This is a genomic window from Pseudomonas sp. BIGb0176, assembly GCF_024810175.1.
GTDB classification, from domain to species: domain Bacteria; phylum Pseudomonadota; class Gammaproteobacteria; order Pseudomonadales; family Pseudomonadaceae; genus Aquipseudomonas; species Aquipseudomonas protegens.
On record NZ_JANUEC010000002.1, the window covers coordinates 1306514 to 1364184 of the forward strand.

A 57671-nucleotide genomic window follows, 5' to 3' on the forward strand; every position below is an offset into this window, starting at 1 on the left:
GCCGACGACGCCCAGCTGGACGACAAGAACGGCGTGGCCACCTACAAGGGCGATGTCATCATCACCCAGGGCTCGATGAAGATCACCGGTAACACCGTGACCATCACCCGGTCCAAGACCGGTGAAATCGACGTGGTGACCTCGGTGGGCAACCTCGCCTACTTCGAGCAACTGCAGAAGCAGACCGACCCGAAACCGGTCCAGGCCTACGCCGTGACCATCCAGTACCATGCCCAGCAGAACCGCATCGTGCTGATCGACAAGGCCAAGGTCATCAACGACGGTAATACCACCGAAGGCGAGAAGATCGTCTACGACACCGTCAAGCAGGTTGCCAACGCCGGTCGCGCCAATGGCAGCTCGGTTACCGCGCCGCGTCCGCGGATCGACATGGTCATCCAGCCGAAAAAGAAAACCGACGAGCAAAAGGCCCAGTAATGGCAACTCTGAAAGCTCAGCACCTGGCCAAGAGCTACAAGAGCCGCCAGGTCGTGCGTGATGTCAGCCTGTCCATCGACAGCGGTCAGATCGTCGGCCTGCTCGGCCCCAACGGCGCCGGCAAGACCACCTGCTTCTACATGATCGTCGGCCTGGTCCAGGCCGATCAGGGCCGCGTCCTGATCGACGACCTGGATGTCAGCCACCAACCGATGCACGGCCGCGCACGCGCCGGTATCGGCTACCTGCCCCAGGAAGCCTCGATCTTTCGCAAGCTGTCGGTGGCCGACAACATCATGGCCATCCTCGAGACCCGCAAGGAGCTCGACAAGGCCGGCCGTCGCCAGGAACTGGAAAGCCTGCTGCAGGAATTCCACATCAACCACATCCGCGACAACCTCGGCATGAGCCTGTCCGGTGGTGAGCGGCGCCGCGTGGAGATCGCCCGGGCCCTGGCCACCGCGCCCAAGTTCATCCTGCTGGACGAACCCTTCGCCGGTGTCGACCCGATCTCGGTGGGCGATATCAAGCAGATCATCCACCACCTCAAGGCCAAGGGCATCGGGGTGCTGATTACCGACCACAACGTCCGGGAAACCCTGGACATCTGCGAGACCGCCTACATCGTCAACGACGGGCAACTGATCGCCGAAGGCGACTCCGAGACCATCCTGGCCAACGAACTGGTCAAGGAAGTCTATCTGGGCCATGAGTTCCGCCTGTAAGGGCTGATGTGTTGGGCTGGACGCCAGGGCGCCGGGAACAATAAAACCCTACAAACTTTATTGTTACAGCGCTCTAGGCAAACACTTCAGTTTCAGGCATATAATTTGCTTATGTTTGGCGCTCCGGCGCCCTGTAGTGGATGGCGCATGTGCGCCGGCAAATAAGGTGTTAAGCCCCTGCCATGAAACCATCGCTAGTCCTTAGAATGGGCCAGCAGCTGACGATGACACCGCAGCTGCAACAGGCCATCCGCCTGCTCCAATTGTCGACCCTGGACCTGCAACAGGAAATCCAGGAAGCCCTGGAGTCCAACCCGATGCTCGAACGCCAGGAAGAAGGCGACGACTTCGACAACAGCGACCCCCTGGCCGACAACACCGAGTCCAAACCCAATACCGAGATCCAGGAGCCCTCCTACCAGGAAACCGCCCCCACGGTGGACAGCCTCGAGGACGGTGAGTGGAACGAGCGCATCCCCAACGAACTGCCGGTCGACACCGCCTGGGAAGACGTCTACCAGACCAGCGCCAGCAGCCTGCCCAGCAGCGATGACGACGAGTGGGACTTCACCACCCGCACTTCCGCGGGCGAGAGCCTGCAGAGCCACCTGCTCTGGCAACTGAACCTGGCGCCGATGTCGGACACCGACCGCCTGATTGCCGTGACCCTGATCGACTGCATCAACAATCAGGGCTACCTGGACGAAACCCTCGAGGAGATCCTCGAAGCCTTCGATCCGGAACTGGACATCGAACTGGACGAGATAGAAGCCGTCCTGCACCGCATCCAGCAATTCGAACCCGCGGGCATCGGTGCCCGCAACCTGGGCGAGTGCCTGTTGCTGCAACTGCGCCAGTTGCCGGCGAAAACGCCCTGGCTGGGCGAGGCCCAGCGCCTGGTCAGTGACTACATCGACCTCCTGGGCAGCCGCGACTACAGCCAGCTGATGCGGCGCATGAAGCTCAAGGAAGATGAGTTGCGCCAGGTCATCGAGCTGGTGCAGAGCCTCAACCCCCGTCCCGGTTCGCAGATCGAATCCAGCGAAGCCGAATACGTGGTCCCGGACGTCATAGTGCGCAAGGACAACGAACGCTGGCTGGTGGAACTGAACCAGGAATCCGTGCCGCGCCTGCGGGTCAACGCCCAGTACGCCGGTTTTGTACGCCGCGCCGACACCAGCGCCGACAACACCTTCATGCGCAACCAGTTGCAGGAAGCCCGCTGGTTCATCAAGAGCCTGCAAAGCCGCAATGAAACCCTGATGAAGGTCGCCACCCAGATCGTCGAGCACCAGCGCGGCTTTCTCGAATATGGCGATGAAGCGATGAAGCCGCTGGTTCTGCACGATATCGCCGAGGCGGTGGGCATGCACGAATCGACGATTTCCCGGGTGACCACGCAAAAATTCATGCATACCCCACGGGGCATATATGAGCTGAAATACTTTTTCTCCAGCCACGTCAGCACTTCGGAAGGCGGTGAATGCTCGTCCACGGCGATCCGCGCGATCATCAAAAAATTGGTGGCCGCGGAAAATCAGAAAAAGCCGTTGAGTGACAGCAAGATCGCTGGTTTACTGGAGGCACAAGGCATTCAGGTAGCCCGTCGTACCGTCGCCAAGTACCGCGAATCCCTTGGGATCGCGCCTTCCAGCGAACGTAAGCGGTTGATGTAGCCGCAGGGCTGGCCACAGCGTTTCAGAGTGTGTTTGAAAAGGGCCTGGTGTCGTTTTCAAACGTAGTCTAGGTGGCAGGCAACCCAGCCTGCCGCGTTATGCACTGGCAACGAAGGAGAAGCTGTATGCAAGTCAACATCAGTGGACACCAACTCGAAGTGACTGAACCCCTGCGCGTCTACATCGGCGAAAAACTCGACCGGCTGGAGAGGCACTTCGACAAGATTACCAATGTGCAGGTCACCATGGCTGTCGAGAAGCTGAAGCAGAAAATCGAAGCCACCCTGCACATCCACGGTGGGGAGGTCGTTGCCAACGCAGAACATGACGATATGTATGCCGCAATCGACCTGCTCACGGACAAGCTTGACCGCCAACTGAAAAAGCATAAGGAAAAGCAACTCCACCTTCTCCAAGGCACGGGTCGCTAACACTCCCCTCCCATGATCCGACTTGAAAGCATCCTGACCCCCGGCCGTTCCCTGGTGAACGTGCCGGGCGGCAGTAAAAAACGCGCCCTCGAACAAATTGCCAACCTGATCAGCCGTGAAGTGCCTGATCTGGAGATGCAGGATGTCTTCGAGAGCCTGATTGCCCGTGAAAAACTCGGTTCCACCGGTTTTGGCAACGGCATCGCCATTCCCCACTGCCGCCTCAAAGGCTGCGAGTCGCCCATCAGTGCGCTGATGCACCTGGACGCTCCGATCGATTTCGACGCCATTGATGGCGCACCGGTCGACCTGCTGTTCGTCCTGCTGGTTCCGGAAGCCGCGACCGATGCACACCTGGAACTGCTCCGGCAGATCGCCAGCATGCTCGATCGCAAGGAAGTCCGTGACCGGCTGCGCAGCGCCACCAGCAACGAAGCCTTGTATCAGGTCGTTCTGGACGAGCAAAACGGTCAGTAATCATGCGTTTGATCATCGTCAGCGGCCGCTCCGGCTCAGGTAAAAGCACCGCCCTCGATGTTCTCGAGGACCACGGCTACTACTGCATCGACAACCTGCCAGCCGGCTTGCTGCCGGAACTGGCTGAACGTGCGTTGATCCACACCGAACTGGCGCAACCGCTGGTGGCGGTGTCCATCGATGCCCGCAACCTGCCCAGTCATCTGTCGCGCTTCCCCGAATTGCTGGAAGAAGTGCGCAGCCGGCATATCCAGTGCGATGTGCTGTACCTGGATGCCGACGAAGAGACCCTGCTCAAGCGCTTCTCCGAGACCCGTCGGCGCCACCCGCTGAGCAGCGCCAACCGCTCCCTGGCCGAAGCCATCCACGATGAAACCCAACTGCTGGGGCCGATCGTCGACCTAGCCGATCTCAAGGTCAACACCACCAACCTGAACCTTTACCAGCTGCGCGACACCATCAAGCTGCGACTGTTGAACCAGCCGGAACCCGGTACCGCGTTCCTGGTGGAGTCCTTCGGCTTCAAGCGCGGCATGCCGGTAGATGCAGACCTGGTGTTCGACGTGCGCTGCCTGCCCAACCCGTATTGGAAGCCCGAGTTGCGCGCCCAATCAGGCCTGGATGCGCCCGTGGCCGAGTATCTGGCGGCGCAACCCGATGTCGAGGAAATGTTCCAGGACATCTCCAGCTACCTGCTCAAATGGCTGCCACGCTTTGCCGCCAGCAACCGCGCCTATGTGACCATCGCCATCGGCTGCACCGGCGGGCACCACCGCTCCGTGTACCTGACCGAGCGCCTGGGCCAGGTCCTGCAAAAATCCCTGAAGAACGTCCAGGTTCGCCACCGCGACCTTAGCTGAAAGGATCTACCCCGCGATGCCAGCTCTGGAAATCGAGATCATCAATAAACTGGGCCTGCATGCCCGTGCCTCGGCCAAGTTCGTCGGCGTGGCCGGGCAGTTTCCCTGCCAGATCCGCGCCGGCAGGACCCCGGACTCCATGGTCGACGGCAAAAGCATCATGGCCATGATGATGCTGGCCGCCGGCAAGGGCACCAGGATCCACCTGAAGACCGAAGGCGAGCAGGAACAGGAAGCGATGGATGCGCTGGTGGCACTGATCAACAACTTCTTCGACGAAGGCGAGTAGGCCCGGGCGGGCCCCTCACCATACGGCTCTCAGGCGAGTGCCGTATCCATGACCATCATCAGGCAGAAACCGATACACAGGCCAAGGCTGGCAAGCTTGTCATGGCCATTGCGACGCGACTCCGGAATCACTTCATGAGTGACCACCAGCAGCATCGCCCCCGCCGCCAGGGCCAGGCCCAAGGGCAGCAATACCTGCGCCAGGCTCACCAGCCAGGCGCAGAGCAAGGCAAAGACCGGTTCCACCAGACCTGAAGCCGCACCAATCAGGAATGCCTTGACCCGCGACATCCCCGCCCCCGCCAATACCAGGGCAATCACCAGGCCTTCCGGCACATCCTGCAGGGCAATGCCCATGGCCAGGCTGTCCGCATCCGGCATGCCGCCTCCGGCCGACACCCCCACCGCCATCCCTTCAGGAATGTTGTGGGCAATGATGGCGAAGACGAACAGCCAGATACGCGGGGCAATCACCGGATGCTCTGGCGTACCCACCAGCACCTCCGGGCTGCCCCCCGAGACCTTGAGATCCACCAGGAACAGGCCAAAGGCCCCGAGCATGATGCCGGCGCAGATCAGGCCGCTGGAGCCCCAGGCAGACAAGCCCAGGTCCTGGGCCGCAGCGATGCCGGGGACGATCAGCGAAAATGCCGTGGCCGCCAGCATCACTCCGGCACCAAAACCCAGCAGGGTGTCGCTCACCGCCACCGGCATCCGCCGGATCACCAGCACCGGGACCGCCCCCAGCGCCGTGCCCAGCGCGCAGATCGAACCGCCCTGCAAGGCGCGCAGCAAGCGCGGCTCCAGGTTCAGCCAGCTCAACCCTTGAGCCACCAGCAACGCCGTGCCCGCCAACAGCAACAGCGAACCGAAGGCATAACGAAACATTCGCCCGCTGCTGATTGCCAGTGTTTCAGTGCCCATAGTCGGCCTTAGATCTTGTTTTGATGGAAAGGTATCAAGCCATCGCGGCCTGGTAGCGCTGAGCGACTTCCGGCCAGTTGATGACGTTGTAGAAGGCGTTGATGTATTCCGGGCGGCGGTTCTGGTAGCGCAGGTAGTAGGCGTGCTCCCACACATCCAGACCGAGGATCGGCGTATTGCCGTTCATCAGCGGGCTGTCCTGGTTACCGCTGCTTTCCACCACCAGTTTCTTCTCCGGTGTCACGCTGAGCCAGGCCCAGCCACTGCCGAAACGGGTGAGTGCGGCCTTGGTGAACGCTTCCTTGAAGCTCTCGAAACCACCCAGTTGCTGCTCGATGGCTTGCCCCAGGGCGCCTTGGGGATGACCGCCACCGGCGGGTGTCATCACCGCCCAGAACAGCGAATGGTTGGCATGCCCGCCACCCTGGTTGATCACCGCAGCACGCAGTTTTTCCGGCAGTTGCTGAACGCTGGCTACCAGCTTTTCCACCTCCCACCCTGCCCATTCGGTCCCCTCGACGGCGGCGTTGAGGTTGTTGATGTAGGTCTGGTGATGCTTGGTGTAGTGGATTTCCATGGTTTGCGCATCGATGTGCGGTTCCAGGGCGTCGTAGGCGTAAGGCAGTGCAGGCAAGGTAAAGGACATATCAATGGGCTCCGTAAGAGGGGCTGTCTGGTTGCGGGCTGTCGGCTGACAGGCCCGCGACGTTGCTGTCCAGCAAACGGTGAGTGCGCGGGTATTCGCCGTGATCACCGATGAAATTCAGCAGTTCGACGTAGGTCTTGCTGCTTTGGCGCAAGGCCGCTTCCCGCAGGGCTGTGGGCAAGCGGCTGTCCTGCATGGTCTGCAGCAACCGCTGATGGATGGCGCAGAGGTATTCCGCGCTCTCCTCCGGCTGATTGAGGCGCAGGTGCAGGTCTGCCAGGTTGTGATGGGAAATCACACAGGCCGCCACCGCTTCGTCGGCATCCGACCAGCGCTCGAACAGCACCTGGGCCAGGGCCAGCGCCTGCAGGTAGAACTCGCGAGCATCCACCAGTTCGCCCTGCATAAAGAGGCGATTGGCCCTTTCGATCGTGCGTTTCCAGTGCTCCATGGTGAGCCTCCAAAGCGGTGTCGGTGGGTTACACGCCGCCGGCAGTGAGCTTTTCCGGGTCCAGCAGGACCTCCAGCTGGCTGCGTGGCAGATCGGTATGTTCAAGGGCCACGTCGATCACCGGGCGCCCCTGCTTGTAGGCGGTCTTGGCGATCTCCGCAGCCTTCTGATAGCCGATGATCGGGTTCAGCGCCGTGACCAGGATCGGGTTGCGCGACAGCGCTTCCTTGAGCTTGGGTTCGTTGACCTTGAAGCTGGCGATGGCCTTGTCCGCCAGCAGGCGGCTGGAGTTGGCCAGCAACTCGATGCTGCTCAGCAGGTTCTGGGCAATGATCGGCAGCATCACGTTGAGCTCGAAGTTGCCCGATTGCCCGGCCACAGTGATGGTGCTGTCGTTGCCGATGACCTGGGCGGCGACCATCGCGGTGGCTTCAGGAATCACCGGGTTGACCTTGCCGGGCATGATCGACGAACCGGGCTGCAAACCTTCCAGCTCGATCTCGCCGAGCCCGGCCAGCGGGCCGGAGTTCATCCAGCGCAGGTCGTTGGCGATCTTCATCAACGACACCGCGGTAGCCTTGAGCTGGCCGGATACCGTCACCGCAGTGTCCTGGGAGCCGATCAGGGCGAAGAGGTTCTTGCCCGGGGTGAATTGCACCTGGGTCAGCTTGCTCAACTGCTGGCTGAAACGCGCAGCGAACTCGGGATGCGCATTGATTCCGGTACCCACAGCGGTACCGCCCTGAGCCAGGGATTGCAGGCTCGGCAGCAGATCCTGCAGGTGGCTGATATTGGCCTTGAGTTGCTGCGCCCAGCCCTCCAGCACCTGGCTCATGCGCACCGGCATCGCGTCCATCAGGTGAGTGCGGCCGGTCTTGATGAAGGGGTGCACCTGTACCGCCTTGCGCTCGATGACCTCCACCAGATGCACCAGGGCCGGCAGCAGTTGCTCATGCAGGGTCAGCGCGGCGCTGACATGAATGGTGGTAGGGATGATGTCGTTGCTGCTCTGGCCGCAGTTGACATGGTCATTGGGGTTGACCGGTTCACCCAGCAGGCGGCTGGCCAGGGTTGCCAGTACTTCATTGGCGTTCATGTTGGAACTGGTGCCAGAGCCGGTCTGGAAAATGTCCACCGGGAAGTGCTGCATGAAATCACCTTCCAGCAGACCCTGGGCGGCATCGACGATGGCCTTGCCCTGGGCTTCGCTGATCTGCCCCAGTTCGACGTTGGCCTTGGCCGCAGCCGCCTTGGCCAGGATCAGCGCACGGATGAAGGCTGCCGGCATGCGTTGCCCGCTGATGGGGAAGTTGTCCACCGCACGCTGGGTCTGTGCGCCGTACAGGGCCAGTTCCGGTACCTGCAGTTCGCCCATGCTGTCGCGTTCGATACGGGTATTACTCATCGGGAAATCCTTGCACCAGTTCTATCAGGGGAATGGAAGGCAGCAGCGAGCAGGTCGCCAACTGCCAGGCGTGGCTCTGCCAGCGCTTGAGCCGGCAATTGCACAAAGACAACCGCTCCATGTCGCGCAACGGCCGCCAGGCCTGGTCCAGGCACTGGCTGCGCCAATGCCAGGGCAGCGCTGTATCGGTTGCGGTATCGATCAATAAACGGAAGGAAGTTTCAGCGACGGTCCAGGCCGACATCGCGGTACAGCAGGCCAGGTAGCGGCCTTCGGCGAGGTAATGCTCGATCAGACGGGGTTCGTCCGGTTCCAGTGCGCAACGGATCTGGCGGCTCATCCAGCGCCAGCTTTCGAGGTAAGGCTGCTCGTGCAAGGCAGAACTCATGACCTGGGCTCATCGAATAATGATTTTCATTATTAAATGATATTGAGAATCAAATCAATCTGGCTTGTATGATTTTTGTCCAACTCTTATAGGGCCCGCCTTGCCGGCGAATGAGCCCTTGAGCCTGGTGCCGGATGTCAGGACGCTTTCGCTGGCAAGCCAGCTCCTACAAAAATGGCGGCCATAAAAAACGCGCCACCTCGGGGAGGTGGCGCGTTGGGGGTGAAGCTGGGCGCGGTCAGCTGCCGGCGACGGTCATGCGTTCGATCAGCACCGAGCCGGTGCGGATGTTGCTACGCAGCTCCAGGTCGTTACCCACTGCGAGGATCTGCTTGAACATGTCCCGCAGGTTGCCGGCAATGGTCACTTCCTGCACCGCGAACTGAATCTCGCCGTTCTCGACCCAGAAACCCGCCGCACCGCGGGAGTAGTCCCCGGTGACCATGTTCAGGCCATGGCCCATCAGCTCGGTCACCAGCAGGCCACGGCCCATGCGCCGCAGCAGCGCGGCCTGGTCTTCGTCGCCATGGGTGACGAACAGGTTGTGCACGCCACCGGCGTTGGCAGTGCTCGGCATGCCCAGCTTGCGTCCGGAATAGGTGCCCAGTACATAGGACACCAGCTCACCGTCCTGGATGAACGGCTTGGCGTAGGTGGCCAGGCCATCGCCGTCGAAAGCCGAACTGCCCATGGCGCGCATCAGGTGCGGGCGCTCATCGATGGTCATCCACTGCGGAAACAGTTGTTGACCCAGGGCGCCTTCGAGGAAGGACGACTTGCGGTACAGGTTGCCACCGGAAATCGCCCCGAGAAAACTGCCGAACAGGCCACCGGCCAGTTCTGCGGAAAACAGCACCGGCACCTCACAGGTCGGCACTGGACGGGCACCTAGCCGGCTGGCCGCGCGCTGGGCGGCACGCTGGCCAATGCTCACCGGGTCGGCCAGCAACTGGCCCTGGCGATTGACGTCGTACCAGTAGTCGCGCTGCATCTGGCCATCCGCCTCGGCAATCATCACGCAGCTCAGGCTGTGGCGGGTGGACGCATAACCACCAATGAAGCCGTGGCTGTTGCCATACACCCGACAGCCCTGGTGGGTGCTGAGGGTGGTGCCGTCGGCATTCTTGATCCGGCTGTCGGCAGCAAAGGCCGCAGCCTCACAGGTCAGAGCCTGCTCGATGGCTTGTTCGGGAGTGATGTCCCAGGCGTGGAACAGGTCGAAGTCCTGCAGGTCCTTGGCCATCAAGGCCGCGTCGGCAAGGCCCGAGGCTTCGTCTTCGGAGGTGTGCTTGGCAATCGCCAGGGCCGCCGCCACGGTTTCGCGAATGGCCTCGGGGCCGCTGGCAGACGTACTGGCCGAACCCTTGCGCTGGCCCAGGTAGAGGGTGATGCCAAAGCCCTGGTCGCGGTTGAACTCGACGGTTTCCACTTCCCGCTGGCGCACCGAAGTCGACAGCCCCTGCTCCAGGGACACCGCCACTTCACAGGCGCTGGCCCCCTGGCGCTTGGCCTCGGCGATGATCTGCTCGACTTGCTCCTGCAGGGCCGGCAAAGCCTGTGGGCCGACGCTTTGTGCTGCACTCATGCTGTTCTCCACTCAAATTCTGCTTTCGATTAAGGCCGGCGAGCGACCGGGCCGGACAAGCGGCCCTCGACTGGTTATCATGGCGGCGTTTCTTTGCGGACTGCCACCATGGTTGATTCTTACGACGACTCCCTCGATGGGGAGAAAAGCAAATCCCAGGTCAAACGCGAGCTGCATGCTCTGGTTGATCTCGGCGAGCGCCTTACCACTCTCAAGCCCGACTTGCTGAACAAACTGCCCCTGACCGACGCCTTGCGCCGGGCCCTGGCGGATGCCCCCAAGCACGTCGCCCATATCGCCCGAAAGCGCCACCTGCAGTTCATCGGCAAGCTGATGCGGGACCAGGACACCGACGCGATTCTGCAACTGCTTGACCAACTCGATGCCTCCACCCGGCAGTACAATGAACGCTTCCATAACCTGGAGCGTTGGCGCGACCGCCTGATCGGCGGCGGCGATGACGTGCTGGAAAAGTTCGTCGGCGAATACCCGGACGCCGATCGCCAGCAACTGCGCTCCCTGATCCGTCAGGCCCAGCATGAGCTGGCGCATAACAAGGCACCGGCCTCAAGCCGTAAAATCTTCAAGTACATCCGCGAGCTGGACGAGACTCAACGCGGCCTGCGCTGAGCCTTGCCACGGGTGAGCTGCCCTGCAGCTCACCCGACGCCCTCCCTCCTTATGCCCCAGTGCCACCCACGGTGATCGCATCGATCTTCAGGGTCGGCTGGCCGACGCCCACTGGCACCGATTGCCCATCCTTGCCGCAGGTGCCGACGCCACTGTCCAGGGACAGGTCATTACCCACCATCGATACCCGGCTCATGGCTTCCGGACCGTTGCCGATCAAGGTCGCGCCCTTGACCGGGGCGGTGATCTTGCCGTCCTCGATCAGGTAGGCCTCACTGGTGGAGAACACGAACTTGCCGCTGGTGATATCCACCTGGCCGCCACCGAGGTTGGCGCAATAGATGCCCTTCTTCACCGAAGCGATGATTTCCGCCGGATCGCTTTCGCCACCCAGCATGTAGGTGTTGGTCATGCGCGGCATCGGCAGGTGCGCATAAGACTCGCGGCGACCGTTGCCGGTGCGGGCCACGCCCATCAGCCGGGCATTGAGCTTGTCCTGCATGTAGCCCTTGAGCACGCCGTTCTCGATCAGCGTGGTGCATTCGGTGGGGGTGCCTTCGTCGTCCACGCTCAGGGAACCACGGCGCCCGGCCAGGGTGCCGTCGTCGACGATGGTGCAGAGCTTGGAAGCCACCATTTCGCCCATGCGCCCGCTATAGGCCGAACTGCCCTTGCGGTTGAAGTCGCCCTCCAGGCCGTGGCCCACGGCTTCGTGCAGCAGCACTCCGGACCAGCCGGAGCCCAGCACCACCGGCAGGGTTCCGGCCGGCGCCGGAATGGCTTCCAGATTGACCAGCGCCTGGCGCAGGGCTTCACGGGCATAGCCCATGGCCCGATCTTCGCTGAGGAAATAGCGGTAGTCGGTACGCCCGCCGCCGCCATGGCCACCGCGCTCGCGGCGACCGTTCTGCTCGACGATGACGCTGACGTTGAAACGCACCAGCGGCCGCACGTCCGCCGCCAGGCCGCCATCGGTAGAGGCCACCAGGATCCGCTCCCAGACCCCGGCCATGCTCACGCTGACCTGCTGGATGCGCGGATCCAGGGCGCGGGTTGCGGCGTCAACGCGCTTGAGCAGCTCGACCTTCTCGGCCCGGCTGATGACTTCCAGGGGGTTGTCCGGCGCATACAGCTGCGCCACGTCCTGGGTCGAGAACGCCTGCACGGTACCGTTTTGCCCGGCCCGGGAAATCGAGCGCGCCGCCCGGGCGGCGAGGCCCAGGGCCTCCAGGGTGATGGCATTGCTGTAGGCGAAGCCGGTCTTCTCACCGGATTGCGCACGCACCCCAACCCCCTGGTCGAGGTTGAAACTGCCTTCCTTGACGATTCCGTCTTCCAGGGACCAGGACTCGGAAATCTGCCCCTGGAAATACAGATCGGCGGCATCGATGCCCGGGCCGGCCAGATCCCCCAGCACGCCTTGCAAGCTTTCGATGGTCACGCCGCCCGGGGCTAGTAGATGTTCACTGACAGAGGACAACAACCCGCTCATATGTTTTGGCCTTAAATTCGTCGTACTTATGCAAGCCGTTGCACGCCTTGCGAGAAAATGCGCCGGTGACTGAACACCGGCATCCGCGCCCGGATGGACGCCTGTTCGCTGCTGTCGCGCTCGGCCAGCAGCACGCCTTGACCTTGATCCTGTTGCGCCACTATCCGCCCCCAGGGGTCGACGATCGCCGCATGGCCGTAGGTTTCCCGCGGGCCGGGATGCACGCCGCCCTGGGCCGCCGCCAGCACGTAGCACTGGGTCTCGATGGCACGGGCGCGAATCAGCACCTCCCAATGGGCCGCACCGGTGACCGCGGTAAACGCCGAAGGCGCGGTGATCAACTCGGCGCCAGCGGCGCGCAACTCGCTGTACAGCTCGGGAAAGCGCAGGTCATAACAGACTGTAAGGCCGACCCTTCCCACCGGCGTATCCGCCACCACCACCCGGTCTCCATGAGCATAGTCATCGGATTCACGGTAGCGTCCGCGATTGTCCGCCACATCGACATCGAACAGGTGCAGCTTGTCGTAGCGCGCCACGAACTGCCCCTGGTCATCCACCAGCAACGAACAGGCATTGGACTTGGCCTCGGGCTGATCGACGGGGGGCAACGGCAAGGTGCCGGCCACTATCCATAACCTGAGGTCGCGGGCGGCCTGTTTCAACCATGGCAGGATCGGACCTTCGCCCAGCGCTTCGGCGCGACCAATGGCCGCCATGTCGCGGCGCCCCATGGCGGCGAAGTTTTCCGGCAGGACGGCCAGCTTTGCACCGCCGGCAGCAGCCTGTTCGAGCAGGCTCCGAGCCTGCTGCAGATTGGCCAGGACATCGCTCTGGCTGACCATTTGAATCACCGCAAGAGACATGGCGAACTCCTTGTAGGGTAGGCGGCCATGCTACTCCATAGGCGCGAATCGAGGATTCTCAAAACGGTTTGTCGAAGGTGATTTTCGGCTCTTTCCATGGGCCTTTGACGTTGTATTTGACGCTGGCGAAGCGCGCCACGCGGTCACCGATCAGCTTGTCGATCAGGAACAACGCCCCGCCCACCGCCGGCGCACCGACAATCAGCGCGGCAATCGGCAGGTTGTTGGTCACCGGCAGGGTCACCAGCAGCTTGGCGTCGACCTGGTCGGCCACCATGTCCAGGGTGCCATTGAGCTCCAGGTTGCTCGACGGCCCGGTCAGGGTGATCGGCTCGCGAGTGACGTAAACGCCATTGCTCGCCGCCAGCACGCCCCGGACCCGGTCATAGCTCAGGCCCTTGCCGAACAGGTCGGAGAAGTCCAGGCGCAGGCGACGACCGATGGAGTTGAAGTTGAGCAGGCCGAACACCCGCAAGGCCTGGGCCCCGCCCTCGACTTCGACGAACTGGCCCTTGCGCAGGGTAGCGTCCAGGCTGCCGGAGAAGCGCTTCAAGCCCACCCAGGCCGGCGAGCCCGGCCAACGGCCATCGACGTCCAGGTGAAAATCTTCACTGGTCACGGTCGGGGCGAAGCCCCAGCCCTTGAGCACGTCCGCCAGGTTCTTGCCGCCAATGCGGCCCCGGTACCAACTGTTGCTGGCACCGGCCTGGCCTTCCCAGCCGCCCTCGCCCTGCAACTGCATGCCCTTGAGGCCCAGGTCCAGGCCATTGAAGACCATGCCCCTGGACGTCGGCCGCACCTTGAGCGCCCAGCGGCCGATCAGGTCCTGGCCCTGGAACAGCTGGGCAATGGAAATATCCAGGGGCGGAACGCTCTTGGGATCCACCGAGGCCAGGGGGTCGGGCGCATTTTCATCGGCCTGCGCTGCCGGATCGGCAGCCGGCAGGCGCACGTACGCCATGTCGATGGCCATCGGCGCCGCCTTGGCATCGGGAATCCCGACCTTGCCTTTGGCCTGCTGGCTGTCGATCTGCAACTCCCAGGCAGCGGGCTTGCGCGCCAGCAACAGGTTGACCTGGTCCAGGGTGGTGCCGAAGGCACTGAGCTTGCCAACCTTGAAGTCCGCACTGCTGAGCAACTGTTTGGCGCTGCCTCCCGGGTCCTGCCCGGCGTAGCGATCCACCAGGGCTTTCCAGGGTTCCACATCCAGCTCGGAGAGAATCCCTCGTATCCGCAGCCCTTTACCCGGCGGCAGCAAGGCCGCGCCATCGCCGAGGAACAGCTCGCCCCGACCCTCGGCGAGCTTGCCGCTGGGCGCCGCAAAGGTGAAGTCGGCCAGTTCGCCGTAGTTGAACCAGTAGCGCCGCTCGGCCCCTTGCAGAGTCATGCGAAATACACTGTTGCGCCCGGTGCTGGCCGCCATGCCGAACGGCGCCGGCAGGTCCACCGCTACGCCCTTGAGACTGGAACTGACCATCAACTGGCTGTCGGCTCCGTCCAGGTTCAGTTGCAACTGGTAGGGCACCTCGCCGGACACCGGCAACGGCTGGCCGACTTGCAACCAGTCGGTAAGTTTCTTGACCGCAACCTGGCCCTTGGCAACCACTCGAGTGTTGGGTTTGCCCGGCTTGCCATCGGCGAAGATCTGCGCCGTGACCGGCCGCTCGAACGCCTGGGCACTGATGCCCTCGCCACTCAGGCCCTTGGCACTATCGAAGCGGAAATCGCCCTTGAGTTGGGTCAGTTCCAGCTCAGGCTCACTGAGCTTGAGGCGCGCCTTGTCGGTCTTGAACGCCACCACGATCTTCGGCTCCTGGCCCTTGACCAGGGGAATATCCAGATCCAGCTTGCCTTGCAGCTCGCCCTCACCATGCCAGCCGGCAAAGGTCGAGCCGGTGCCGATCGGCGCTTCCTGGAGAATTTTCACGCCATCGCCCAGGCCACCGGCAAAGGCGCCATCGATGTACATGTGGCTGTCCTGCCCGTTGGCAGCATGGGGAATGTTGACGAAGACATCCCGCACCTTGGTGTCCAGCAACTGGCCTTTGCTGGCGACGATGCGCACGCCGCTGTCTTCGATGAACACATCGCCGCTGACCTTGGTCAGGTGCGGCCAGCCCGGCTGGAACGCCAGCTCGGTGTCATGCACCTTGAAGAACAGGCTGATGCTGCGGGCGGCCTCGACGGCGTCATGGTTGAGCGAACCCTGGTACTGGAAGAAGCCCTGGTCCACCGCGCCCTTGAGGATCGCCGTGCGCAGCCATTCATCCACACCGGCGTTGAGCACCTGGGGCAGGTACTTGGCGGTGTAGCGCCCATCGCCGTCCACCAGGCCGACTCGCAGGTCCATGTAGTCTTCCTGGCTGTGGTCGAAATGCAGGCGGATCAGGAAGTCGCCGGCGATCTTGCCCTCTTCGCCCAGCACCTTCAGGTAGGGGGCAATCAGGGTGAAGCCTTCCTTGTCGAGCTTCCAGGTCAGGGTGGCGTTGGCCTGGATGTACTGCCAGGGCTTGGCGAAGATCGGGTACAGGTGCAGGGAGAAATCCTTGCTGTCCATGCGCAGCTCGCCCTTGCCCAGGTCGCCGCTGATGCTGCCGCTGACATTTCGCGCTGCCGGAGCACCGTGATAGGCGTCGAAGCCAACCCGGTCGAGGTTCGCGGCGAAGCTCAGGCGCTGGTCGCCACTGTTCTGGGGACGATAGTCGAGCAGCACGTTGCGCAGGCCGCCAGTGACTTTCAGTCGGTCGATGGCCGTGGCCAGGCCTTCCGGCAAGGGGGCCAGGGCATCGAGGATCGGGGTGATCGGCTTCAGGTCCAGGCGGTCGGCCTGCACATGCCAGAGTTCTTCCTGCTGCTCGGTCGCGTTGCGCTGCTGCACCTGCACACGGGATTCCCAGCGGGTCTCGCCGAGGTTCAGCGCCAGGGAGTCAAGCTGCACCTGCAGGCCCTGCTCGTCACGCTGGAAGTAGGCATTCAACGCCAGGTTGCTCAGGGACACCGGCGTGCGCTCGGCATAGGCCCCGGTGAATTGCGGGGCATTCAAGCGCAGCGTGGCATTTTGCACCCCACCCTTGGCCCACTTCAGCCACAGCTCGCCACCCGCTTTGAGCTCGGAGAGTTTCCACTCCCGGGTCAGCCGGGCCGGCACCCAACGCGACCAGTCGCTTTGCGGCAGGCTCAGGTACAAGTCGGCCTGGGCATCGCGCCAGGCCTCGGCCCGCATCCTGGTCCGCAGGTTCATTGCCAGGGGCTGGCCGTCCGGCAGCGTCAGGCGCAGGTCCAGGCGCTGGCGGCTGGTACCGCTGCGCAGATTGAGCCCGACGTAGGTCAGGGCCACGGGCTGGTGGTCCAGAGGCTGCAAGGTGACCTGGCTGTCCAGCAGCGACAGCTCGGCAACCTGTTGCAGGCGGCCCAGCAACTGCTGGGGGTCCATCGGCTGGTCCTGTTGCACCGGCAGGCCTTCAAGCTGCCACTGGCCGTCCGCGCCCTCTTTCAGGCTCAGGCTCAGGCCGCTGAGCTCCAGGCGGCCGATCCGCAGGTCACGGGCCAGCAGGCTGCCGAGCATATCCGGCGCCACGCTCACCTGATCCAGGCGCAGCGCATTGGCGCCCTCGCCCACCTGCACGTCGTGGGCCAGCAGGATCGGCGACAAGCCGCTCCAGCGCCCCTCCAGGCTACCGATATGCACCGGCAAGCCCACGGCCTGCTGCACCTTGGCCTCGACCTCGGGCTGGTATTCGGCCACCAGCGGGGTCAGTTCCCGGCCCAGACTGACATACAAGGCAGTCGCCACCAGCGCCAGCGCACAGAAGCCAAGCCCCCAGCGAATCAGCGTGGTGAACAGGCGCATCAGCCGCTCCATTTCAGTTGGCTCCCAGGGTAAAAGTCATGCAAAAAGCTGAAGCCAGCCATTTCCACGGATGTAGAACACGCGGAATCAGAGCAGCACCACGTCGTATTGTTCCTGGGAATACATGGTTTCGACCTGGAACCTGATGGTCCGGCCGATAAAACCCTCCAGCTCCGCCACGTTGCCCGACTCTTCGTCCAGCAGCCGGTCGACCACCTTCTGATTGGCCAGCACCCGATACCCTTCTGCCTGATAAGCCCGGGCCTCGCGGAGGATTTCTCGGAATATTTCGTAACAGACGGTTTCCGGGGTTTTCAACTTGCCCCGCCCCTGGCAACTGCTGCAAGGCTCGCACAGCACCTGCTCCAGGCTCTCGCGGGTACGCTTGCGAGTCATCTGCACCAGGCCCAGCTCGGTGATGCCGATGATGTTGGTCTTGGCGTGGTCACGCTCCAGCTGCTTTTCCAGGGTGCGCAATACCTGGCGCTGGTGCTCTTCATCTTCCATGTCGATGAAGTCGATGATGATGATCCCGCCCAGGTTGCGCAGGCGCAGTTGCCGGGCAATGGCGGTGGCCGCCTCGAGGTTGGTCTTGAAGATGGTTTCCTCAAGGTTGCGATGACCGACGAAGGCCCCGGTGTTGACGTCGATGGTGGTCATGGCTTCCGCCGGGTCTACCACCAGGTAGCCTCCGGACTTGAGCGGCACCTTGCGCTCCAGGGCTTTCTGGATTTCGTCCTCGACGCCGTACAGGTCGAAGATCGGCCGCTCGCCGGGGTAGTGCTCCAGGCGGTCGGCGATTTCCGGCATCAGTTCGGCCACGAACACCGTGGTCTTCTGGAAGGTTTCCCGGGAGTCGATGCGGATCTTCTCGATCTTCGGGCTCACCAGGTCGCGCAGGGTGCGCAGAGCCAGGCCCAGGTCCTCGTAGATCACATTGGGCGCGCCGATGGTCTTGATCTGCGCGCCGATCTGGTCCCAGAGCCGGCGCAGGTAACGGATGTCCATCATGATCTCATCGGCCCCGGCGCCTTCGGCGGCGGTGCGCAGGATAAAACCACCGGCCTCCTTGATGCCTTCCTGGGCCACGCAATCACTGACGACCTGCTTCAGGCGCTCACGCTCGGCTTCGTCCTCGATCTTCAGCGAGATACCGACATGGGCGGTACGCGGCATGTACACCAGATAGCGGGAAGGGATCGACAACTGAGTGGTCAGGCGCGCGCCCTTGGAACCGATGGGGTCCTTGGTGACTTGCACCACCAGGCTCTGCCCTTCGTGCACCAGAGCGCTGATGCTCTCTACCGCCGTGCCTTCGCGGGTGGAAATTTCCGAGGCGTGGATAAACGCCGCCCGGTCCAGGCCGATGTCGACGAAGGCCGCCTGCATGCCCGGCAAGACCCGCACCACCTTGCCCTTGTAGATGTTGCCGACGATCCCCCGGCGCTGGGTGCGCTCGACGTGAACCTCTTGCAGCACTCCGTTTTCGACCACCGCCACGCGTGATTCCATCGGCGTGATGTTGATCAGAATCTCTTCACTCATGGCAGTGTCTCGTTCAGGCGTGTTCATAGAGGGCCGCAGCAATCGGGTACGGCGCTTTAGCGCACTGGAAGGTTTTGCCAACAGGGTATGCCGAAATGCCCGAGCAGTTCTGCGGTTTCGCACACCGGCAAGCCGACCACCGCGGAATAACTGCCATTGAGGCCGGCGACGAACACCGCTGCCAGTCCCTGGATAGCATAGCCACCGGCTTTGTCGCAGGGCTCGCCGCTGGCCCAGTAGAGCGCGGCCTCTGCAGGCGAGATCGGGCGAAAACGTACCAGGCTGCGCACCACTCGCGACTCGCAGCGTTCACCGTCAAGCAGGGCAATGGCGGTGAACACTTCATGCTCACGCCCCGAAAGCGCCATGAGCATCTGCAACGCATCAGCCTGATCCAGCGGTTTGCCGAGAATCCGCCCATCGAGCACCACCGCGGTGTCGGCCCCCAGCACACAGGCCGGGGCCTGGGATTCACTGCTGGTGATCAGCCCGCGCCCCGCCGCAGCCTTGCCTCGGGCCAGGCGCTCGACGTAGGCGGCAGGTGACTCATCGGCTAGCGGGGTTTCATCGATGTCCGCACTGATGGCGGTGAACGGCACGCCGATCTGCGTCAGCAACTCACGCCGACGAGGCGAACCGGAAGCGAGGTAAAGCGGATTCATCAAGACATCTCCCTGTCGAGGTGCGGGCCAATGCCTGACCGAATTAATTGATTTTGAAACGTCGACGCAAGCCGCGCAGGCCGAAGCTGACCCAGGGCCACAACAAGGCACTGACCAGGGCCGGCAGCACCAGGGCCAGGGTCGGCTGGCGGTTGCCGGTCAGGGCGCTGAGCCAGAGTTGCACCAACTGCGCCAGGCCGAAGATCACCAGGATCACCAGGCTCTGCTGCCACATCGGGAACATCCGCAGGCGCTGTTGCAGAGACAGTACAAGGAAGGTGATCAGCGTCAGGATCAGGGCATTCTGCCCCAGCAGCGTGCCATAGAGCACATCCTCTGCCAGCCCCAGGCACCAGGCAGTGACCATGCCGACCTTGTGCGGCAGGGCCAGCGCCCAGAACGCCAGCAACAGCGCCAGCCACAGCGGACGCAGGATCTCCATGAACTGCGGCAAGGGCGAGACGCTCAGCAGCAGCCCGATAAGGAAGGTCAACCAGACGATCCAGCCATTTCGCGAATAGGTGCTACCCGCCATTATTCTCTTCCTCCGGTGGTGGCCGGTGCTGCTGCCGGTGGTTTGGCAGCGGCCGGTTTCACCACAGGTTTATGGACCGGCTTGGCCGGAGCGTGAGCCGCGGGTTTGGCCGGGGTCGCCGGCGCAGCAGGAGTCGCAGTGGCGGGCGCAGCCCCGGCGTTTGCCGCCGCGGCCGGCTTGGGCACGGTGGCCGGGACCACTGGCGCGGCGCTGGCGCCCTGCTGGTCCTGGGCTTCCTGGGCCTGGGCGGCGTCGTTGGCACGCTCTTCGGCGGTACGCGGATCGCTGAATACCAGCAGCAGGTAGCGGCTGCGATTCAGCGCAGCGGTGGGTACCGCCCGCACAATGGCGAACGGCTGGCCGGAGTCGTGGATCACTTCCTTGACCGTGGCCACCGGGTAGCCGGCGGGGAAACGCTGGCCCAGACCGGAGCTGACCAACAGATCGCCTTCCTTTATATCCGCGGTGTCGGCCACATGGCGCAACTCCAGGCGCTCCGGATTGCCGGTGCCGCTGGCGATGGCGCGCAGGCCGTTGCGGTTGACCTGCACCGGAATGCTGTGGGTGGTGTCAGTGAGCAGCAGTACGCGGGAGGTGTAGGGCATCAACTCCACCACCTGGCCCATCAGGCCACGGGCATCGAGCACCGGCTGGCCGAGGAACACGCCATCGCGCTCACCTTTGTTGATGATGATGCGGTGGGTAAAGGGGTTCGGGTCCATGCCGATCAACTCGGCCACTTCAACCTTCTCGTTGACCAGCGCCGAGGAATTGAGCAACTCGCGCAGGCGCACGTTCTGCTCGGTGAGGGCCGCGAGCTTTTGCATGCGCCCCTGCAGCAGCAGGTTTTCGGTCTTGAGTTTTTCGTTTTCAGCGACCAGCTCGGTACGGCTGCCGAACTGACTGGCCACGCCTTGCCATAGCCGCTGCGGCAGGTCGGTGATCCAGTAGGACTGCATCAACACCAGCGACATTTGGCTACGCACTGGCTTGAGCAGTGTGAAGCGGGCATCGACCACCATCAGTGCGACCGAGAGAACGACCAGCACCAGGAGGCGCACGCCTAATGAGGGGCCTTTGGCGAAAAGCGGTTTAATAAGCCGCTCCTCCCAGGCAAATGTTGTGTTTATTCATACGGCATCAAACCGGCCTGGATGCAGATTGACAGAAGATAAACGCCACAGGCAGCACTGCAAAGTGCTGCCTGTGAGCGCAACAGCATAGATGCAACCGGCGAAGTTATTCGCTGGAGAGCAGGTCCATGGTGTGTTTGTCCATCATTTCCAATGCACGGCCACCGCCGCGAGCGACACAGGTCAGCGGGTCTTCGGCAACGATCACCGGCAGGCCGGTTTCCTGGGCCAGCAGCTTGTCCAGATCACGCAGCAGCGCGCCACCACCGGTCAGCACCAGGCCGCGCTCGGCGATGTCCGAGGCCAGTTCCGGAGGCGATTGCTCCAGGGCGCTTTTCACCGCCTGAACGATGGTTGCCAGAGACTCTTGCAGAGCCTCCAGCACTTCATTGGAGTTCAAGGTGAAGGCACGTGGCACGCCTTCGGCCAGGTTACGGCCGCGGACGTCGACTTCACGCACTTCGCCGCCCGGGTAGGCGGTGCCGATTTCCTGCTTGATGCGCTCGGCGGTGGATTCACCGATCAGGCTGCCGTAGTTGCGACGCACGTAGGTGATGATCGCTTCGTCGAAACGGTCGCCGCCAACCCGTACGGATTCGGCATAGACCACACCGTTCAGGGAGATCAGGGCGATTTCAGTGGTACCACCACCGATGTCCACGACCATCGAACCGCGGGCCTCTTCAACCGGCAGGCCGGCACCGATCGCAGCGGCCATCGGCTCTTCGATCAGGAACACTTCACGGGCACCGGCGCCAAGGGCCGATTCACGGATGGCGCGACGCTCAACCTGGGTGGACTTGCATGGAACGCAGATCAGCACACGTGGGCTGGGCTGCAGAAAGCTGTTTTCGTGAACCTTGTTGATGAAGTACTGCAGCATCTTTTCGCAAACGCTGAAGTCGGCGATCACGCCGTCTTTCATCGGACGAATGGCTGCGATGTTGCCCGGGGTACGACCGAGCATGCGCTTGGCCTCAGTACCAACCGCGACAACACTTTTCTGATTACCGTGGGTCCGAATGGCCACAACCGATGGTTCATTCAGGACAATACCGCGCTCGCGCACGTAAATAAGGGTGTTGGCAGTGCCCAGGTCAATGGAAAGATCGCTGGAAAACATGCCACGCAGTTTCTTGAACATGGGAAAGGGACCCTAGGCAACGCGTGGGTAAAAAAGTGCGGCAAACTCTAACAACGACAGGGATTTTGGGCAAGGCGCCAATATGTTAAATTGGCCGCTTTTCTGTGCACCAACCCCCACAATCGCGGCCATAAGACCGTAGAAATGCGGTAGTGTTCCGACAATCTAACACGCGGACGAAATCCGTTTTTGTTTTCCACTGGAGAATCCCATGGCGCTTGAACGCTCCGACGTGGAAAAAATCGCTCATTTGGCCAGCATCAAGCTCAATGAAGGCGATCTTCCACACATCACCTCCGCCCTGAACAGCATTCTCGGGCTGGTGGATGAAATGCAGGCAGTCGATACCGACGGTATCGAGCCCCTGGCCCACCCCCTGGAAGCCAGCCAGCGCCTGCGCGCAGACGTTGTGACCGAGTCCAATCATCGCGAGGCCTATCAGTCCATCGCACCAGCGGTCGAAAGCGGCCTGTACCTGGTTCCGAAAGTCATCGACTAAAGGGAAAGAGCCTGCAATGCATCACATGACTCTGGCCGAGATCGCCCGCGGCCTCGCCGACAAGAAATTCTCTTCTGTAGAACTGACCCAGACCCTGCTGGCGCGCATCGCCCAGCTGGATCCGCAGATCAACAGCTTCATCAGCCTCACCCAGGACCTGGCACTGTCCCAGGCCAAGGCCGCCGACGAGCGTCGCGCCAATGGTGAGAGCGGTGCCCTGCTGGGCGCGCCGATCGCCCACAAGGATCTGTTCTGCACCCAGGGCATCCGCACCAGCTGCGGCTCGAAGATGCTCGACAACTTCAAGGCGCCCTACGACGCCACCGTGGTCGCCAAGCTGGCCGCTGCCGGGGCCGTGACCCTGGGCAAGACCAACATGGACGAATTCGCCATGGGCTCGGCCAACGAGTCGAGCTGGTACGGCGCGGTGAAAAACCCGTGGAACCTCGAACACGTACCCGGCGGTTCGTCCGGTGGTTCCGCCGCCGCGGTCGCTGCGCGCCTGCTGCCAGCCGCCACGGCTACCGACACCGGCGGCTCGATCCGCCAGCCCGCCGCCTTCACCAACCTCACCGGTCTGAAGCCGACCTATGGTCGCGTTTCCCGCTGGGGCATGATCGCCTACGCTTCCAGCCTCGATCAGGGCGGCCCACTGGCGCGCACCGCCGAAGACTGCGCGATCCTGCTGCAAGGCATGGCCGGCTTCGACCCGAACGACTCCACCAGCATCGATGAACCGGTGCCGGACTACAGCGCCGGCCTCAACGGCTCGCTGCAGGGCCTGCGCATCGGCGTGCCGAAGGAATACTTCAGCGCCGGCCTGGACCCGCGCATCGCCGAGCTGATCCACAACAGCATCAAGGAGCTGGAAAAGCTCGGTGCGGTGATCAAGGAAATCAGCCTGCCGAACATGCAGCACGCCATCCCCGCGTACTACGTGATCGCCCCGGCGGAAGCCTCTTCCAACCTGTCGCGGTTCGACGGCGTGCGCTTCGGCTACCGTTGCGAGAACCCGGAAAACCTGGAAGACCTGTACAAGCGCTCCCGCGGCGAAGGCTTCGGCAGCGAAGTGCAGCGCCGGATCATGGTCGGTGCCTACGCACTGTCCGCCGGCTACTACGATGCCTACTACCTCAAGGCGCAGAAAATCCGCCGCCTGGTGAAGAACGACTTCATGAGCGCGTTCAACGAAGTCGACATCATCCTCGGCCCGACCACGCCCAACCCGGCCTGGAAGCTCGGCGCCAAGAGCAGCGACCCGGTCGCTGCATACCTGGAAGACGTCTACACCATCACCGCCAACCTCGCGGGCCTGCCGGGCCTGTCGATGCCGGCCGGCTTCGTCGACGGCTTGCCGGTCGGCGTGCAACTGCTCGCTCCGTATTTCCAGGAAGGCCGCTTGCTCAACGTTGCGCACCAGTATCAGTTGAACACTGACTGGCACACCCGCACCCCAACCGGCTTCTGAGGAGACACACATGCAATGGGAAGTCGTGATCGGGCTGGAGATTCATACCCAGCTCACCACTCAATCGAAGATTTTCTCCGGTAGCTCCACCGCCTTCGGTGCCGAGCCCAACACCCAGGCCAGCCTGATCGACCTGGGCATGCCCGGCGTGCTGCCAGTGCTGAACCAGGAAGCGGTGCGCATGGCGGTGATGTTCGGTCTGGCAGTAGACGCCGAGATCGGCCAGCACAACGTGTTCGCCCGCAAGAACTACTTCTACCCGGACCTGCCCAAGGGCTACCAGATCAGCCAGATGGAGTTGCCGATCGTCGGCAAGGGCCACCTGGACATCCCTCTGGAAGACGGCACCATGAAACGCGTCGGCATCACCCGCGCGCACCTGGAAGAAGACGCCGGCAAGAGCCTGCACGAAGAATTCAACGGTGCCACCGGCATCGACCTGAACCGTGCTGGCACGCCCCTGCTGGAAATCGTTTCCGAGCCTGACATGCGCAGCGCCAAGGAAGCCGTGGCCTACGTCAAGTCGATCCACGCCCTGGTGCGCTACCTGGGGATCTGCGACGGCAACATGGCCGAAGGTTCCCTGCGTTGCGACTGCAACGTCTCGATCCGTCCCAAGGGCCAGGTCGAGTTCGGCACCCGCTGCGAGATCAAGAACGTCAACTCGTTCCGCTTCATCGAGAAGGCGATCAACAGCGAGATCCGTCGCCAGATCGAGCTGATCGAAGACGGCGGTAAAGTGATCCAGCAGACCCGCCTGTACGACCCGAACAAGGACGAGACCCGTCCGATGCGCAGCAAGGAAGAAGCCAACGACTACCGTTACTTCCCCGATCCGGACCTGCTGCCCGTGGTCATCGAGGATTCCTTCCTCGACCAGGTACGCGCCACCCTGCCGGAACTGCCACCACAGAAACGCGAACGCTTCCAGGAGCAGTTCGGCCTGTCGGTCTACGACGCCAGCGTACTGGCCACCAGCCGTGAGCAGGCGGACTACTTCGAGAAGGTCACCAGCATCGCCGGTGACGCCAAGCTCGCCGCCAACTGGGTCATGGTCGAGTTGGGCAGCCTGCTGAACAAGCAGGGCCTGGAAATCGACGAAGCCCCGGTCTCGGCCGAACAACTGGGCGGCATGCTGTTGCGGATCAAGGACAACACCATCTCCGGCAAGATCGCCAAGACCGTGTTCGAAGCCATGGCCAATGGCGAAGGCAATGCCGACGAGATCATCGACAAGCGTGGCCTCAAGCAAGTCACCGACAGCGGCGCGATCTCTGCGGTGCTCGATGAGATGCTCGCAGCCAACGCCGAACAGGTCGAACAGTACCGTGCCGCCGATGAGGCCAAGCGCGGCAAGATGTTCGGCTTCTTCGTCGGCCAGGCGATGAAAGCATCCAAAGGCAAGGCCAACCCGCAACAGGTCAACGAGCTGCTGAAGAGCAAGCTCGAGGGCTGATCGGGGTTTAACCGCAAGCGGCCCCGGCCGCTTGCGCGTGACGAGGGAGCGTGCTCCCGCTCGGTCCGACAGCGACTGCAAACCGGCCGGCGCCGCTCCAGCAAGGAACATCGCCGTCGGCTTGCGGTCTGCCAGACAGACCAGCGGGAGTACGCTCCCTCGCCACATCAACCATCGGAGCTCCCGAATGAAGCGTCTGGTTGCCACTAGCGCCCTGCTCGCTCTGCTCACTGGCTGCGCCACCAGCCACGTCATCGACCCCCGGGGTTATGACGCAACCGGCACCGCCTCCTATTACGGCGCTCGGCACCACGGCAATCGCACTGCCAGTGGCGAGCCCTTCGACCAGAACGGCCTGACCGCCGCCCACCGCGAACTGCCATTCGGCACCCGGGTACAGGTCACCAACCTGGGCAACGACAAGAGCGTCGTGGTACGTATCAACGACCGAGGCCCGCACACCCGAGGCCGCCTGATCGACCTGTCCCGCGCCGCCGCCCAACAACTGCACATGCTGCGCAGCGGAACTGCCAAAGTCCGCGTCCAAGCCCTCAGCGACTGACCCCGGGAGCCCACGCCATTACCGCTTTTGCCGAACTGCCCCTGCTCAGCCTGATCCAGCTCATCAGCGGCCTGGTGATGCTGATCGCCGGCGCCGAACTGCTGGTGCGCGCGGCCATCCGCCTGGCTGCACGCCTGCACATGCGTCCACTGATCATTGGCCTGAGCATCGTCGCCTTCAGCAGCAGCGCGCCACAAATGGCCATCAGCCTGCAGGCGACCCTGGCCGACAACACCGACATTGCCGTGGGCAGCGTGATCGGCAGCAGCATTTTCAACATCCTGGTGACCCTCGGCCTGTCCGCGCTGATCATCCCGCTGCGGGTCTCGCGGCAACTGGTGCGCCTGGACATCCCGCTGATGATCGGCGCCAGCCTGCTGGTGTTCGTGCTGGCCTACAACGAACAACTCAGCCCCAGCGACGGCCTGATCCTGCTGGCAGCCCTGGTGCTGTACCTGGGCCTGCTGTTGCGCCAGTCCCGCCATTCGCACCGCCCCCACTCACCCGCACCGGCCGGCCAGCGCAGTTGGGCACCGCGCATCAGCAGCCTGCTGATGGTCCTGCTCGGCCTCGGCCTGCTGGTCTTCGCCGGGCACTTGCTGCTGGGCGCCGCCGTCTCCGTGGCCGACGATCTGGGGCTTTCCGAGCGGGTCATGGGCCTGACCGTGATCGCCGTCAGCACCTCCCTGCCCCAACTCGCCACTTCGCTGCTGGCGGCCCTGCGCGGCCAGCGCGAGATTGCCGTGGGCAACATCATCGGCAGCAACCTGTTCAACCTGCTGGGAGTGCTGGGCTTCACCGCCCTGGTGGCACCGACGCCTCTTTCGGTCTCGCCCAATGCCCTGGACTTCGACCTGCCGGTCATGCTCGGCGTGGCCGTGCTGTGCCTGCCGGTGTTCTATTCCGGATACCGCGTGACCCGGGCCGAAGGCCTGCTGTTTCTGGGCTTGTACCTGGCTTACGGGCTGCATGTGGTGTCCTTCACCACCGGCATGCCTCTGGCCGGCAAGCTGGAACACCTGATGCTGTTTTTCGTCCTGCCAGCGCTAGTGGCGTTCCTGCTGTTCAGTTCGCTGCGAGCCTGGCGCCGCCAACACAAGAAGGAAGCACCATGAGCGAGAACAAGAAAAGCGGGTTGCAGATGCGTCGCCAGGTCATGGGCGATGCGTTCGTCGATCGCGCCCTGGGCAACGCCACCGAATTCACCCAGCCCTTGCAGGACTTCGTCAACGAGCATGCCTGGGGCGGTGTATGGAACCGTGAGGGCCTGCCGCTCAAGACCCGCAGCCTGATCACCCTGGCGACCCTGACCGCACTCAAGTGCCCACAGGAACTCAAGGGCCACGTGCGCGGCGCACTGAACAACGGCTGCAGTGTCGAAGAGATTCGTGAAGCGCTGCTGCATTGCGCGGTGTATGCCGGAGTGCCGGCGGCCATCGATGCGTTTCGCGCGGCCCAGGAAGTGATAGACACCTATCAGCAACCGCAGTGAACCTGCTGCCGGCTCCTACGCAATAGCCGTGCAGGAGCCGGCTCGCGGCAAAGCCTAGATCCACCCACCCCACTGCAACAGGAAAATCCCGATATTGGTGGTCACCGCCGCCATCACCGTGGTGATGACGATGATCGCCGCCGCCAGTTCGTGGTTGCCATTGGCCGCCCGGGCCATGACAAAACTGGCCGCCGCGGTGGGGCTGCCAAAGTACAGGAACAGGATCCCCAACTCCGCCCCGCGAAACCCGCACAGCCAGGCCCCCAGGGTCGCCAGGGCCGGCAGGCTGACCATCTTCAGCAAACTGGAGCTCATCGCCAGCTCGCCGCTGTTGCGCAAGGCTGCCAGGGACAAGGTGCCGCCAATGCAGATCAGCGCCAGGGGCAGGGTCATCTGCGCCAGGTAGCGCCCCGAAGTTTCCAGCCAGTTGGGAATGCCGATCTGCCAGTAGGCGAACGGTGCGGCCACCAGCACACTGACAATCAGCGGGTTGCTGACAACGCTCTTGAAGATGCTCCAGGGATCGGACTTGATCACCGGGCTGTAGACCGCCAGGACGATGGTCGAGAGGGTGTTGTAGAACAGGATCACCAGGGCTGCGAGCACTGCGCCCAGGGAAATTCCGTAATCGCCGTACATGCTGGCAGCCAGGGCCAGGCCGATGATCGCGTTATTGCCGCGAAACGCGCCCTGGGTATAGATCCCGCGGTCGGCCTTGGGGCAACGCCAGATCGCCCAGCCCCAGGCCAGGCCAAAGCACGCCAGGGTGGCCAAGGAGAAATAGATCAGCACCCCGGGTTTCAACGATGAATGCAGGTCGGCATGGACAATGCCGAGAAACAGCAGCGCCGGCATGGTGACGTTAAACACCAGGGCCGAGGCCGTATGAATGAAGTTGTCGTCGATCCATTCCACCCGTTTGAGCAACAGGCCGAGCAGCAACATGGCAAAGACCGGCGCCGTGATCGTCAGGGTTTCGAGAAAAATAGCCAGCATGGGCGGGTGGACCTTGAGCCTGTCGTTAGGGCGCTAATAATAATTCAATCCGCACGCTGGCGTCTGGAGCCTCGCTTCCATGGGATCTGCCTGCCCCACGCAGTACCCAGCCTGCGGCTCCATTGCGGGGCGAAAGAAAAAATGCTGCAGCGGTGCATTCGCTTCTTGACGGGAAAACGTTTTCCTCTATGCTCGATTTAACTGTATATGCATACAGTTAAATAAGGAAATATCCCCATGACATATCAAGGAGCTAGAAATGTCAGGACTCTCTGCACAGAAGCAGCAACAGCCACAACACGCGGGCAAGATCGTCGCCGACCTGGACCGCCTGTTCAGTGAACAAGGCATCGCCATTTCCGGCGATGGCGACACCCTGGTACTGGTCGCCGATGGCCACCACACCATCAAGTACCACCGCCCGGAAGACCTGCCTCGTTCTGCACAAAAAACCACCAAGGGCCAGCCACAGCTGCGTTTCGAGGGCGGCGAACACACAGCCATCGGCGACAGCACCCTGCTGCGCTTCGTCAAGGATGCACCGGCCATCCCGGCGTGGCAGGTCGAACTGCACCTGCCTAACGGCCTGGCGCTGACCTACGGCCAGGTGGTGGCCCTGGGGGGCGACTTCTATGGCATTCCCGAGCAGCCGATCTGCGAAGGCGCAACCCCCAGTGATCGAGTACAGCGCTTTATCGCGGCGTTCAACTCCCTTGCGGTACTGCCGGCGGCGAAAGACGAAGCCCGGCAGATCCTTGCGGTGATGCAAAAGGAAATCGTCGCCGCCAACCAGGCGATCCGCGACGGCAAGCAGCCCCATGAAGCCTATGACGCCCTGGGCGACACCCTGTCCGAGGAGTGGAACAAGATAACCGGGGGCGGCAGCGTGGTATCCGCCCTGTTCCCCCTGGGGCGCTACCTGAAGCTGGCGGCCAACAACGCCGATCACTTCGGCGAGTGGGCCCTGGCTGCCTACACCGCAGGCCATACCGCAGCGCTGCAGCAAGCGGTACTGGCGGGCAAGAGCGCGGACGACAAGCAACTGGAACTGGCTTACGCAATGAACGCCTTCGCCGACCATTTCCTCACCGATCTGTTCTCCTCCGGCCACGTACGGGTGCCGCGCAAACAGGTGGCGGCAGTCGTCACCCCCAGCGACCTGGGTTCGCTGATTACCCGCTTCATGCATGACGAGGACAGCAAGTTCGGCCTGAATGTCAGCAACGCCCAGGGCGATCGCTGGCACGCCTATGGCGACAAGCGCTACTTCGACAGCGTCGACCATCGCAATCGCCAGCAAGTGAAGATGGCTGTGCAGAGTTCGGCAGACGAAATCTTCGCCAGCTACCTCAGCGGCAACCTCCCCGCACCCGCCAGCTACGCAGCCCTGAAAACCCTGCCGGACCTGAATGCCGCGAAAACCGGCAACTTCTCGCCACTGTTCGTGATGAGTGGCGACAAGGTCCTGCGCCGCAGCGACGTCAACAACCTCAATGACAGCAAGACCATCGACAACTGGTGGGGCTGGAGCACCTACCTGCTGCTGCAGAACTACAGCCCGAACAAGCCGACCGGCTACCTGGAAACCCCCAGCGCGGTTCCGGTGATCCTCGCCGATGGCTGGCAGAGCCACAGCCCCAGCGAACCCAACTGGCTGCCAGGCCACGCGGTGCGCTACGCCCTCAGCGAAACCAACGGGTTGAACGAGTCCTACATCGGCCCCTGGTCGGCCTATGTGGAACTGAGCGACAGCTTCCAGCCAACCCTGAGCATTCCGGCCGGTACCAGCAACAGCAGCGCCACCGGGCGCAATGTGTTCCGCCAGTTCCGTGGTGGTTCACCGGAGCTGGTGGGCTCCATCGACAAGAACGCCAGCCACTTCATCGACAGCAACGCCTGATAAGGAGATCACCATGGCTATCAACCTGAAACTGCAACTGGCCTCCGGCCAGTCTCTCAAGGATGCACCACTGGAGCTGCTGCTCAACGGCGCCCCGATCGCCCGAGCCAGCGTGGATGAACATGGCAACGTGGCCTTCAACGCGAAGCCGGGCAGCGGCCAGTTGGCCGTACGTGTGGACCGTTCGATCCTGCACCAGGCCTGATCGCGGTCTGTAGGAACGGCTCGCTCGCGAAACGGCCCAGCGCCCTTGCACCGGCGGTGCAAGGGCGCTGGGCTTGAGGCTAGCGCTCGGCCCTCCGTCAGGCCGTAAGAGTCTGCTCTTGCAGATGCCCCTGCTCGATACGAACGAGCCGTGGATGGAAGCGCTTGAGGCTGCTGCGATGGCCGACGCTGACAATGCTCAGGCCCGGCAACTGATCGATCAGCGCCTGATACAAGGTGGCTTCGTCCTCTTCGTCCATGGCCGAAGTGGCCTCATCCATGTACAGCCACTGCGGTGCATAGAGCAGGGCCCGGGCAAAGGCCAGGCGCTGCTGCTCGCCCGGCGACAACATGCGCTGCCAGTGATTGCTCTCGTCCAGGCGCGCCACCAGATGGGGCAAGCGGCAGGTTTCCAGGACCTGTGCATAACGCTCCTGGGGGTAGCTGTCGCCAGACTGTGGATAACTCAAGGCTTCGCGCAGGCTGCCAATGGGCAGATAGGGCTTTTGCGGCAGGAACAGGTAACGCCGGTTCGGCAGCAGGATGCTCCCGTGCCCGGCCGGCCACAGCCGGCCCATGGCCCGCAGCAAGGTACTCTTGCCGCTGCCGGAACGGCCGCTGAGCATGAGCCGCTCACCTGGATTCACGGTCATTTCGGCGCCGGCCAGCAGATGCCGGCCATCGGCCAGGTCCAGGCCCAGGTCACGTACGCACAATTGTTCGCCCTGATGCTGCACGTCGATAGCCGGGGGCCGTTCTTCGTTATCACTCATGGCCTGGCGGAAACTCAGCAGACGATCACAGGTGGCGCGCCAGGCCGCCAGGTCCGAATACGCACTGATGAACCAGCTGAAGTTCTCCTGAACGTTCCCGAATGCCGAGTTGATCTGCATCAGCTCACCCAGCTCGATCTTGCCGGAAAAGTACCGCGGGGCAGCCACGATAAAGGGGAAAATGATCGCAATCTGGCCATACCCGGCGGTGAAGAAGGTCAGGCGCTTGGAGACCTTCATGATGTCCCAGAAGTTGTGCCAGACCTTGCCGAAACGGCTGCTCAGACGCTGGTTCTCGTTCTTCTCGCCGTCATACAGGGCAATGCTCTCGGCATTCTCCCGTACCCGCACCATGGAAAAACGCAGGTCGGCTTCGAAGCGCTGTTGCTGGTTGTTGAGGCCGATCAGGCGGCGCCCGATCAAGTGGGTCAGCCAGCTGCCGACAGCGGCGTAGACCAGCGCGCACCAGAACATGTAGCCGGGAATGGTGTAGCCGAACACCTCGATACTGCCGGACACCCCCCACAGGATGATCGAGAAGGACACCAGGCTGACAATGTTGCGGATCAGCCCCAGGCCCAGGGACAGCGTATTGCTGGTAAAGCTGTTGAGGTCTTCGGAAATCCGCTGGTCCGGGTTGTCGGTGTAGCCGCCCTGCTCCAGCTGGTAGTAGTTCTTGTGGCCCAGCCAGCGGGCAAAGTGCTTCTCGGTGAGCCAGGCCCGCCAGCGGATGGTCAGCATCTGGGTCAGGTACAGGCGGTACACCGCCCCCAGGATCGCCACCGCGGCAATCCCGCAGAAATACAGGATCAAGTGCCAGAACGCCGCTTCGTCCTTTTTCTGCAAGGCGTTGTAGAAGTCCTTGTACCAGCTGTTGATCCACACCGAGATGGCCACGCTGAACAGCGACAGGCCGATCACCGCAACCAGCAACAGCCAGGCCTTGCCCTTTTCCTCACTGCGCCAGTACGGCGTGATCATGGCCCAGACCCGGCGAAAGAATTGCCCGCGCACGGCATCGTTGACCGCGGAGTATTCAGCGTTCTGATTCATCGTTGAGGCTCGATAGGAAGAAGGGCAAGCGTTGAGCCGATCATAGTAGATCGGCTCGCTTTTTCACGACGCCCAGCGGACATTCGTTCAGTCGCGGTTCAGCGACGCACGGGACGCTTCTGCAATTTGCGCTGCAAGGTACGGCGGTGCATGCCCAGGGCCCGGGCAGTGGCGGAGATGTTGCCTTCGTGTTCGGTCAACACGCGCTGAATGTGTTCCCACTGCAAGCGGTCCACCGACATCGGGTTTTCCGGCACCAGGGTGTCGAGATCGGCGTGTTCGGAGAGCAGCGCGGCCAGTACATCGTCGGCATCCGCCGGCTTGCACAGGTAGTTGCAGGCGCCACGCTTGATCGCTTCCACCGCGGTGGCGATGCTCGAATAGCCGGTGAGAATCAGTACCCGCATCTCCGGGTCCAGCTCCAGCAGCTTGGGCAACAGCACCAGCCCGGAGTCGCCATCCATCTTCAAGTCCAGCGCGGCGTAGTCCGGCAGGTCCTGCTGGGCAATGACCAGGCCCTCCTCGGCGGAACCGGCGGTGCTCACGCGAAAACCGCGGCGGCTCATGGCACGGGCCATCACGCGGGTAAAGGTGGCGTCATCATCCACCAGCAACAGGTGCGGCAGTTCCTCGCCTTCGACTTGGATCTCTTCACTCATGGTCGTCTCCTCGGGCGGCACGGGGCAGGCGCAGCTCGGTGAGCGTTCCGCCTTCCTCATGACTGTAGAGTTTCACTGAGCCTCCAGCGCGGGTCACGCTGGCCTTGCTCAAAAACAGGCCCAGGCCGAAGCCTTTGCCCTTGGTGGTAAAAAACGGTTTGCCGATCTGTTCGGCGATGGCCAAGGGTACTCCGGCACCGTGGTCACGAATACTGATGGTGAGGTTTTCCGCGTCCCAGTCCAGGCGTACTTCCAGGCCTTCGGGGCAGGCATCGGCGGCATTGTTCAGCAGGTTGAGCAGGGCCTGGGTCAGGTCCGGCGGCGGCGCCAGGCGCGGCACCGGCCCCTCGCCCAACAGATGGAAACGGTAGCTGGCTTCCGGGCGCATCAGGTGCCAACGGTTCAAGGCTTCGTCCAGCCACTGGGTGACTTCCTGCATGTCCACCGCCAGGCGGCGATTGGCCTCGGCCGCGCGCACCAGTTGCTGCAGGGTTTCCTTGCACAGCTTGACCTGGTCCTGGAGCACGCCGAGGTCATCCTGCAGCAGCGGGTCGGGATGGTCCTGGCGCATTTCCTTGAGCAGCACGCTCATGGTCGCCAGGGGCGTGCCCAATTCGTGGGCGGCGCCGGCGGCCTGGGTCGCCACTGCCAGCAATTGCTGGTCGCGCAGCCCCTCTTCGCGCCGGATCGCCCGCAGTTCTTCCTGGCGGCGCAGCTCTTCTGCCATGCGTGCAGCGAAGAAGGTGATCACCGCCGCAGCCAGGGCAAAGCTCAGCCACATGCCGTAGACCTGGAGGTTCTCCCGGGCGATGGGGAAGGTCTGCAACGGGTAGAAACGCGCCAGCAACAGGGTATAGAGCGTCAGGGCGATACCCGACAGGACCACCGAGTAGCGCCACGGCAAGGTCACCGCGGCGATGGTCAGGGGCACCAGGTAATAGGAGACGAAGGGGTTGGTGGAACCACCGGAGAAGTACAGCAGGACACTGTGGATAAACAGGTCACAGGCCAGTTGCAGGGCGTACTCCAGCTCCGTCACCGGCCACGAGGTGCGCAGGCGGATCGCGGTGAAAGCGCACAACACCATGGAAAACATCAGGGTCACGCCCAGTTGCAACCAGGGCAGCGGCAGCAGGTCCAGCCAGTAGGCGAGCCCCACCGAACCGGCCTGAGCGGCCAGCACCAGGGTACGGATAAAGGTCAGGCGCCAGAGGTTCTGACGGGTTGCGGACAGCAATTTTACGGGGGCGAGCATGAGCTCTCCTGATGAGCGCTCCAGGGCAATCGCCGGGAGTATAACCAAGCAGCCCCCGGCACAGGCAAAACTGCGGCAAAGCGCCACACTGGCTTGAGCGGCCGCGGACGATCCATGGCGATCATGTGTATCAAAGTTGTAATTGGCCGCAACGAGGAATAAAAACCACAGTCTGAAGGTTTCACCCAGGCTCTGACCTTATCCTGCGGACCGCACTCAAGGAGTTTTCATGCAGCATTTCAGTCGCAGCGTCGCCCTTCTCGCACTCAGCGCCGGCACCCTCACCAGCCTGCCCGCCCTGGCCGCCGATGAACTGCACTACAACCAGATTTCCCTGCGCGCCGAAGTCAGCCAGGAAGTGGCTCGGGATCTGATGATCGTGACCCTCTACAGCGAATCGCAGAACACCGACCCGGCCAAGCTCGCCGCAGAAATCACCACCACCATGAACAAGGCCCTGGACCAGGCGCGCCAGGTCAAGGACGTGACCCTGCGCCAGGGCAGCCGCAACAGCTACCCGATCTACGACGGCAAGGGCCAGAAGATCACAGGCTGGCGTGAGCGCGCCGAACTGCGCCTGGAAAGCTCCGACTTCGCCGCGCTGTCCAAGCTCACCGGTGAACTGCTGGGCGACCTGAAGATGGGTGGCATGGACTTCGCCATCGCCGACCCGACCCGCAAGGCCAGCGAAGACGCGTTGCTCAAGGATGCGGTCAAGGCCTTCAAGGCCCGTGCGCAACTGGCCACCGAGGCCCTGGGCGGCAAGGGCTACAAGATCGTCAACCTGAACCTCAACAGCAATGGCTATCCACAGCCTTACATGCGCGCGCCGATGATGATGAAGGCCGCCAGCATGGATTCGGCCCCAGTGACACCAGAAGTCGAGGCCGGCACCAGCCAGGTCAGCATGACCGCCGACGGCGCCATCGAAGTGCTGATGCCCTGACCTTTTCCCTGCGTCTTCCAACGGCGATAACCTGCGGCATCAAGGTTATCGCCGTTTTTCGTTACCGGCTATTTCAACCCGGACCCGGGGGAACCCGGCTTTGTGGTGTTAGAGTTATGCCCCGCGGTACGCAGCAGCTCAGATGTTGCTGACGTCCGCCGGGTATACTGCTTCTTTCCTATAAGAGTCTCTTCAATGACCGCAGATCGCATCGGCGAACGCCTGCGTCGCTATCGCCGCGCCGCCAAGAAAACCCTGCGCCAGATCGCCAGCGAATCCGGTCTGACCGCCAGCTTCCTCTCCCAGGCAGAGCGTAATCTCACGGGTGTATCGATCTCTTCCCTGGTCAATATCGCCAAGTCTCTGAACGTTCCGCTGAACGCCCTGTTCGACCAGCCGATCCAGGCGCAACCCGACTCCCACGACGGCAAGCGGGTGCGCTACACCATCGAAGGCCAGCCACTGGCCTACGAGCGCCTGTCCAGCTCCTTTCCCGGAAACCTGATCAACGCGGTCAAGATGAACATACCGGTGGGCTACCAGTCCGAGCTGATTTCCCATGACGGCTCGGAGTTCTCTTACGTGCTTTCAGGACAGATCGTCTACACCATCGAGGGCAGTCAATATCCCCTGAGTGCCGGTGACTCGGTGCACTTCGACGCCACCAAGACTCATTGCCTGGCCAACGTCGGCAATGGCCCGGCAGAAGTCCTGACCGTCACCACCATGGGCCTGTTCGACGACCATTCCGCGGCCTGAGCCCAGCGCACGGCCGTCAGTCGAACCCCTGGGACAAACCTGTGCACAAGGAGAAATGTTAGTCACGCTTAATTTTCGTTGACCACGATTTCAGCATGACTTAATTTCGGCATCGGCGAATCGACTATCAACAACACAACAAAGCGATCGCCGTCGCCGCACAGGGTCCATGGGGCTGCATCCACTCCCCATAAGAAGGCGAGTTTCCATGGCCCACAAGGCCAATCCTCAGATATGCCCTAGAAAAAGAAAAAATGAGGTTTGCATGGATAAGACCTTTCCGCTCCAGGTTTGGCAGACAACTGGTCTGATCCGCGGCACTACGCCGTCACAAACCCGCAGCGACCTCCACAGTGACAACCTCACTGCGAGCCCCGAATTCAGCACCTGCGACGATGTGCCGAGCACGCGCCATCGCCAGCAAAATTGCGGGCATCCGTTCTCCACGGCCTCCCTCACCCAGCCGCCCATCTCCATCCGGTCAGACAAGGCCGGGCGCCTGGGCCAAGCATCACCCGGCACACCAGCCAGCACCGCACCAAGAGTGGGCGCGATGGGCTTCGATTGCCCCGTGAAAAGGCAGCGCATGCACCACAAAACACCGGCGCAAACGATCAAATGCGTCAAGATTTATACAAATGCGTCATTCCTGTACGTTCGTTCCACTCTTTGAGACTTGTGGCAGCCCTGCATCTTGCATTGGGTATGAGGGCTGCATAAGTATCGGCGGGTCGACTCACAAGGTCGCCCTCTACACCAAAAATGACAACAAATCATGAGGCCACCATGTTCAAGAAAGCAGTCCTTCCGTTATTAGTCAGCGCCGGCTTGCTCGCCAGCGCACCCTTCGCCCAAGCGGCGACTAACCTGGTGTTCTGCTCTGAAGGGAGCCCGGCCGGTTTCGACCCTGGCCAGTACACCACCGGAACCGACTTCGACGCCTCAGCCGAAACCCTCTACAACCGCCTCAGCCAGTTCGAACGTGGCGGCACCGCGGTCATTCCGGGCCTGGCCACCAGTTGGGACATCTCGGACGACGGTCTGACCTACACCTTCCACCTGCGCGAAGGCGTCAAGTTCCACACCACGCCGTACTTCACCCCGACCCGTACTTTCAACGCCGACGACGTGCTGTTCACCTTCAACCGCATGATCGACAAGGACATGCCGTTCCGTAAGGCCTACCCCACCGAATTCCCGTATTTCACCGACATGGGGATGGACACCAACATCACCAAGGTCGAGAAAGTCGACGACAAGACCGTCAAGTTCACCCTCAAGACCGTGGACGCAGCCTTCATCCAGAACCTGGCCATGAGCTTCGCCTCGATCCAGTCCGCCGAATACGCCGACAAGCTGCTCAAGGAAGGCAAGGCCAGCGACATCAACCAGAAGCCGATCGGCACTGGCCCCTTCGTGTTCAAGAGCTACCAGAAAGACTCGAACATCCGCTACACCGGCAACAAGGACTACTGGAAGCCTGAAGACGTGAAGATCGACAACCTGATCTTCGCCATCACCACCGACCCCTCGGTGCGTATCCAGAAGCTGAAGAAGAACGAATGCCAGGTCACCCTCTTCCCGCGTCCGGCCGACCTCAAGGCCCTCAAGGAAGACAAGACCCTGAAGATGCCTGAACAGGCAGGCTTCAACCTCGGCTACATCGCCTACAACGTGATGCCGGTCCTCAAGGGCCGTACCGATGCCAACCCGCTGGCCGACCTCAAGGTGCGCCAGGCGCTGGACATGGCGGTGAACAAGCCGCAGATCATCGATTCGGTGTACCAGGGCGCCGGCCAGCTGGCGGTCAACGCCATGCCTCCAACCCAGTGGTCCTATGACACCACCATCAAGGACGCCAAGTACGACCCCGAGAAAGCCAAGGAGCTGCTCAAGGAAGCCGGCATCAAGGAAGGCACCCAGATCACCCTGTGGGCCATGCCGGTACAGCGTCCCTACAACCCCAACGCCAAGCTGATGGCCGAAATGCTGCAGTCGGACTGGGCGAAGATCGGCCTGAAAGTGAACATCGTCAGCTACGAGTGGGGCGAGTACATCAAGCGCTCCAAGGGCGGCGAGAACCAGGCGATGATCATCGGCTGGAGCGGCGACAATGGTGACCCCGACAACTGGCTCGGCACCCTGTTCGGTTGCGATGCAATGAACGGCAACAACTTCTCGAAATGGTGCGACAAGCCTTACGACGCCCTGATCAAGCAAGCCAAGGCTACCTCTGATGTAGCCAAGCGCACCGAGCTGTACAAGCAGGCGCAACACATCCTCAAAGATGCAGTACCGATGACACCTATCGCTCACTCGACGGTGTTCCAACCCATGCGCGCCAACGTGCAGGATTTCAAAATCAGCCCCTTTGGCTTGAACTCCTTCTACGGCGTCAGCATCGGCAAATAAGGTTCTGCAACGGCGACGTCCATGACGTCGCCGTTGCTTTACCAGCCCGGCCCGCTGGAGCTCGGTCTCTACTGCGCAACGACCCGCCACTGGCGCACTGTCTTGCGAATTCAGAGCCGATTCCTACAGGCATTTCAGGTTCGACGCAGTTACCACCCGGCCCTCGACCCTCAAGGTCGGTGCAAGGCGAAGCTGCGTCTGCCAACGGGCACCTGCCGCACGTAGTGGTTTGGCATCAATGGCCTGTACAGGCTCCAGGAAGGAGTCATGGCCCATTGTTCATCACAACAAAAATGGAGAAGTACGGTCATGCGTCATTCCTGGATTTTCCCGGCCCTGCTGGGCAGCGGCCTGTTGGCCGCCAGTTCGTTCGGCACCGCCGCCGAACGCAGCCTGGTGTTCTGTTCCGAAGGCAGCCCGGCGGGCTTTGACACCGCCCAATACACCACTGCTACCGACAACGATGCCGCCGAGCCTCTGTACAACCGCCTGGTGGAGTTCGAAAGAGGCGCCACCAACGTGCTGCCAGCGCTGGCCAAGAGCTGGGACATTTCCGAGGACGGTCTCACCTACAGCTTTCACCTTCGCGAAGGGGTGAAGTTCCATAGCACGCCCTATTTCAAGCCGAGCCGAGACCTCAACGCCGACGACGTACTGTTCACCTTCAACCGCATGCTCGACGCCGAACATCCATTCCGCAAGGCTTACCCGACGGAGTTTCCCTACTTCAACGGCATGAGCCTGAACAAGAACATCGCCCGGGTCGAAAAGACCGACCCGCTGACCGTAGTCATGACCCTCAATACCGTGGATGCGGCCTTCATCCAGAACCTGGCCATGAGCTTCGCCGCGATCCTTTCCGCCGAATACGCCGAGCAACTGCTCCAGGCCGGCACCCCGAGCCAGATCAACCAGAAACCCATCGGCACCGGGCCCTTCGTGTTCCAGCGTTACCAGAAAGACTCGCAGATCCGCTACAGCGCCAACCCGCACTACTGGGACCCAAGCCGGGTCAAGCTCGACCGGCTGATCTTCGCCATCAACACCGACGCCTCGGTACGGGTACAAAAGCTGCGGGCCGGCGAATGCCAGGTGACCCTGCACCCGCGCCCCGCCGATATCGACACGCTGAAAAACGACCCGAAACTGCAAGTCATCGAAAAGCCCGGGTTCAATCTGGGCTACATCGCCTACAACGTGCAGCACAAACCCTTCGACCAGCTCGAAGTGCGCCAGGCGCTGGACATGGCGGTGAACAAGCCAAGCATCCTCAACGCCGTGTACCAGGGTGCCGGGCAGCTGGCAGTCAACGCCATGCCACCGACCCAGTGGTCCTACGACGAAACCATCAAGGACGCCGCCTACAACCCGGAAAAAGCCCGGGAGCTGCTCAAGGCCGCCGGGGTCAAGGAAGGCACGCAAATCACCCTCTGGGCCATGCCGGTACAACGCCCCTACAACCCCAACGCCAAGCTGATGGCCGAGATGCTGCAGTCCGACTGGGCGAAGATCGGCCTCAAGGTGAAGATCGTCAGCTACGAGTGGGGCGAGTACATCAAGCGCACCAAGAACGGCGAACACGACATCAGCCTGATCGGCTGGACCGGCGACAACGGTGACCCGGACAACTGGCTGGGCACGCTGTACAGCTGCGACGCCATTGGCGGCAACAACTACTCCATGTGGTGCAACCCGCAGTACGACAAGCTGATCAAGCAGGCCAAGGTCGTCACCGACCGTGAACAGCGCAGCCTGCTGTACAAACAGGCCCAGCAACTGCTCAAGCAACAGGTCCCTATCACACCGGTGGCCCACTCGACGATCAACCAGCCGCTGAGCGCGAAAGTCGAAGGTTTCAAGGTCAGTCCTTTCGGCCGCAACGCCTTTTCGGGTGTCAGCCTAGCCCCATAACCGATGAGCCAAAACCCTGGGGGCGATTTTCGCCCTCACGCAGACGCTTTGCCTGAATTCGGCGATCAAGCCACATGCAAACGTTTGCGATGCCTTGAATGAGTTCCAAAAACCAGCCGGCCCAAAAAAACCGGCATTTAAAAAAGAAAACAAAGGAGCTTCACCCATGAAACTGAGCAGCAGCGCATTGTTAGCCTTGGCTATCAGTAGCATCACCGCCTCGGCCTATGCGGAGAACGTCAGCCAGGACTTCGTCCCGACTGAACTGAACGCCACCAGTGCCCAGGCTGAGACCAAGGGTTTTATCGAAGGGCAGAGCCTGTCGGGTACCACGCGCAACTGGTACGCCAACGAGCTGAAGCGTCGTAACGACCGTTTTTCGTACCAGCACAATGGTGTAGATACCTCGACCCCGCGCCGTATCAACTGGGTCCAGGGCACTATCCTCAACTACACCTCGGGTTTCACTGAAGGCACCGTGGGCGTCAGCACCGAAGTCGCCGCCTACAACGCTATTGCTCTGGATCGTGACCGCAAGGACATCGCCGGCAAGAACAACCGCACCCTGACCCACTCCGACGGCGACGCCGTGGGCCAGTGGAGCAAGCTGGGCCTGGCCAACGTCAAGTTCCGCGTGTCCAACACCACCCTGACCGCCGGCCGGCAGAACTTCAGCACGCCGATCGTCGACGTCATCGGCAACCGTCCGCTGCCTTCGAGCTTTGAAGGGGTGAGCATCCACAGCGAAGAGTTCAACAACCTGTCGTTCGACGCCGGCAGCTTCGACCGGGTATCGCCACGGACCGAACAGAGCCTGTCCAAGTTCAGCTCCGAGTACAACAGCAACGGTGCCGAGACCGATCGCGTAAGCCTGGTCGGCGCCAACTACCAGCCGCTGAAAAGCCTGAAGACCAGCCTCTACGCCTCCAAGGTGGAAGACTTCTGGAACCAGTACTACTTCGGCGCCACCCACGAGCTGGGCGACAGCTCGGTGCTGAGCCTGACCACCGGCCTGAACTATTACAAGACCGTCGATACCGGCAAGAAGAAGATGGGCGAGATCGACAACGACACCTACTCGCTGTCGCTCGGCCTGACCCACCAGGCCCACAGCCTGACCTTCTCGTACCAGGAAATTAACGGTAACGAGTACTTCGACTACCTGCACGAAACCAACGGCATCTACCTGGCCAACTCCCTGCTCTCGGACTTCAACGGCCCGAACGAGAAATCCTTCCAGATCGCCTACGGCCTGAACATGGCCGAGTACGGCGTGCCCGGCCTCAAGTTCAACATCTACCAGGCCCGTGGCTGGGGCATCGACGGTACCCACTACAACGGCACCGCCTACAGCGGCGTCAAGGCAGACGGTACGGTCTATGGCGTACGCACCATGGACGGCGAGCACCACTACGAATACGGCATCGGTGCTTCCTACGCCGTACAGAGCGGCCCGCTGAAAGCCACCGCGATCCGTGCCACCTACACCACGCACCGCGCCAGCGAGAACCAGGCCGACGGCAACATCAATGAATTCCGACTGGTTACCACCATTCCATTCAATATTCTCTAACCCACCAGTTGAAGGGCGGATTCATGACGAATCCGCCATTCAAGCTAATCTGGTTCAATCGATTGCAGAGGGTTCCTGATGAAAATGCTTCCCCTGAAAGCGGCCGTTGGCGCCGCCCTGCTGAGCGTCGCCCTGGGCGCCACAGCCAAACCCTTGGTGGTCTGTACCGAAGCCAGCCCGGAAGGCTTCGATATGGTCCAGTACACGACTGCAGTCACGGCCGACGCAGTGGCGGAAACCATCTTCAACCGCCTGGTGGACTTCAAGCCCGGCACCACTGACATCGAGCCGGCCCTGGCCGAATCCTGGGACATCAGCCCCGACGGCCTGCAATACACCTTTCATCTGCGCAAGGGCGTCAAATTCCACAGCACCGACTACTTCACCCCGACGCGCGAGATGAACGCCGACGACGTGCTCTGGAGCTTCCAGCGCCAGCTTGACCCGAAGCACCCCTGGCATGACAAGTCCAGCGTGGGCTTCCCCTATTTCGAAAGCATGGGCTTCAAGGAACTGCTGAAAAGCGTCGAGAAGATCGACGACCACACCGTGGTCTTCACCCTGACCCGCCGCGAAGCCCCTTTCCTCGCCGACGTGGCCATGGCCTTCTCGTCGATCTTCCCGGCCGAATACGCCGACAAGCTGCTCAAGGAAGGCAAGACCTCTGAGCTCAACAGCAAGCCCATCGGCACCGGCCCGTTCATCTTCACCCGCTATGCCAAGGACGCCCAGGTACGCTTCAAGGCCAACCCGGATTACTTCCGCGGCAAGCCGCCGGCCGACCCGCTGGTGCTGGCGATCACCACCGATAACAACGTGCGCCTGCAGAAGCTCAAGGCCAACGAGTGCCAGATCGCCCTGTACCCCAAGCCCGATGACATTCCCAGCATCAAGGCCGACGCCAACCTCAAGGTCGACGAGCTGGCCGCCATGACCACCGGCTACATCGCCATGAACACCACGCGCAAGTACATGAGCGACGTGCGAGTGCGCAAGGCCATCGACATCGCCTTCGACAAGGAAGCCTACGTCAACAGCCTGTACGGCAAGGGCAACGCCCTGGTGGCCACCGGCCCGTATCCGCCGACCCTGCTGGGCTTCAACAACAGCCTGAAGAACCCGCCCCGGGATCTGGACAAGGCCCGCGCGCTGCTCAAGGAAGCCGGCGTACCGGAGGGTACGGTTATCACCCTGTTCACCCGCAACGGCGGCGGCCCGACCAACCCCAACCCGATGCTCGGCGCACAGATGATGCAGGCCGACCTGGCCAAGGTGGGCCTCAAGCTCGACATCCGCGTGATGGAGTGGGGCGAGATGCTCAAGCGTGCGAAAAACGGCGAACACGATATGGTGTCGGCGGGCTGGGCCGGGGACAACGGCGATCCGGACAACTTCCTGACCCCGAACCTGAGTTGTGACGCGGCGAAAAACGGCGAAAACTACGCCCGCTGGTGCAACAAGACGTTCCAGGATCTGATCGACGAAGCACGCTCCGACGCTGAACCCGCCAAACGCGCCGAGCTCTATGAAAAGGCCATGCTGGTTTTCGAACAGGATCAACCGTGGATCCCCATGGCCTATCCGAAAATGTTCACCGCCATGCGCAAGAACGTCGAGGGTTATCACATTAGCCCCCTGACCACTAACAACTTCGCTACCACCCAAGTGAAGTAATAAGAAACGCCCGCCGTCCTTGACCCCAAGGATGGCGGGAACGCCTAACCGGCTGATTGAGGTACTTCAGAAGATGTTTAGTTTTATTGCCCGCCGTGTGGGGTTGCTGATACCCACATTCTTCGGCATCACCTTGCTGACCTTCGCCTTGATACGCATGATTCCCGGCGACCCCGTGGAAGTCATGATGGGCGAGCGTCGGGTCGACCCTGAGATGCATGCCCAGGCAATGGAACGCCTTGGATTGAACAAGCCGCTGTACGCCCAGTACCTGGACTACATCGGCAAGCTGGCCCACGGCGACCTGGGCGAGTCCCTGCGCACCCGCACCAGCGTCTGGAGCGAATTCACCTCGCTGTTCCCCGCGACCCTGGAACTGTCCATGGCCGCCCTGCTGTTCGCCGGCGTGCTCGGCCTGCTGGCTGGGGTGATCGCCGCCTTGAAGCGAGGGTCGCTGTTCGACCATGGGGTAATGGGGATCTCGCTGGCGGGGTATTCGATGCCGATCTTCTGGTGGGGCCTGATCCTGATCATGTTCTTCTCGGTAAGCCTGGGCTGGACCCCGGTTTCCGGGCGTATCGACCTGCTCTACGACATCGAGCCGAAAACCGGCTTCATGCTCATCGACACCCTGCTGGCCAAAGACACCGACGCCTTCTTCGACGCGCTGCAGCACCTGATCCTGCCCGCCATCGTGCTGGGCACCATTCCGCTGGCGGTGATCGCGCGGATGACCCGCTCCTCGATGCTCGAAGTGCTGCGTGAGGACTACATCCGTACCGCCAAGGCCAAGGGCCTGTCGCCGGCTCGGGTGGTGTTCGTCCACGGCCTGCGCAACGCGCTGATTCCGGTACTGACCGTGGTCGGCCTGCAAGTCGGCACCCTGCTGGCCGGTGCGGTCCTGACCGAAACCATCTTTTCCTGGCCGGGCATCGGCAAGTGGCTGATCGAGGCCATCGGCGCCCGGGACTATCCCGTGGTGCAGAACGGCATCCTGCTGATCGCCTGCCTGGTGATCATGGTCAACTTCGTGGTGGACATCCTCTACGGCTTTGCCAACCCACGCATCCGTCATCAGCGCTGAGATCAAGACTAATGAGCACTCCAACTTCCTCAGTAGCAGTCGATCAAAGCCTGCTCTATCCGTCCGTCTACAAAGAATTCTGGCAGCACTTCTCCCGCAACAAGGGCGCGGTGGCCGGCCTGCTGTTCATGCTGCTGATCGTGTTCTGCGCACTGTTCGCGCCCTGGGTGGCGCCGCACAACCCCAGCGAGCAGTACCGCGACTTCCTGCTGACCCCTCCGGCCTGGCTCGAAGGCGGCCAGATGCAGTTCCTGCTGGGCACCGATGAACTGGGCCGCGACCTGCTCTCGCGCCTGATCCAGGGTTCGCGCCTGTCGCTGCTGATCGGCCTGTCGTCGGTGGTGATGTCGCTGATCCCGGGGATCCTCCTCGGGCTGTTCGCCGGCTTCTTCCCGCGTTTGCTGGGCCCGACCATCATGCGCCTGATGGACATCATGCTGGCCCTGCCATCGCTGCTGCTGGCCGTGGCCATCGTCGCCATCCTCGGCCCAGGCCTGATCAATACCGTGATCGCCATTGCCGTGGTGTCCCTGCCGTCCTATGTACGCCTGACCCGCGCCGCAGTGATGGGCGAACTCAACCGCGACTACGTGACCGCCGCGCGCCTGGCCGGTGCCGGCCTGCCACGCCTGATGTTCATCACCGTGCTGCCCAACTGCATGGCACCGCTGATCGTCCAGGCCACCCTGAGCTTCTCCTCGGCGATCCTCGACGCCGCCGCCCTGGGCTTCCTCGGCCTGGGCGTGCAACCGCCGACTCCGGAGTGGGGCACCATGCTGGCCTCGGCCCGGGACTACATCGAACGCGCCTGGTGGGTCGTGAGCCTGCCGGGCCTGACCATTTTGCTCAGCGTGCTGGCAATCAACCTGATGGGCGACGGCCTGCGCGATGCGCTGGATCCGAAACTCAAGAACGCCGCCTGAGGAGATTCCCATGTCACTGCTAGAAATCAAGAATCTCAATGTCCGTTTCGGCGACGCCACGGCGGTGCCGGTGGTCGATGGCCTCGACCTCAAGGTCGACAAGGGCGAAGTGCTGGCCATCGTCGGCGAGTCCGGCTCCGGCAAATCGGTGACCATGATGGCCCTGATGGGCCTGATCGAGCACCCCGGCATCGTCACCGCCGATGCCCTAAGCTTCGACGGCCGCGACATGCTCAAGCTCAGCGCGCACCAGCGCCGGCAGATCGTCGGCAAGGACCTGGCCATGGTCTTCCAGGACCCGATGACCGCGTTGAACCCCAGCTACACCGTGGGCTTCCAGATCGAGGAAGTGCTGCGCCTGCACCTGAAGATGTCCAGCAAGGCGGCGCGCAAGCGCGCCATCGAACTGCTGGAAAAGGTCGAGATCCCCGGCGCCGCCAGCCGCATGGACGCCTACCCGCACCAACTGTCCGGCGGCATGAGCCAGCGGGTGGCAATCGCCATGGCGATCGCCGGCGAGCCCAAGCTGCTGATCGCCGACGAACCCACCACCGCCCTGGACGTGACCATCCAGGCGCAGATCATGGACCTGCTGCTGAACCTGCAGAAAGAGCAGAACATGGGCCTGGTGCTGATCACCCACGACCTCGCCGTGGTCGCCGAAACCGCCCAGCGGGTGTGTGTGATGTACGCCGGCCAGGCGGTTGAGGTGGGCCAGGTACCGGAGCTGTTCGACATCCCCGCGCACCCCTACAGCGAAGCGCTGCTGGCGGCGATTCCCGAGCACAGCCTCGGTGCCACTCGCTTGTCGACCCTGCCGGGCATCGTCCCCGGGCGCTACGACCGGCCTCAAGGCTGCCTGCTGTCGCCGCGCTGCCCCTACGTGCAAGACAACTGCCGCGCCCAGCGCCCCAGCCTCGACCCGAAAGCCGCCAGCCTGGTGCGCTGCTTCTACCCGCTGAATCAGGAGGTGGCGTAATGGCCGTCGTTCTTACCGCCCGCGACCTCACCCGTCACTACGAAGTGTCCCGTGGCCTGTTCAAGGGCCACGCCACCGTGCGCGCACTCAACGGCGTGTCCTTCGAGCTGGAAGCCGGCAAGACCCTGGCTGTGGTGGGTGAATCCGGCTGTGGCAAATCCACCCTGGCGCGGGCCCTGACCCTGATCGAGGAACCGTCTTCCGGCTCGCTGAAGATCGCCGGCCAGGAAGTCGCCGGTGCCGACAAGGCCCAGCGCAAGCAACTGCGCAAAGACGTGCAGATGGTGTTCCAGAGCCCTTATGCCTCGCTCAACCCGCGGCAGAAGATCGGTGACCAGCTGGCCGAGCCGCTGCTGATCAACACCAAGCTGTCGGCCGCCGAACGCCGGGAAAAAGTCCAGGCGATGATGAAGCAGGTAGGCCTGCGCCCCGAACATTACCAGCGCTACCCGCACATGTTCTCCGGGGGGCAGCGCCAGCGTATCGCCCTGGCCCGGGCAATGATGCTGCAGCCCAAGGTGCTGGTGGCGGACGAACCGACCTCGGCCCTGGACGTATCGATCCAGGCCCAGGTATTGAACCTGTTCATGGACCTGCAGCAGGAATTCAACACCGCCTACGTGTTCATCTCCCACAACCTGGCAGTGGTGCGCCACGTGGCCGACCAGGTGCTGGTGATGTACCTCGGCCGGCCGGTGGAAATGGGCCCCAAGGAGGACATCTACACCCGCCCCCTGCACCCCTACACCCAGGCCCTGCTGTCGGCGACACCAACCATCCACCCGGACCCGGACAAGCCGAAGATCAAGATCGTCGGCGAGCTGCCCAACCCGCTGAACCCACCACCGGGCTGCGCCTTCCACAAGCGCTGCCCTTATGCCACCGAGCGTTGCAGCACTGAAGAGCCGGCCCTGCGCCAGCTCGACAGCCGCCAGGTGGCCTGCCACTACGCCGAGCAATTCGTGCTGTAGCGGCCATGAAAAAGGCGCTCCCGGATGCCTCCGGGAGCGCCTGAACCTTGTTCGACCCGCCCCCGGCGACGGATTGCGCATCAGTCCGTCGTCGGGGGTTTCTTTTAGCCCTGGCTGTCGCCGTCATCCTCGTCGGTGGTCTGGTCGTCATCGCCGGAACTGCCACCCTGACCTTCATCGCCCGGCTCCGATTCGGACTTGGCAAGCATCTGCACCGGTGCGCTCTGGCTCGAGGAGTAACCCGGCTCGCTCACCTGCATCAGGTTGTGGGCCCAGGCCGCCGAGGTTCCGAGCGACAGCATCACCAGCACTTTGATCAACAGCACAACGCGTTGGAAAATTCTCATAGCCGATTCCATCCTTTCATAGGTGAATCATCGATGGCTGCGCGCCAGCCTTGCGGCGGCCACAGCACTGTCTGAAACCTAGTCGTGATATCCCGGCTTTTCCAGATAGCTCCCTATCGATTCCCGAGCCGCCAAAGCCCTTCCGACTAACGGCGCTCCCTTAAGAACACCACACCCCGTAGGAGCCGGCTTGCCGGCGAAGGAACCCGCAAGCCAGGCACAACAGCGTCCGCCGCCTTCGCTGGCAAGCCAGCGCCTACGAGGCGGCGGCAGGCCAGTCCTGCGCGCAAAAAAAAGCCCCGCTGTCTGCACAGCGGGGCTCGGGGGTGGCCGGCGAACTTAGTGGTGTTCGCGGGTGGCGCGGAATTTCACGTCCGGCCAGCGCTCTTCCATCAGCGCCAGGTTGACCCGGGTCGGCGCCAGGTAGGTCAGGTGACCGCCGCCGTCCAGGGCCAGGTTTTCCACCGCCTTGTTGGAAAACTCTTCGAGCTTCTTCTTGTCGCTGCATTCGATCCAGCGGGCGGACCACACGGTGATCGGCTCGTAGGAGCACTCCACCTTGTATTCCTCCTTCAGGCGGCTGGCCACCACGTCGAACTGCAGCACACCCACGGCGCCGAGGATGATGTCGTTGCTGCGCTCGGGGAAGAACACCTGGGTCGCGCCTTCTTCGGCCAGCTGTTGCAGGCCCTGGCGCAGTTGCTTGGACTTGAGCGGGTCCTTCAGACGCACACGGCGGAACAGCTCCGGGGCGAAGTGCGGGATACCGGTGAAGCCCAGCGCCTCGCCTTCGGTGAAGGTGTCGCCGATCTGGATGGTGCCGTGGTTGTGCAGGCCGATGATGTCGCCGGCATAGGCCTCTTCCAGTTGCTCACGCTCGGAGGAGAAGAAGGTCAGGGCGTCGCCGATGCGCACGTCCTTGCCAGTGCGCACGTGGCGCATCTTCATGCCTTTCTCGTACTTGCCCGAACAGATACGCATGAAGGCGATGCGGTCGCGGTGCTTGGGGTCCATGTTCGCCTGGATCTTGAAGATGAAGCCCGAGAACTTCTCTTCCTGGGGTGCCACGCTGCGCTCGTTAGCCACACGTGGCAACGGACGCGGCGCCCAGTCCACCACGGCGTCGAGCACGTGGTCGACACCGAAGTTGCCCAGCGCGGTCCCGAAGAACACCGGCGTCAGCTGGCCGTCGAGGAACTCCTGCTGGTTGAACTCGTGGCAGGCGCCCTGCACCAGTTCCAGCTGCTCGATGAAGCGCTCGTACTCGTCACCCAGGTGGGCCCTGGCTTCGGCGGAGTCGAGCTTTTCGATGATCTTGGTTTCGGTGCGCTCGTGGCCGTGGCCCGGGGTGTAGACGATGATGTAGTCGCCGGCCAGGTGGTACACGCCCTTGAAGTCGCGGTAGCAACCGATCGGCCAGGTGATGGGGGCAGCCTTGATCTTCAGGACCGCTTCGATTTCGTCCAGCAGTTCGATCGGGTCGCGAATGTCCCGGTCGAGTTTGTTGATGAAACTGACGATGGGCGTATCGCGCAGGCGGCAGACGTCCATCAGGGCGATGGTCCGTGGCTCTACGCCCTTACCGCCGTCGAGCACCATCAGCGCCGAGTCCACCGCGGTCAGGGTGCGGTAGGTGTCTTCCGAGAAGTCTTCGTGGCCGGGGGTGTCCAGCAGGTTGATCATGTGTTCGCGATAGGGGAACTGCATGACCGACGTGGTAATGGAAATACCCCGCTGCTTCTCCATCTCCATCCAGTCGGAAGTGGCGTGGCGGTCGGACTTGCGCGATTTGACGGTACCCGCCACCGCAATGGCCTTGCCCATCAGCAACAGCTTCTCGGTGATCGTGGTCTTACCCGCATCCGGGTGGGAAATAATGGCGAAAGTGCGCCTGGCGTTGACTTCGTTGACAATTTTACTATCGGACATCGCTTAAGATCTCGATTGTGCACACCGCTGTATACACGGCTAAAAGTAGCTTTGGCCGATTGCAAAGGCCAACACAGAAAACCGCGCATGTTAACAAATAGTGCCCGCAAATACCCGGCGCCCTGACATTCCGAACCGGGCTCCAATGTCAGGCATGACCTTCGTATTGGCTAAACACCCCGGGGATTCGCGCCTGAACAGTAAAAGGCATCACTTTTTATCTAGCCTCAACTAGCAATCAAGAAAATCAACTTCACTCAAGAATTAAGGTCTTTAATTACCACGTAAAACCTACCACTTAACAACACCACACCCAAGCAACTAACTAACACAATAGAAAATAATAAAATCGGCAGTAACAACAGACACTATCACTCCCCCTCGCGAACCAGCCCCATATCTTTTAAGCCCAAAACCCCCGGCCCATGGCCTTTAAAAACAAACCCACCCGGACCAGCCAGCCCGCCCCCCGAAACTCAACCCACTATAGCCAGCTATCGGCCTAAGCTCTTGCCAAAACAATAACCATACTTATTGCAAGTCAATAAGCTCAAGAAAAATCTTAATCATCATCCGGATATCTCTTAAATAACTTCAAATATTCAAGTGATAGATTAAACCCATCATTTAAATCACTTCCTGCCGCACTTCAGCCCCTCTCGAACACTCCGCAATAGTTTTGCCAGCACGCAGAAGCGAGTGGCTGCATGCCCGACCGTTCGGCGGGGCGCGACGAACAGCGAACGGAACACACCCAAGCCTGGCCTCAGGCGACCGGCGCCACCGAGCACTGCCCAATCTGCTGGGGAAAATCAGCAGCATATGTACAAGAGGACGCATCATGAACAAGAACTATGCATTGGTATGGAACCATGCACTGGGCTGCTGGAACGTGGCCGACGAAGGGGCGCGCCGACGCAGCAAGGCAGGGCGCAGCAAGGCAGTGATCGGCGCCGGACTATCGCTGCTGGGCCTGTTGCTCCAGGCTCCGGCGTTTGCCCTGCCGAGCGGAGGAAACATCGTCTCCGGCAACGCCGACATACAGACGTCCAGCGACGGTCAACACCTGACCATCAACCAGCAAAGCAACAAGCTGATCACCAACTGGAATGACTTCAACGTCAAGGCCGATGAGCGTGTCAGCTTCCAGCAGCCCGGTAGCAACGCGATTGCCCTCAACCGTGTCCTGGGCACCCAGGGCAGCGACATCCAGGGCCGGATCGACGCCAACGGCAAGGTGTTCCTGATCAACCCCAATGGCGTGGTGTTCGGCCAATCCGCCCAAGTCGATGTCGGCAGCCTGGTGGCTTCCACTCAGGACATCACCGACAAGGACTTCCTCAATGGCAACTACCGCTTCAGCGGCACCTCCAGCGCCAGCATCAGCAACGCCGGGACCCTCACGGCGAGCGACGGCGGCAGCATCGCCTTGCTCGGTGCGCAGGTCAGCAACAGCGGCTTGATACAGGCGCGCGTCGGTAGCGTGGCCCTGGGCGCGGGCAACGACATCACCCTCGACTTCAACGGCAACGGCCTGCTCGGCCTGCAAGTCAAAAGCGGTGCCGTGGATGCGCTGGCACAGAACGGAGGCCTGCTCAAAGCCGACGGCGGCCAGGTGCTGATGACCGCCAAGAGCGCCGACAGCCTGCTCAGGACGGTGGTCAGCAACCAGGGCGTGATCGAGGCGAAGACCCTGCAAAACAAGGCGGGCCGGATCGTGCTCGACGGCGACAACGGCATTGTGCAGGTCGCGGGCCGACAGGACGCCAGCGCCATCGGCGGCCAGGGTGATGGTGGCGTGGTGGAAAACCAGGGGGCCAGAGTCGACGTGCAGTTGGCCGCACAGGTGAACACTCATGCCGAGCAGGGCAAGACCGGCACCTGGAGGATCCATGCCAACGACATCAGCATCGCCAGCACCGAAAACCCAGGCCGGCTCACCCCACGCGGCCTGGTCATCACCGGAGGCATCAGCGGCACCAACTCGGGAACCACCAACGGCGTCGGCATCGGTGTCGGTGCCAATGCCACCGGCAGCGGCAACGGGGGCAATGGCGTCGGCGTGAGCATCGGGGGCAATGGCCACAACAACGTGGCCGTGATCGCTGGCGGCGGTCCAGCCAACACTCGGTCGACACTGCGTACCGACACCCTGGCATCCAACCTGGACACTACCCACATCGAGCTGAACAGCACCCAGGGCAACCTGACGGTCAGCGCACCGCTGACCTGGACGAGCGGCAACTCCCTGAGCCTGACCGCCGAGCGCGGTGACATTCGCGTCGAAGGCGCGCTGCGCGCCAGCGGCAACAAGGCCGGCCTCGTGCTGAATGCGCAGAACGGCGGCATCCGGCTCAACGACAACATCGCCCTCAGCGGCACCGGGGCGAGCCTGGGGCTGAACCATGGGAATAATGGCTACACACTCGAGGACGGCAAGGCGGTGACCCTCTCCGGTGCCGGTGCCCTGTTCAAAGCCAACGGCCAGGACTACGCCGTGATCCACAACCTGGATCAACTGCGTCAAATCGACAGCAACAGCAGCGGCCACTACGTGCTGGGCAACAAGATTTCCGGCAACGGCGCCCGCTTCAAGTCCCTGGGCGAGCGCAGCGGTTTTGGGGGCGTGCTCGATGGCCTGGGCAACAGCATTGAAAACCTCTCGGTCTACGGCACCAGCGGCAGCGTCGGTCTGTTCAGCGTGAATCAGGGAGAAATCCGCAACCTGAACCTCGACCGGGTCTCGGTCAGTGGAGACCGTTCGACTCACTACAACACCCTGGTAGGCACCCTGGCGGGCGTCAATATGGGCCTCATCTCCAACGTCAAGGCCAGCCAGGTGCAAGTCACGGGGGCTTCTCACGCCAACAGCCTGGGTGGGCTGGTCGCGCTGAACCTGCAGGACGGCAGCATCGACAAATCCTCGGCCAGCGGCACGCTGGTGGGCAACCGCTACACCTATGTCATGGGCGGCCTGGCGGCCGAGAACATCAACAACGGCCTGGGCCGAGGCATCGCCAGCATCAGCAATAGCCGGGCGGACGTCACGCTGACCGGGCAGATGGCCGGCCAATCAAGCGCCTACGGCGCCGGCGGCCTGGTCGGTGCGAACCGCAAGGCAAACATCAGCAACAGCAGCAGCACGGGCTTGATCTCCTTGGCTGGTGACAACCTCAACCTGGGTGGCCTGGTCGGCTTCAACACAGGGTCCTCCACGAGCCGGCTGAGCACTGTCGACAGCACCGTCAACGTCCGGGGCAATGGTCGCAACACCTTCCTGGGTGGCTTGATCGGCTTCAATACCGAAGGGGCCGTGAACAACGCCTCGGCCAGTGGCAGTGTGAACGGCAACAACGCCCAGGCAGTCGGTGGCTTGGTTGGCAAAAGCCTGGCCAGCCGCTACAGCAACGTTTCCGCCGCCGGCAACGTAACCGGGGGAGCACGGGCGAATGTCGGCGGGTTGATTGGCGAACTCAGCGCAGGCTCGGTGAACAATGCCTCGGCCAGCGGCACCCTCAACGCCAGTCACTCGCAGGCCATCGGCGGCCTGATCGGCAAGAGCGAGGGCGCCAGCCTGAGCAATGTCAGCGCCAGCGCCAGCGTGCTCGACAGATTCAGCCAGTACCTGGGCGGGTTGCTCGGTCACAGCCGCAACACCACGGTGAACGTTGCCGACGCCACCGGGAACGTCACGGGAGGGGCCAACGCCTTCGCCGGTGGCCTGATCGGCTACCTGGAAGGCGGCACCCTCGCCAACGCTTCGGCCAAAGGTGATGTCCAAGCCGGCGACTCAAGCTTCGTGGGGGGGCTGGTCGGCTTCAACGACGGCCGAATCAGCAACGCCTCTGCCTCCGGTAAAGTCATGGGGACTGCGGCCCAGGTACTGGGCGGCCTGGTCGGCGGCAACAGCGGCTCCATCGAGCACTCGTCAGCGAGCGCCAAGGTCACGCCCGTGAACCCTGGCTACATCCACGGCGGCCTGATCGGCCTGAACCTCGGCCAGCAATCCTTCAACCACCTCGAAGGCGAAGCCGCCAAGCTGCCCCTGATCGGCCGCAGCCTCCCCTTCTGACGCTCACGAGCGGATGAAACAGCAGCCGACCAGGTTGTTCCCATCAGCCTGGCCGGCCTGCACACCATCGGTTTCAGCGGCCTGCCCGGGGGTGCAGGCCCGGGCCTACCCCGTTAATACAGCGAGGCAATCCTGGCAACAACCGCCATTGGAACGCACCAACGCACCGAGCAAATTCGGCCAATGATGGAACCTTTTAAAAGGCCGGGGCGTCCACTCCCATGCTACGAACTTTCGCCAGGTGTAGAAAAAACAGCAAGTTAGCCTGGCAAAGCGATGCGTACGGCTCACTCTCACGCTGTTTACAGCGCACCGAAGAGCTGCTTCCCGCGATCATTCTTTCGGCTGCCAGGCATGGCACTGCCACACAAGAGAATGCGCGCTGACATAAAAAAGGAGTCCGCCTGTGGCTATTCGCTATGGCAAAGGGCTGATAGGAGGCGCTGCGGTAATCGCCCTCCTGGCCCTGCTGGTCCACTGGATCGGCATCACTACGATCGAACACTACCGCGACGATCTGTTGTTCTACCTGCAAGCTCATCTGTTCCTGGTCCTGGCTTCAATGCTAGCCGCGCTGGTGGTGGGGATCCCCGCCGGCATCGTCCTCAGCCGCCCGAGCATGGTCGGACGCGCCGAACGCTTCATGCAAGTGTTCAACATCGGTAACACCGTCCCTCCCCTGGCCGTCCTGGCCATCGCTCTGGGGATCCTCGGCATCGGCAGTGGCCCGGCCATTTTCGCGCTGTTCCTCGCCTCCCTGCTGCCCATCGTGCGCAACACCTATGAAGGCCTGAAGAACGTCCAGGGCTCCCTCAAGGAGGCCGCGGTCGGCATCGGCATGACGCCACGCCAGGTGCTGTGGAAAGTCGAATTGCCCAATGCCGTGCCGATCATCATCGGCGGCGTGCGGGTGGCCCTGGCGATCAACGTCGGCACCGCGCCCCTGGCCTTCCTGATCGGCGCCAACAGCCTGGGCAGCCTGATTTTCCCCGGCATCGCCCTGAACAATCAGCCGCAACTGCTGCTCGGCGCCGCCTGCACCGCGCTGCTGGCCTTGCTCCTCGATGGCCTGGTGACCCTGGCCAGCCGACTTTGGCTGGAACGTGGTCTGCGCCCGTCTTAAGCCCGTCAGAGCCAAGGAACCGACATGAAGAAATTAAGCCTGATACTCGGCTGCGCCCTGCTTTTCAGCACATTGGCTCACGCCGTGGAAAAACCGCTGATCCGCATCGGCGCCCGGGTCTTCACCGAACAGACCCTGCTGGCGGAGATCACCTCCCAGTACTTGCGCAGCAAGGGCTACGACACCCGCGTCACCGGGGGCCTGGGCAGCAACCTGGCCCGCAGTGCCCAGGAAAGTGGCCAGTTGGACCTGATCTGGGAGTACACCGGAGTCTCGCTGGTGGCCTACAACCACATCGACGAGAAACTCGACAGCGAACAGTCCTACGCCCGGGTGAAAGAACTCGATGCGAAAAAAGGCCTGGTCTGGCTGTCACCGTCCAAGTTCAGCAATACCTATGCCCTGGCGCTGCCAGAGAACGTGGCCAAGGAACATCCGCAGATCAATAGCATCAGCGACCTGACCCAGGCCCTGGCCGAAAACACCAAGGAGAACCGCCTGGTGGCCCTGGACACCGAGTTCGCCAACCGCTCCGACGGCATGGCCGGGATGGTCAAGCTCTATGACATGGCCCTGACCCGCAAGAACACCCGGCAGATGGACGCCGGCCTGGTCTACACCGCCCTGCGCAACGGCCAGGTGTTCGCCGGCCTGGTGTACACCACCGACGGGCGCCTCAATGCCTTCAAGCTCAAACTGCTGGAAGACGACAAGCACTACTTCCCGGACTACACCGCCGCGCCGGTGGTACGCCAGGCCTACCTCGACGCCCACCCGCAACTGGCCGCCGAGCTCAAGCCGCTGGCGGCGCTGTTCGACGACGAAACCATGCGCCAGCTGAACGCGCGGGTCGACGTCGACCATGAAAGCCCATCCGCCGTGGCCGCAGATTTCCTGCGCCAGCACCCGATCAACTAAAGAGGAGAAGACATGGAATTCCTGAACGCCTTTTCCCATCTCGATTGGGCCCAGGTCCTGCACCTGACCTGGCAGCACATCACCCTGGTGGGCATCGCCGTCACCCTGGCCATCGTCTTCGGTGTGCCCCTGGGCGTGCTGATGACCCGCTTCCCGACCCTTGCCGGCCCACTGCAGGCCAGCGCCACCGTGCTGCTGACCATTCCGTCCATCGCCCTGTTCGGCCTGCTGCTGCCGTTCTACTCCAAGTTCGGCCAGGGCCTGGGCCCGCTACCGGCTATCACCGCGGTGTTCCTCTATTCCCTGCTGCCGATCATGCGCAACACCTACCTGGCGCTGACCGGCGTCGAACCGGGCATTCGTGAAGCCGCCCGCGGCATCGGCATGACCTTCGGCCAGCGCCTGCGCATGGTCGAGTTGCCGATCGCGGTGCCGGTGATCCTCGCCGGGGTACGCACCGCCGTGGTGATGAACATCGGCGTCATGACCATCGCCGCCACCATCGGCGCCGGCGGCCTGGGCGTACTCATTCTTGCTTCCATCAGCCGCAGCGACATGTCGATGCTGATCGTCGGCGCCGTGCTGGTCAGTCTCCTGGCCATCTTCGCCGACCTGCTTCTGCAATGGCTGCAACGCTCGCTGACTCCAAAAGGACTCCTGAAATGATCGAACTTCAAAACCTGACCAAGACCTTTCGCAGCAACGGCAAGGATGTCAAAGCCGTCGACTCGGTAAGCCTGACCGTCAATGAAGGCGAGATCTGCGTGTTCCTCGGGCCCTCCGGCTGCGGCAAGAGCACCACGCTGAAAATGATCAACCGCCTGATCATGCCCACCTCGGGCAAGGTGCTGATCAATGGCGAGGACACCACCGATCTCGACGAAGTGACCCTGCGCCGCAACATCGGCTACGTGATCCAGCAGATCGGCCTGTTCCCCAACATGACCATCGAGGAAAACATCGTGGTGGTGCCACGCCTGCTGGGCTGGGACAAGCAGAAATGCCACGACCGGGCCCGCGAGCTGATGAGCATGATCAAGCTCGAACCCAAGCAGTACCTGCATCGCTACCCACGGGAACTGTCCGGTGGCCAGCAACAGCGCATCGGGGTGATCCGCGCCCTGGCGGCGGACGCCCCGCTGCTGCTGATGGACGAGCCCTTCGGCGCGGTGGACCCGATCAACCGCGAGATGATCCAGAATGAATTCTTCGAGATGCAGCGGGCGCTGAACAAGACCGTGATCATGGTCAGCCATGACATCGACGAAGCCATCAAGCTGGGGGACAAGATCGCCATCTTCCGTGCCGGCAAGTTGCTGCAGATCGATCACCCCGACACCCTGCTGGCGCACCCGGCGGACGACTTCGTCAGCAACTTCGTCGGCCAGGACAGCACCTTGAAACGCCTGTTGCTGGTCAAGGCCGAAGACGCCGCGGACAACGCCCCGTCGGTCAGCCCGGAAACCCCGGTAGCCGACGCCCTGGAACTGATGGACGAACACGACCGGCGCTACGTGGTGGTGACCTGTGCCGAGAACAAGGCTCTGGGTTATGTACGTCGTCGCGACCTGCACCGTCAGAC

At 62.4% G+C, this 57671-nt stretch carries 52 protein-coding genes (2 of these 52 running past the window's edge); 32 read left to right on the forward strand and 20 right to left on the reverse strand.

Annotated features, from left to right (window positions below; genetic code table 11):
• The 7 genes from lptA to M2395_RS17065 form a co-directional block, all read left to right on the forward strand.
• Positions 1-438 carry the 3' portion of a lipopolysaccharide transport periplasmic protein LptA gene (lptA, locus tag M2395_RS17035; protein WP_011059271.1) on the forward strand. 108 nt of this gene lie to the left of the window's left edge, so the window shows 438 of its 546 coding nt (coding positions 109-546); the start codon falls outside the window, past its left edge; it ends in the stop codon at positions 436-438.
• A complete protein-coding gene (gene lptB / locus M2395_RS17040; RefSeq protein ID WP_011059270.1) occupies positions 438-1163 on the forward strand; it encodes an LPS export ABC transporter ATP-binding protein in 726 nt (241 codons plus the stop codon). Before lptA ends, lptB begins: the two co-directional genes overlap by 1 nt.
• A gap of 182 nt (positions 1164-1345) precedes the next feature.
• Positions 1346-2839 carry an RNA polymerase factor sigma-54 gene (locus tag M2395_RS17045; RefSeq protein WP_015634162.1) on the forward strand — a complete coding sequence of 498 codons (1494 nt, stop codon included), beginning with the start codon at positions 1346-1348 and terminating at the stop codon, positions 2837-2839.
• 125 nt (positions 2840-2964) lie between these two features.
• Positions 2965-3270 carry a ribosome hibernation-promoting factor, HPF/YfiA family gene (gene hpf / locus M2395_RS17050; RefSeq protein ID WP_011059268.1) on the forward strand — a complete coding sequence of 102 codons (306 nt, stop codon included), beginning with the start codon at positions 2965-2967 and terminating at the stop codon, positions 3268-3270.
• 12 nt (positions 3271-3282) lie between these two features.
• Positions 3283-3747, forward strand: a complete 465-nt coding sequence (gene ptsN, locus M2395_RS17055) for a PTS IIA-like nitrogen regulatory protein PtsN (RefSeq protein WP_011059267.1) — start codon at positions 3283-3285, stop codon at positions 3745-3747.
• A 2-nt stretch (positions 3748-3749) separates the two neighbouring features.
• The gene (rapZ, locus tag M2395_RS17060; RefSeq protein WP_011059266.1) at positions 3750-4607 is read left to right on the forward strand and encodes an RNase adapter RapZ; all 858 of its coding nucleotides are present in this window, start codon (positions 3750-3752) and stop codon (positions 4605-4607) included.
• Positions 4608-4623: 16 nt separating this feature from the next.
• Positions 4624-4896: an HPr family phosphocarrier protein gene (locus M2395_RS17065; RefSeq protein ID WP_011059265.1), complete on the forward strand. Its 273-nt coding sequence runs from the start codon at positions 4624-4626 to the stop codon at positions 4894-4896.
• A gap of 29 nt (positions 4897-4925) precedes the next feature.
• Here M2395_RS17065 and M2395_RS17070 read toward each other — a convergent pair whose 3' ends face one another.
• The 6 genes from M2395_RS17070 to pmbA form a co-directional block, all read right to left on the reverse strand.
• The gene (locus M2395_RS17070) at positions 4926-5819 is read right to left on the reverse strand and encodes a ZIP family metal transporter (RefSeq protein ID WP_011059264.1); all 894 of its coding nucleotides are present in this window, start codon (positions 5817-5819) and stop codon (positions 4926-4928) included.
• Positions 5820-5853: 34 nt separating this feature from the next.
• Positions 5854-6465: a superoxide dismutase gene (locus M2395_RS17075; protein WP_011059263.1), complete on the reverse strand. Its 612-nt coding sequence runs from the start codon at positions 6463-6465 to the stop codon at positions 5854-5856.
• Position 6466: 1 nt separating this feature from the next.
• Entirely contained in the window at positions 6467-6916 is a 450-nt protein-coding gene (locus M2395_RS17080) for a hypothetical protein (protein WP_011059262.1), read from the reverse strand.
• A 28-nt stretch (positions 6917-6944) separates the two neighbouring features.
• On the reverse strand, positions 6945-8321 hold the full coding sequence (locus M2395_RS17085; protein ID WP_123430073.1) for an aspartate ammonia-lyase: 1377 nt from the start codon (positions 8319-8321) through the stop codon (positions 6945-6947).
• Positions 8314-8709 carry a hypothetical protein gene (locus M2395_RS17090; protein ID WP_011059260.1) on the reverse strand — a complete coding sequence of 132 codons (396 nt, stop codon included), beginning with the start codon at positions 8707-8709 and terminating at the stop codon, positions 8314-8316. Before M2395_RS17090 ends, M2395_RS17085 begins: the two co-directional genes overlap by 8 nt.
• Before the next feature lie 238 nt (positions 8710-8947).
• Positions 8948-10294 (reverse strand): metalloprotease PmbA, encoded by a 1347-nt coding sequence (gene pmbA, locus M2395_RS17095; RefSeq protein WP_011059259.1) that lies wholly within the window; start codon positions 10292-10294, stop codon positions 8948-8950.
• A gap of 108 nt (positions 10295-10402) precedes the next feature.
• Between pmbA and yjgA the strand changes: the two genes are divergently transcribed.
• Positions 10403-10924, forward strand: a complete 522-nt coding sequence (gene yjgA, locus M2395_RS17100) for a ribosome biogenesis factor YjgA (protein ID WP_011059258.1) — start codon at positions 10403-10405, stop codon at positions 10922-10924.
• Positions 10925-10973: 49 nt separating this feature from the next.
• Here yjgA and tldD read toward each other — a convergent pair whose 3' ends face one another.
• From tldD to mreB, 8 genes are all read right to left on the reverse strand, one after another.
• Complete coding sequence (gene tldD / locus M2395_RS17105) at positions 10974-12416, reverse strand: metalloprotease TldD (RefSeq protein WP_011059257.1); 1443 nt, start codon at positions 12414-12416, stop codon at positions 10974-10976.
• A 26-nt stretch (positions 12417-12442) separates the two neighbouring features.
• Positions 12443-13282 carry a carbon-nitrogen hydrolase family protein gene (locus M2395_RS17110; protein WP_011059256.1) on the reverse strand — a complete coding sequence of 280 codons (840 nt, stop codon included), beginning with the start codon at positions 13280-13282 and terminating at the stop codon, positions 12443-12445.
• A gap of 58 nt (positions 13283-13340) precedes the next feature.
• Positions 13341-17144, reverse strand: a complete 3804-nt coding sequence (locus tag M2395_RS17115) for a YhdP family protein (RefSeq protein WP_123430072.1) — start codon at positions 17142-17144, stop codon at positions 13341-13343.
• Between the two features lie 75 nt (positions 17145-17219).
• Positions 17220-18677 carry a ribonuclease G gene (gene rng, locus M2395_RS17120; protein ID WP_011059254.1) on the reverse strand — a complete coding sequence of 486 codons (1458 nt, stop codon included), beginning with the start codon at positions 18675-18677 and terminating at the stop codon, positions 17220-17222.
• Positions 18678-18733: 56 nt separating this feature from the next.
• Positions 18734-19339: a nucleoside triphosphate pyrophosphatase gene (locus M2395_RS17125; protein WP_011059253.1), complete on the reverse strand. Its 606-nt coding sequence runs from the start codon at positions 19337-19339 to the stop codon at positions 18734-18736.
• A gap of 43 nt (positions 19340-19382) precedes the next feature.
• Complete coding sequence (mreD, locus tag M2395_RS17130; RefSeq protein WP_011059252.1) at positions 19383-19874, reverse strand: rod shape-determining protein MreD; 492 nt, start codon at positions 19872-19874, stop codon at positions 19383-19385.
• Positions 19874-20971 carry a rod shape-determining protein MreC gene (gene mreC, locus M2395_RS17135; RefSeq protein WP_072451275.1) on the reverse strand — a complete coding sequence of 366 codons (1098 nt, stop codon included), beginning with the start codon at positions 20969-20971 and terminating at the stop codon, positions 19874-19876. The genes mreD and mreC overlap by 1 nt, the downstream gene beginning before the upstream one ends.
• Positions 20972-21113: 142 nt before the next feature.
• Positions 21114-22151 (reverse strand): rod shape-determining protein MreB, encoded by a 1038-nt coding sequence (gene mreB, locus M2395_RS17140; RefSeq protein ID WP_002555108.1) that lies wholly within the window; start codon positions 22149-22151, stop codon positions 21114-21116.
• Positions 22152-22362: 211 nt separating this feature from the next.
• Between mreB and gatC the strand changes: the two genes are divergently transcribed.
• From gatC to M2395_RS17170, 6 genes are all read left to right on the forward strand, one after another.
• A complete protein-coding gene (gene gatC / locus M2395_RS17145; RefSeq protein WP_011059250.1) occupies positions 22363-22650 on the forward strand; it encodes an Asp-tRNA(Asn)/Glu-tRNA(Gln) amidotransferase subunit GatC in 288 nt (95 codons plus the stop codon).
• 16 nt (positions 22651-22666) lie between these two features.
• The gene (gene gatA, locus M2395_RS17150; protein WP_053149031.1) at positions 22667-24118 is read left to right on the forward strand and encodes an Asp-tRNA(Asn)/Glu-tRNA(Gln) amidotransferase subunit GatA; all 1452 of its coding nucleotides are present in this window, start codon (positions 22667-22669) and stop codon (positions 24116-24118) included.
• Positions 24119-24128: 10 nt separating this feature from the next.
• Positions 24129-25574: an Asp-tRNA(Asn)/Glu-tRNA(Gln) amidotransferase subunit GatB gene (gatB, locus tag M2395_RS17155; protein ID WP_015634154.1), complete on the forward strand. Its 1446-nt coding sequence runs from the start codon at positions 24129-24131 to the stop codon at positions 25572-25574.
• A 187-nt stretch (positions 25575-25761) separates the two neighbouring features.
• Entirely contained in the window at positions 25762-26136 is a 375-nt protein-coding gene (locus M2395_RS17160) for a septal ring lytic transglycosylase RlpA family protein (protein WP_015634153.1), read from the forward strand.
• A gap of 50 nt (positions 26137-26186) precedes the next feature.
• Positions 26187-27251, forward strand: coding sequence for a calcium/sodium antiporter (locus M2395_RS17165; RefSeq protein WP_026020272.1), 1065 nt, complete (start codon positions 26187-26189; stop codon positions 27249-27251).
• Entirely contained in the window at positions 27248-27628 is a 381-nt protein-coding gene (locus M2395_RS17170; RefSeq protein WP_011059245.1) for a carboxymuconolactone decarboxylase family protein, read from the forward strand. The genes M2395_RS17165 and M2395_RS17170 overlap by 4 nt, the downstream gene beginning before the upstream one ends.
• Before the next feature lie 54 nt (positions 27629-27682).
• Here the strand turns inward: M2395_RS17170 and M2395_RS17175 are convergent, their stop codons facing one another.
• Positions 27683-28624 (reverse strand): AEC family transporter, encoded by a 942-nt coding sequence (locus M2395_RS17175; RefSeq protein ID WP_011059244.1) that lies wholly within the window; start codon positions 28622-28624, stop codon positions 27683-27685.
• Between the two features lie 259 nt (positions 28625-28883).
• On the opposite strand from M2395_RS17175, the gene M2395_RS17180 reads away from it, so the two are divergent.
• A complete protein-coding gene (locus M2395_RS17180) occupies positions 28884-30524 on the forward strand; it encodes a hypothetical protein (RefSeq protein WP_015634152.1) in 1641 nt (546 codons plus the stop codon).
• A gap of 13 nt (positions 30525-30537) precedes the next feature.
• Entirely contained in the window at positions 30538-30729 is a 192-nt protein-coding gene (locus M2395_RS17185; RefSeq protein WP_011059242.1) for a hypothetical protein, read from the forward strand.
• Between the two features lie 97 nt (positions 30730-30826).
• Here the strand turns inward: M2395_RS17185 and M2395_RS17190 are convergent, their stop codons facing one another.
• The 3 genes from M2395_RS17190 to M2395_RS17200 all read right to left on the reverse strand — a co-directional run bounded on the left by M2395_RS17190 (position 30827) and on the right by M2395_RS17200 (position 34468).
• Positions 30827-32554 carry an ABC transporter ATP-binding protein/permease gene (locus M2395_RS17190; RefSeq protein WP_015634150.1) on the reverse strand — a complete coding sequence of 576 codons (1728 nt, stop codon included), beginning with the start codon at positions 32552-32554 and terminating at the stop codon, positions 30827-30829.
• A 98-nt stretch (positions 32555-32652) separates the two neighbouring features.
• On the reverse strand, positions 32653-33213 hold the full coding sequence (locus M2395_RS17195; protein WP_011059240.1) for a response regulator transcription factor: 561 nt from the start codon (positions 33211-33213) through the stop codon (positions 32653-32655).
• Complete coding sequence (locus M2395_RS17200) at positions 33206-34468, reverse strand: ATP-binding protein (RefSeq protein ID WP_011059239.1); 1263 nt, start codon at positions 34466-34468, stop codon at positions 33206-33208. Before M2395_RS17200 ends, M2395_RS17195 begins: the two co-directional genes overlap by 8 nt.
• A 229-nt stretch (positions 34469-34697) precedes the next feature.
• On the opposite strand from M2395_RS17200, the gene M2395_RS17205 reads away from it, so the two are divergent.
• The 11 genes from M2395_RS17205 (at position 34698) to M2395_RS17255 (ending at position 47700) form a co-directional block, all read left to right on the forward strand.
• Positions 34698-35414 carry an SIMPL domain-containing protein gene (locus M2395_RS17205; RefSeq protein ID WP_011059238.1) on the forward strand — a complete coding sequence of 239 codons (717 nt, stop codon included), beginning with the start codon at positions 34698-34700 and terminating at the stop codon, positions 35412-35414.
• Positions 35415-35609: 195 nt separating this feature from the next.
• Complete coding sequence (locus tag M2395_RS17210; RefSeq protein WP_015634148.1) at positions 35610-36173, forward strand: helix-turn-helix domain-containing protein; 564 nt, start codon at positions 35610-35612, stop codon at positions 36171-36173.
• Between the two features lie 265 nt (positions 36174-36438).
• On the forward strand, positions 36439-36846 hold the full coding sequence (locus M2395_RS17215; protein ID WP_019096050.1) for a hypothetical protein: 408 nt from the start codon (positions 36439-36441) through the stop codon (positions 36844-36846).
• Positions 36847-36959: 113 nt separating this feature from the next.
• Positions 36960-38585: an ABC transporter substrate-binding protein gene (locus M2395_RS17220; RefSeq protein WP_011059237.1), complete on the forward strand. Its 1626-nt coding sequence runs from the start codon at positions 36960-36962 to the stop codon at positions 38583-38585.
• A gap of 309 nt (positions 38586-38894) precedes the next feature.
• Positions 38895-40496 (forward strand): ABC transporter substrate-binding protein, encoded by a 1602-nt coding sequence (locus tag M2395_RS17225; RefSeq protein WP_011059236.1) that lies wholly within the window; start codon positions 38895-38897, stop codon positions 40494-40496.
• Between the two features lie 166 nt (positions 40497-40662).
• A complete protein-coding gene (locus M2395_RS17230) occupies positions 40663-42069 on the forward strand; it encodes an OprD family porin (protein WP_053156360.1) in 1407 nt (468 codons plus the stop codon).
• Positions 42070-42147: 78 nt separating this feature from the next.
• Entirely contained in the window at positions 42148-43743 is a 1596-nt protein-coding gene (locus M2395_RS17235) for an ABC transporter substrate-binding protein (RefSeq protein WP_011059234.1), read from the forward strand.
• A gap of 73 nt (positions 43744-43816) precedes the next feature.
• Positions 43817-44827 (forward strand): ABC transporter permease subunit, encoded by a 1011-nt coding sequence (locus M2395_RS17240; RefSeq protein ID WP_011059233.1) that lies wholly within the window; start codon positions 43817-43819, stop codon positions 44825-44827.
• Positions 44828-44838: 11 nt separating this feature from the next.
• Positions 44839-45750: an ABC transporter permease subunit gene (locus M2395_RS17245; RefSeq protein WP_011059232.1), complete on the forward strand. Its 912-nt coding sequence runs from the start codon at positions 44839-44841 to the stop codon at positions 45748-45750.
• A gap of 10 nt (positions 45751-45760) precedes the next feature.
• Positions 45761-46729, forward strand: coding sequence for an ABC transporter ATP-binding protein (locus M2395_RS17250; RefSeq protein ID WP_123430071.1), 969 nt, complete (start codon positions 45761-45763; stop codon positions 46727-46729).
• Positions 46729-47700 carry a peptide ABC transporter ATP-binding protein gene (locus M2395_RS17255; RefSeq protein WP_011059230.1) on the forward strand — a complete coding sequence of 324 codons (972 nt, stop codon included), beginning with the start codon at positions 46729-46731 and terminating at the stop codon, positions 47698-47700. The genes M2395_RS17250 and M2395_RS17255 overlap by 1 nt, the downstream gene beginning before the upstream one ends.
• Before the next feature lie 104 nt (positions 47701-47804).
• On the opposite strand, the gene M2395_RS17260 is transcribed toward M2395_RS17255, so the two are convergent.
• Together M2395_RS17260 and M2395_RS17265 are read right to left on the reverse strand one after the other, a co-directional pair.
• Positions 47805-48047, reverse strand: coding sequence for a hypothetical protein (locus M2395_RS17260; RefSeq protein ID WP_015634142.1), 243 nt, complete (start codon positions 48045-48047; stop codon positions 47805-47807).
• A gap of 339 nt (positions 48048-48386) precedes the next feature.
• Positions 48387-49976 (reverse strand): peptide chain release factor 3, encoded by a 1590-nt coding sequence (locus tag M2395_RS17265; RefSeq protein WP_077933347.1) that lies wholly within the window; start codon positions 49974-49976, stop codon positions 48387-48389.
• 841 nt (positions 49977-50817) lie between these two features.
• Here M2395_RS17265 and M2395_RS17270 point away from each other — a divergent pair.
• From M2395_RS17270 to M2395_RS17290, 5 genes are all read left to right on the forward strand, one after another.
• Positions 50818-54048 (forward strand): GLUG motif-containing protein, encoded by a 3231-nt coding sequence (locus M2395_RS17270; protein WP_123430070.1) that lies wholly within the window; start codon positions 50818-50820, stop codon positions 54046-54048.
• Between the two features lie 406 nt (positions 54049-54454).
• Complete coding sequence (locus M2395_RS17275; protein ID WP_011059227.1) at positions 54455-55171, forward strand: ABC transporter permease; 717 nt, start codon at positions 54455-54457, stop codon at positions 55169-55171.
• A 24-nt stretch (positions 55172-55195) separates the two neighbouring features.
• Complete coding sequence (locus tag M2395_RS17280; protein ID WP_015634139.1) at positions 55196-56089, forward strand: glycine betaine ABC transporter substrate-binding protein; 894 nt, start codon at positions 55196-55198, stop codon at positions 56087-56089.
• Positions 56090-56101: 12 nt separating this feature from the next.
• Positions 56102-56755, forward strand: coding sequence for an ABC transporter permease (locus M2395_RS17285; RefSeq protein ID WP_011059225.1), 654 nt, complete (start codon positions 56102-56104; stop codon positions 56753-56755).
• Positions 56752-57671 carry the 5' portion of a betaine/proline/choline family ABC transporter ATP-binding protein gene (locus M2395_RS17290; protein WP_015634138.1) on the forward strand. Its footprint extends 238 nt past the window's final position, so only the first 920 of its 1158 coding nucleotides appear in the window; the start codon lies at positions 56752-56754; the stop codon falls past the right edge of the window. The genes M2395_RS17285 and M2395_RS17290 overlap by 4 nt, the downstream gene beginning before the upstream one ends.

Coding starts and splice junctions, on each gene's coding strand:
- lptB (WP_011059270.1), top strand. CDS start 438: ATGGCAACTCTGAAAGCTCAGCACCTGGCCAAGAGCTACAAGAGCCGC.
- M2395_RS17045 (WP_015634162.1), top strand. CDS start 1,346: ATGAAACCATCGCTAGTCCTTAGAATGGGCCAGCAGCTGACGATGACA.
- hpf (WP_011059268.1), top strand. CDS start 2,965: ATGCAAGTCAACATCAGTGGACACCAACTCGAAGTGACTGAACCCCTG.
- ptsN (WP_011059267.1), top strand. CDS start 3,283: ATGATCCGACTTGAAAGCATCCTGACCCCCGGCCGTTCCCTGGTGAAC.
- rapZ (WP_011059266.1), top strand. CDS start 3,750: ATGCGTTTGATCATCGTCAGCGGCCGCTCCGGCTCAGGTAAAAGCACC.
- M2395_RS17065 (WP_011059265.1), top strand. CDS start 4,624: ATGCCAGCTCTGGAAATCGAGATCATCAATAAACTGGGCCTGCATGCC.
- M2395_RS17070 (WP_011059264.1), bottom strand. CDS start 5,819: ATGGGCACTGAAACACTGGCAATCAGCAGCGGGCGAATGTTTCGTTAT.
- M2395_RS17075 (WP_011059263.1), bottom strand. CDS start 6,465: ATGTCCTTTACCTTGCCTGCACTGCCTTACGCCTACGACGCCCTGGAA.
- M2395_RS17080 (WP_011059262.1), bottom strand. CDS start 6,916: ATGGAGCACTGGAAACGCACGATCGAAAGGGCCAATCGCCTCTTTATG.
- M2395_RS17085 (WP_123430073.1), bottom strand. CDS start 8,321: ATGAGTAATACCCGTATCGAACGCGACAGCATGGGCGAACTGCAGGTA.
- M2395_RS17090 (WP_011059260.1), bottom strand. CDS start 8,709: ATGAGTTCTGCCTTGCACGAGCAGCCTTACCTCGAAAGCTGGCGCTGG.
- pmbA (WP_011059259.1), bottom strand. CDS start 10,294: ATGAGTGCAGCACAAAGCGTCGGCCCACAGGCTTTGCCGGCCCTGCAG.
- yjgA (WP_011059258.1), top strand. CDS start 10,403: ATGGTTGATTCTTACGACGACTCCCTCGATGGGGAGAAAAGCAAATCC.
- tldD (WP_011059257.1), bottom strand. CDS start 12,416: ATGAGCGGGTTGTTGTCCTCTGTCAGTGAACATCTACTAGCCCCGGGC.
- M2395_RS17110 (WP_011059256.1), bottom strand. CDS start 13,282: ATGTCTCTTGCGGTGATTCAAATGGTCAGCCAGAGCGATGTCCTGGCC.
- M2395_RS17115 (WP_123430072.1), bottom strand. CDS start 17,144: ATGGAGCGGCTGATGCGCCTGTTCACCACGCTGATTCGCTGGGGGCTT.
- rng (WP_011059254.1), bottom strand. CDS start 18,677: ATGAGTGAAGAGATTCTGATCAACATCACGCCGATGGAATCACGCGTG.
- M2395_RS17125 (WP_011059253.1), bottom strand. CDS start 19,339: ATGAATCCGCTTTACCTCGCTTCCGGTTCGCCTCGTCGGCGTGAGTTG.
- mreD (WP_011059252.1), bottom strand. CDS start 19,874: ATGGCGGGTAGCACCTATTCGCGAAATGGCTGGATCGTCTGGTTGACC.
- mreB (WP_002555108.1), bottom strand. CDS start 22,151: ATGTTCAAGAAACTGCGTGGCATGTTTTCCAGCGATCTTTCCATTGAC.
- gatC (WP_011059250.1), top strand. CDS start 22,363: ATGGCGCTTGAACGCTCCGACGTGGAAAAAATCGCTCATTTGGCCAGC.
- gatA (WP_053149031.1), top strand. CDS start 22,667: ATGCATCACATGACTCTGGCCGAGATCGCCCGCGGCCTCGCCGACAAG.
- gatB (WP_015634154.1), top strand. CDS start 24,129: ATGCAATGGGAAGTCGTGATCGGGCTGGAGATTCATACCCAGCTCACC.
- M2395_RS17160 (WP_015634153.1), top strand. CDS start 25,762: ATGAAGCGTCTGGTTGCCACTAGCGCCCTGCTCGCTCTGCTCACTGGC.
- M2395_RS17170 (WP_011059245.1), top strand. CDS start 27,248: ATGAGCGAGAACAAGAAAAGCGGGTTGCAGATGCGTCGCCAGGTCATG.
- M2395_RS17175 (WP_011059244.1), bottom strand. CDS start 28,624: ATGCTGGCTATTTTTCTCGAAACCCTGACGATCACGGCGCCGGTCTTT.
- M2395_RS17180 (WP_015634152.1), top strand. CDS start 28,884: ATGTCAGGACTCTCTGCACAGAAGCAGCAACAGCCACAACACGCGGGC.
- M2395_RS17185 (WP_011059242.1), top strand. CDS start 30,538: ATGGCTATCAACCTGAAACTGCAACTGGCCTCCGGCCAGTCTCTCAAG.
- M2395_RS17190 (WP_015634150.1), bottom strand. CDS start 32,554: ATGAATCAGAACGCTGAATACTCCGCGGTCAACGATGCCGTGCGCGGG.
- M2395_RS17195 (WP_011059240.1), bottom strand. CDS start 33,213: ATGAGTGAAGAGATCCAAGTCGAAGGCGAGGAACTGCCGCACCTGTTG.
- M2395_RS17200 (WP_011059239.1), bottom strand. CDS start 34,468: ATGCTCGCCCCCGTAAAATTGCTGTCCGCAACCCGTCAGAACCTCTGG.
- M2395_RS17205 (WP_011059238.1), top strand. CDS start 34,698: ATGCAGCATTTCAGTCGCAGCGTCGCCCTTCTCGCACTCAGCGCCGGC.
- M2395_RS17210 (WP_015634148.1), top strand. CDS start 35,610: ATGACCGCAGATCGCATCGGCGAACGCCTGCGTCGCTATCGCCGCGCC.
- M2395_RS17215 (WP_019096050.1), top strand. CDS start 36,439: ATGGATAAGACCTTTCCGCTCCAGGTTTGGCAGACAACTGGTCTGATC.
- M2395_RS17220 (WP_011059237.1), top strand. CDS start 36,960: ATGTTCAAGAAAGCAGTCCTTCCGTTATTAGTCAGCGCCGGCTTGCTC.
- M2395_RS17225 (WP_011059236.1), top strand. CDS start 38,895: ATGCGTCATTCCTGGATTTTCCCGGCCCTGCTGGGCAGCGGCCTGTTG.
- M2395_RS17230 (WP_053156360.1), top strand. CDS start 40,663: ATGAAACTGAGCAGCAGCGCATTGTTAGCCTTGGCTATCAGTAGCATC.
- M2395_RS17235 (WP_011059234.1), top strand. CDS start 42,148: ATGAAAATGCTTCCCCTGAAAGCGGCCGTTGGCGCCGCCCTGCTGAGC.
- M2395_RS17240 (WP_011059233.1), top strand. CDS start 43,817: ATGTTTAGTTTTATTGCCCGCCGTGTGGGGTTGCTGATACCCACATTC.
- M2395_RS17245 (WP_011059232.1), top strand. CDS start 44,839: ATGAGCACTCCAACTTCCTCAGTAGCAGTCGATCAAAGCCTGCTCTAT.
- M2395_RS17250 (WP_123430071.1), top strand. CDS start 45,761: ATGTCACTGCTAGAAATCAAGAATCTCAATGTCCGTTTCGGCGACGCC.
- M2395_RS17255 (WP_011059230.1), top strand. CDS start 46,729: ATGGCCGTCGTTCTTACCGCCCGCGACCTCACCCGTCACTACGAAGTG.
- M2395_RS17260 (WP_015634142.1), bottom strand. CDS start 48,047: ATGAGAATTTTCCAACGCGTTGTGCTGTTGATCAAAGTGCTGGTGATG.
- M2395_RS17265 (WP_077933347.1), bottom strand. CDS start 49,976: ATGTCCGATAGTAAAATTGTCAACGAAGTCAACGCCAGGCGCACTTTC.
- M2395_RS17270 (WP_123430070.1), top strand. CDS start 50,818: ATGAACAAGAACTATGCATTGGTATGGAACCATGCACTGGGCTGCTGG.
- M2395_RS17280 (WP_015634139.1), top strand. CDS start 55,196: ATGAAGAAATTAAGCCTGATACTCGGCTGCGCCCTGCTTTTCAGCACA.
- M2395_RS17285 (WP_011059225.1), top strand. CDS start 56,102: ATGGAATTCCTGAACGCCTTTTCCCATCTCGATTGGGCCCAGGTCCTG.